The organism is Segatella hominis (assembly GCF_004535825.1).
Classification (GTDB): domain Bacteria; phylum Bacteroidota; class Bacteroidia; order Bacteroidales; family Bacteroidaceae; genus Prevotella; species Prevotella hominis.
On the sequence record NZ_SGVY01000035.1, the window covers coordinates 1 to 41,754 of the forward strand.

Genomic DNA, 41,754 nt, shown 5'->3' on the forward strand with positions numbered 1-41,754 from the left:
TCATAACAGTTACTCTTTAAATCGTTGTTTTTTTGTTCTTTAGCGATTACAAAGATACAACTTTTTATCGAGAAACTGTTATTTTTACCCTACTATTTTGGGGTGGGAAACTTTAGTCAGTAATACTCTGACTTGGACTACAGCTTACAATCACGCAAAATTGCAGAAAGAATATGGTGGTGGTGCATATGGAGCTGATGGTGAATTGGATGTCTATCATTGGAAAGAAGGTGATCCGGAATCCTACAAACAACTTGATGGTAAGAAGTATTACGACTACGCAGATGACTGCTCTTGGGGACCTCGTTTTGATTCTAATATCAAGTATCTGCCTGCTATTGCATGGGATGAAACAAGTCCATATTTTGGTCAGGAAGATACTTGGACAAGTCATCTTGATATGAATGATTTGTTCCAGACTGGTGTTGCAGATAACACCAATGTATCTTTTGAACGTTCTGGTAAAGACTTCTCTTCACGCATTTCGTTGTCTAACATGAACATAAAAGGCGTAAATCCTAACAGTGGTGCTATTCGTAGATATGCTAATATCAAGACTGCTTTCACACCATTGAAGAACTTACGTGTTTCTTTCGATTATAAATATACTTATAAGAAGAATCATAATGCTGCAACTGAAGGTTATGGTACCGAAAGTAACAACCCATACTCAGACCTTCTTCAGTGGGGACAAACCAATGTAAACTTGAAGCAGTATAAGAATTATACTCGTCCAGACGGCACTTTCCGTACTTGGAATATAAAAGATTATAATGATTTTACTCCAGCATTCCACGATAGTCCGTATGCAGTGTACAATGAAATAAACAACACGAACACAAGGGAATTCCATGTACTTGCTGGTGATATCGAGTATTCTTTGCCATACAACATCAAAGTAGGTTTCAAGACGACAGCCAACCTTTATAATTTCTATCAGCTCTATAATCGTGCTGGTTTGACAGGACAAACTGATATTCATAAGCAGTGGCAGCGCAAGTCATACGATGTTTATAATCAGGGGCGCATCACTTGGGATGACAAGTTTATCAATGATCGTTTGTCTGCTCAGGCTGCCATCTTCATCGAAAACCGCAACTACCACTATGAGGGTATGGATGTATTCACTCGCGACGGCTTGTTGTTACCAGGTTTATTCCGTACAACTAATTCATATGGTCTGTCTGGTGGTGATGATGCTTCTACTGATGCAACAACCAATGAAGTTGGCGATTATGACAAGGCTTATACAAGACGAGAAAAGGCACAGAGCCTCTTCGGTACTGTAACTTTGGGTTGGGATGACACTTACTTTGTAGATGCATCTCTTCGTAACGATTGGAACTCAACACTTCCTACAGATAACAATAGCTATCTTTATGGTGGTCTTTCTGTTGCAGCTGTAGCCAGCAACTGGTTTAAGCAGGCAAAATGGCTTGACTACTGGAAACTTCGTGCATCATTTGCTCAAGTAGGTTCTGCTTTGACACCATATCGTTTGTCTACAGTTTACAACTTTGGATATCGTTATGGTTCTACAGCTTCTATGTATGGTAATCCACAGTTGATTGATAAAAATATCAAGCCAACTATCACAACATCTTATGAGATTGGTACGGAATTCAGCGTCTTGGGTAACCGCTTGTGGGGTGATATCAACTACTATAGCCGTGACACCAAAAACCAGATTATCAGTACTACAGTAGGTCCTGCTTCTGGTTATTCTTCTCGATTGATGAATGCAGGTTTGATTCGCAACCGTGGTTATGAAATATCTCTGGGTGGTAAGCCTATCAAGACTAAAAATTATGAATGGACTATCGAGGCCAACATTGCTCATAATGAGAACAAATTGGTAGAATTGGCTCCTGGTATGACAAGATACACTCTCGATGGTATGTCATTCTTCTCTTATCTGTATAGCTATGCAGAGGTTGGCAAACCAATGGGTGCCCTCTATGTAACACGTAGCTGGCAGACCAATGAGAATGGCGATATTATCTTGAAGAAGAATAAAGCAGGCAACTTGATGCCTCAGATAGATAAAACTACAGAGAAGTATATTGGCAATATGCAGCCTAAGCTTACTGGTGGTTTCTCTACTGCCGTACGTGTATATGACTTTACATTGCGTGCATCTTGCGATTTCCGTGTAGGTGGAAAGTTCGCTTCTGTCACCAACATGTGGTTGGAAGGTTCTGGTCTCGGTTCTGCAACAGCTGGTACCAATGACCGTGGTGGTGAGATTCGTGGTGACATCTCTGAGAATGGTGGTGTAAGAGTAGATGGTGTTGTTGCCAATGAAGATGGTACATATAGCCCTGCAACCACATACGTAGAAGCCAACACTTACTTCCAGGGATTGAAGTCAACTCTTTGGGAGCCATACGTATATGATGGTAGTTATATTAAAATGCGTGAATTGTCTTTGACATATAATATGCCTAAGACTCTTTTGAACCAATTACATATCGGTTTGCAATCCGCAAGTATCGCATTTGTTGCAACAGATCCATTCTTGCTTTATAGCAAAGTGAAGAACGTAGATCCATCTGAAACAGATGGTACTTTGTTTGAACAAGGTCAGGCTGTTTCTACTCGTTCATGGGGCTTCACTGTAAACTTAACTTTCTAATCGTATAAAGGATAAATATATGAAATCAATTATATTAAAGACTGCTCTTGCTTTTGTTGCTGGAGCTTCATTAGTAAGTTGTGGCGACTTTGGGAATATCAATGATAATCCTAATAAGCCAACATCTGCATATACAAGTTATTTATTTTCTAATGTAACCCGTCATACTCCATATATTTGGAATGACGAGCGCTATTTTAGTAATAGAAGTGATACCTATTACAACCCAGTATATCTGATTTATCCACAATATATTGCAGAGCGTCAGAATGTTCAGTATGGTACAATGAACCTCTTTACAGGTAGTACAATGGACACGTACCGTTACGTACTGAAAAATTTAAAGAACATCATTGATATGAACACCAATGATGCCACAAAGAATGAAGTTTGCGTATCTTCTTTTGGTAGTAATGCCAATCAGATTGGAGTAGCTCGTACCTTGATGGGGTATTTCTATCTCCACATGACAGATATATTTGGTATGATTCCATATTCAGAGGCATTGCAAGGTGAGGCTAACTTGACACCTAAGTTGGATACACAAGAGGAAATCTACAAAGGCGTAATTTCAGATATGAAAGAAGCATACGACCAGATGGATGCCTCAAGTAATCTGAACGCTACATACGATAAGATTTATGGTGGAAATATTGCAAAGTGGAAGAAAATGAACGCTACAGTTCGTATGCTTGCAGCCATCAAGTTGTCGGATGTTGATCCTACAAATGGTAAGCAATGGTTTGTTGAGGCTTATAATGATGGTGCCATCGAAGATAACGCGGACAATTTTGTATATAAGTATTATGCCAATACCGACAATGAGAATCCATTATATACAAACATTGTCACAGGTGCTCGTAAAGACTTTGCTCCAAATAAGGCTTTTGTTGATTCTTTGAATGTTGTAAATGACCCACGTCGTGCGGTATATTTCACAAAAAATGCCAATGGTGAATACAAAGGAATTCCTTTAGGAATCAAACAGGCAGATGTCTCTAATTACAACAAGGACAATTCAGACTTTGCTCCTGCCATGCAGGCACAGGATGCGCCATTGACTATGTATTCTGCAGCGCGAGTTCTTTTAGTCGAGGCAGAAGCTGCTGTAAGAGGTTGGATTAGTGCTGATGCAAAGAATTTATATGAAAAGGCTGTTGCTGCTTCATTTACAGCCAAAGGTCTTACTTACACTGACGATGTTCTTCAGAACTACTTGGCACAAGATGGTGTTAAATTCCAGGGTACAGACGAAAACAAAATTATGCTGATTGCTAAACAGCGTTGGATCAACGGCTATTTCGAAGATGGTGTAGAGGCTTGGTCTGATTGGCGTCGTCTTGACTTCCCTGTTATTGTAACCGGTTCTTATTCCAAAGAACTTAACATCAATCATGTTCCTTATCGTATGCCTTACGGTTCTTCGGACCGTAGTGCAACTCCTGCACAGTACGAAGCTGCTGATAAAATTCAAGGTGCAGACAGCCCAAATACCAGAGTATGGTGGGATGTCAAAGACAATAGAGAAGAGTAATTTTATCCAAAGGAAAAGTTTTTAAATCACATATATTAATACAGGTGTATCCTTTTTGCTCCTCATCGAGCATTCAGGATACACCTTTTTTCTTTCCTCCTTTCTCCATCATAAAGTTTTCCTGTCATTTCTTTGCAGCTTTCAGAAGAAAAGCGTATCTTTGCAAAAAAAAGAAACGATGCCAACAATATTTATATTTTTCGGATTCAGATTCATGTTTTATTCTAATGATCATGAACCAATTCATGTCCATGTTATCAAGGATGGAAATGAAACAAAATACAATGTATCTCCTCTAACCCAGATTTATAATCATGGATTCAAAAAACATGATATTGCTTTGATAGAATCTATTATTTCTGAGAATGAGGTGGTTATTATAGATAGATGGAAAGAGTATTTTAATCAAAAATAAGATATTATGGAGCAATATAGAGTAAATCGCGTTTGGGTTGACGATGCCCATATTTGGGCAGAAACCCAAAATGGCTGGAAGGCTAACTATCCTTTCAGTCGTTGGAACCGTCTTGCTAACGCCACTCCTGCCCAGCGTAAGGCTTTCGTATTGAGTAGATATGGTATTCATTGGCCTGAATTAAACGAAGATTTATGCTTTGAAGGACTGTTCGCAGATGCTGGTATATACAAACCGTCAAATGCAGAAGATACTATTTATTATCAAGCATAATAAAAGGATTTTTTGCAACAGAAGGATAAGTGAATCATTCGTGAATTCGTAAAAGACAACTATCAGGAAATGTTCTTGAAATGGTCGGAAATGAGCAATAATGGCTTTTATCGTGGAGAATAATTTAATAAAAGGTGTATCCTTATTGCTCCTCATCGAGCATTCAGGATACACCTTTATTCTTTTTATCTCTCTCACCCTCAAGCATTTTTCAATAATTCCTTGCTTCTTTCAGAAGAAAAGCGTATCTTTGCAGAAGAAAAGCTGCACTCGGCAAGCTGAAAGTAAACTCTCATTGCGCTCGCTGGCATAATTTTTGCAGAAGAAGCGATACTCTCTAATCATGGAGATATGTTTTTAGATATGGCTTTACCAATTCATAATTTTACGTATATCCAAGCTAACAGAACTAAATCTGTCAAACTGAGACAACCAAGTTGGTACCTCCTTATTCATCCATCCCATAACATTCATCATTTCATCGTGTATCATCTCAACTTCATCGAGATTCCAACAAATAGCTTCATTATGATCTATCCTATTGCGCAAGCGACGGAATTTGTTTAAGAAGCTAGCAACTACCTTTCTTTGCCGATTAGCTTTCTTCACAAAAGGGAAAGCTCTCCTTAAGTCTTTCCAAAGGATACGTTCGTAGTTTCTATTAAAAAGGGAGGTCCAAAAGCCCCAGGTCAATTCTGCTGTAATCTTTGCTGTGGTTATATCTTCTCCTCGTGCAGCAATTTGTTTCTTAGCTGTGCTTATATATTTATTCAGTTCCATCAGGCCTGGAGTTGTAGAGAAAACGACATACCAATCTTCTCTTTTGGCAAATGCCACAAGTTCCCGAACTACGGAATTACGGAGTTCTACCTCAAAGACAGAAAGACATGGGTACATAGCTTCGGAAAGCATTATGTTACATTGATAATGCTTAATTGCCTTTACTTCATCCCCAGGATAGAGCAAGAAATATTTCTTCATTCTATCTGTCGAGAAAACTTTTTCGAAAAAATCTTTGGTATATTCCATTTTTATTCTTATCTTTGCAGCGCAGTCCCGGTAAGGCCCTCTCCCAGATTATTCGATGCTGGTGATGACCCCGGGTTTTTTGTTTTTGCAAAAGTACATAAATATTTTGATAGTGACAACAAAAAAGCCTTTTTTCTTTGCTTTTTTTGTTATCTCCTTCAGCCTCAAACATTTTTCAATAATTCCTTGCATCTTTCAGAAGGAAAGCGTATCTTTGCAGAAGAAAAGCTGCACTCGGCAAGCTGAAAGTAAACTTTCATTGCGCTCGCTGGCATAATCTTTGCAGCACGAATGTTGAATCATTAAAACAAGGAGGTAGAATATGGACAAAAAGAAAAATGAAAACTTCCTTCTGAAACTTATTAAGATTAAGAAGGAGATTCGTGATTGTGTACAAAATGGAGGAGACCTGAAAGATGTAGAGAAAAACTATGGTATCAGATTCTCTAAACCCCTATAGCATTAAAAGATGACTGACCTGCTGAAGATTGAATCAAGAAACACATCGTAAGTGAGTATGACGCATTTCTTCGGGAGAAAATGAAGAAGACAAAGAAACAAAAAGGCGACTATGAACATAGAGGAACTTGAAAGGCTTATAGCCAACGATGAAAACGTACATTTGGAGTTGAAAAAAACTACAGGTGAGTTGAAGGATGGTATGCACACTGCCTGTGCATTCCTCAATGGTGCTGGCGGTTGGCTGGTGTTCGGTGTAGCCCCTAAGTCTCTTAAGATTCTCGGACAGGAGGTTACGGATAATACACAAAGAGAGATAGCCCAAGCGTTGAGTGGTCTCGAACCTGCAGTTTCGATTGACATTCAATACATTGACGTGCCCGATAGACTAGGCTGTCAAGTCATAGCAATGTATTTCGAAGCATTCGTTTGGGGAACGGCACCTTATACCTATCATGGTAGCCCATATTATAAGGTTGAAAGTACCACGAAGCTGATGCCTCGCAATATGTTTGAGGAACGGCTGCGTGCCAACAAACCAAACTATTATGCCTGGGAGAGACAGTCGGCTGATGACATAACCATTGATGATATGGACGAGAAACTCATCAGGGGAGCTATACGGCTCGGCGTGGAGAAGAACCGCATGCCAGCCACAGCTTTGACAGAGCCTCTTTCGGATGTACTCAGAAAGCTTGAACTAATGAACGATGGCGTTCCCAATAACGCTGCTGCCGCCCTGTTTTCCACCAAATTAAGGGGCTACACGCAGATGCAGCTGCGTTTGGCTCGTTTCCGCGGAATCAATAAGATAGAGTTCATCGACAACCAAAGGGTGGAAGGAAATTTCTTCCAACTGCTTGATGCCGGTATGGCTTTCTTCTTGAAACACCTGAACATGAGTGGCAAAATTGTTGGCTTCCGTCGTGAGGAAAATATGGAGGTGCCAGCCGAAGCGTTGAGGGAAGCCCTTACAAACTGCCTTTGTCATAGGCAGTTCGAGAAGTACAACCTTACGCCAAGTATTGCCATATATGATGACCGCATAGAGATTGAGAATCCTGGTGTATTGCCGCCACAACTCAACACAGAAACAATCAAACAGTCACACAGTTCCTATCCATACAATCCCATCATGGCGGAAGTGCTTTACCGCACCACTTTCCTTGAAAGTTGGGGGTCTGGCGCATTCCGTATCATGGAGGCTTGCAAGGCACAGAATGCTCCAGAACCGAAGTGGAGCATCAACGGTGGCTTCATTTGCGTGACATTCGTGCGGCCTGTAACCGATCCGATGAAGACTCCTGTGGGGATGCAACTGGGATTAAATTTGAACCAAGTACGAACCAAGTACGAACCAAGTACGAACCAAGTTAAAGATTTAATTCTAGCTGTTTCTGAAGATTATTTATCAACAGGGGAAATGATGAAAACTTGTGGATTAAAGAGCCGACTGAGATTTAGGACAACCTATATTTTGCCAGCCCTCGACGAAGGGGCTATAGAGCGTAAATATCCTGATATCCCAAACCATCCTCGCCAACAATACAGGTTGACAGAACAGGCCATAGAATGGAAACGTGGACAAAAGAAAAGTTTATAGACTTTTTGGCCTTATTGAAGAAAGCGCAATCACGAATTGTGATTTTGAACGCAGGGCAATGAAAAATAAACAATGCTGAATAATTTAAAATAAGGAGGTAAATATGGACAAAAAGAATCTTTCATCAGAAGCGTTGCTCTCTAACAACGGAGATATGACTTCTTTTCGATATGGCAATAGTAATATCCGATTCCGTGCTCCCAAGCGTCTCAAGCGATATGTGGATGTTAAGGAATGGGATAATGGATATATTGTTGTTATGGCTGATTATGAAGGTTTGGGCGAAACGGAAGAGTATATTGACCTTTTGCCCATATTAAAGAATCTGTATATCAATCCTGAGACTTTTCTCAAACCAATCAAGTCAGTAAAAATAGATTATCATGAAGGAAGAAGAAATTAAAATCGTGGCAGGAAATGAGCAATAATGGCTTTTATCGTGGAGAATAATTTTTCAAAAAAATCTTTGGTATATTCCATATTTATTATTATCTTTGCAGCGCAGTCCCGGTAAGGCCCTCTCCCAGATTATTCGATGCTGGTGATGACCCCGGGTTCTTTATTTCTTTTTATCTTCCTCACCCTCAAACATTTTCCAAAAAATCCTTGCATCTTTCAGAAGAAAAGCGTATCTTTGCAAAAAAAGAAACGATGCCAACAATATTTATATTTTTCGGATTCAGATTCATGTTTTATTCTAATGATCATGAACCAATTCATGTCCATGTTATCAAGGATGGAAATGAAACAAAATACAATGTATCTCCTCTAACCCAGATTTATAATCATGGATTCAAAAAACATGATATTGCTTTGATAGAATCTATTATTTCTGAGAATGAGGCGGTCATTATAGATAGATGGAAAGAGTATTTTAATCAAAAATAAGATATTATGGAGCAATATAGAGTAAATCGCGTTTGGGTTGACGATGCCCATATTTGGGCAGAAACCCAAAATGGCTGGAAGGCTAACTATCCTTTCAGTCGTTGGAACCGTCTTGCTAACGCCACACCTGCTCAGCGTAAGGCTTTCGTATTGAGTAGATATGGTATTCATTGGCCTGAATTAAACGAAGATTTATGCTTTGAAGGACTGTTCGCAGATGCTGGTATATACAAACCGTCAAATGCAGAAGATACTATTTATTATCAAGCATTATAAAAGGATTTTTTGCAACAGAAGGATAAGTGAATCATTAAAACAAGGAGGTAGATGTGGACGACAAGAAAAATTCATCAGAAGCGTTGCTCTCTACCAACGGAGATATGACTTCTTTTCGATATGGCAATAGTAATATCCGATTCTGTACTTCCAAGTGCCTCAAGCGATATGTGGATGTTAAGGAATGGGATAATGGATATATTGTTGTACAATCGTAGCTTTATGGTTATAGGGCATTCTTGCTATTGGGCAGGTAACAAACCTGCCCTCCCAGTGCTTACTTGCTTCCTAAGGACTGCTCGAATAGATGCCTCTACTTAAAATTCATGGCACATGTGCCACTTTTTTTAAGTGCAAAGATATGCGAAAGTAGAGTTCTAACCAAAAATTTTTAGATTTATTATACTAAAAAGGTGTGCCTACCAGCCGCGCGAATTCAACAAGGTGGCTAAATCTCCATTGGAAGAATGGGGTGATTGGAAGGTATGGAAGAAGGTAGGGCTGAAGAGAAAAACAATATCGCCCGCAAAATGCTGGATAACGGATTGAGCATAGAGCAGATAGCTTTAATTATCGGTTTGACAGAAAAGGAAATAAAAGAACTATAATATAATAAGGTGTATCCTTCTTGCTCCTCATCGGGCATTCAGGATACACCTTTTTTCTTTTAATATATAGAGGATATTACATATCTTCCAATGATAAGCAGCCCAGACGAATTTCCAGTTTCTTTAATTCAGGATATACTTGGAGCATATAGTCCACCTTCTGTTTCAAGAGACTTTCGTCATAACGGAATTTATCCTTTTTTACCTCATAGATGTCAATAATTCCATCTATTTCATTTATTGCAACGATATCTATCTCATTTCCTCCCTTTCTATCCCAAAACTGACCTATCTGGGTGTATTGTTGGCTTTCGCTCAGTTTCTGGCGGAAATAGCGTTCAAGCATAAAACCCTCTACCGTGGATATATCACGCATAATGATACGATGCAATTGATTCAATGCGCCACTCTCTATGAAATTCTGGTATTTATAGAAGAAGCGAAACCAGAAGATGAGAAAATTGTCACTCAGGATATATCTTACACTCTTGCTCTTTGGCTTGGAGAAGATCGGGACATGGCGTTCTATCAGATTGTAGTGAGATTTCAAACGTTCCAGATATCCACCCACTTCCTTGATTCCTGTCAAAGCCTCAATCTGGGCACGAGTTACCTCACCACAGGCGATACAAGAGAGTATGGAGAAATAATTGGCATAATCCGTACCAAATTCCTCTATCAAGATATTCTTTCCTTCGTTGATGAAAGGCGAGTTTTCTTCAGTCTGCATATTGAGCATTTTCTGAGAGGTTGTCTTTCCATTGCTCATGAAGAGATTGACATACCATGCAACCCCATTGCTCAGCGTATAGAGAGTAAGCAAGTCGCTTGCTGTATAGTTAGGATTGAAGTCATGTAAAATCTCTTTGAGCACATCTGTATCGAAAGCTCGTAGATTGATGATACGATTGGCACGAGAGAACAATGGCTCTTTACTATCTTCAAAGATGCGGTGCATCAGTGAGTAGATAGAACCACTGATAATGAGATTCATCTTACTCTTACTTTTTGCCAAATCCCATTCTCTCTGCATCTCGCTAAAGATGGATGGATTGATACGTAGCCAATCCTGAAACTCGTCGATAACCAGTGTAAACGGATGGCTTTGGGAGATAAAGAGGAGTTGGTGAAACAGCTCGGCGAATGACGAATAATTGCCTAATGGCATATCTAATTTGCGTTCTGCCTCTTCCTTGAAATCTTGGCATAGCATATTTTCAGACTTTCTTGCCACAAAGAAATATAGAAGAGAACCTTCATGTCCACATCTTAGTGCTAACTCGGTTTTGCCGATACGGCGTCTTCCTACCAGTACCGTCATCTGTGCTTCTTGCTGGCTCTTTGTATAGATGTCAGCAAAGAGTGCCAGTTCTTTTGTTCTATCATAAAACTTCATATCTCATTTTTAATATTATTATCGTAACCGCCATTACCGTAATGACGATTACTATTCTATGCAAATGTACGGTTTTCTATTGGATTATACAAAGATTAAGAACTTTATTTTGAATAGTTTAACAAAAAGGCAATTACCATCAGTATCGGGCATTCAGGATACACCTTTTTCCTTTTTTGCTTTTTCTTTTCTACTGCGGAAGACGCATTTTTCAAAATAAGTCGTCTCCTGTAACCTGTCTGTTGATCTTTCTTGCATACATATTATTATATAGGCCATGAGGGGTTGTGAGTGATGCGATTATGGAGCCCTCTGCGTGAATTAATAACCTGATTGAGCATCCAGGTGGTAGCACTTCCGCAGGCTATCAGTTTGATGTCGCTGCGGTATGACGCCCAGTCGTTCCAGAAATGTTTTCAAATTCTGATTTGCGGCTTTCTCTGAAATACTAACTTTCTGTCTTTAATTCTTTGTCTAGAACAAAGAGCATATAGAGGGGGATGTTGATGGTTTTCGAACTGTTGTTTCTCTCGTATGGCAAGAGACTGGTGCGAACCGACCATTTGGGGGAATATTTTTCCCGATATAGTTTCAAACTTTTGGCATTCATGGTTACTCCTGCCTTTGCTTCTAGTGGATATACATCTAAACCATCAGAAATAAGGAAGTCGACCTCTGCAGTGGCTGAGGAAGACCAATAATAATTGGTTTCCAGAGTTTCTGCAAAGTTCTGAAGTTCCTGACAGACATACTGTTCTGTCAACGCTCCCTTAAACTCTTCGAAGATTCTGCTTCCTTCTAATATTACTTTCGGCGAAATCTTGCTCATTGCCCTCAACAGACCTACATCCAGTAAGAATACCTTAAATGATTTGAGTTCTGCATAGGCTGAAATCGGGATGTCGGGCTTGCTGACATTGTTGGTTCTGATGATTTCACCTGCATCAGAGAGCCACATGATGGCATCCTCATATTCCCGTGCTCTGGCTCCCTCTCTCACCAGTCCATAGACAAACTTCTTGTTTTCCTTCGCCAGTTGCGAAGGGATGCTGTTCCATACATAACGGATTTTCTCGACCATATTCTTTGGCGCATGCTTGGAGAAGTCTTTCTGGTAGGCTGCTATCAGTTCCTGCTGGATGCGGTTCACCTTGTTGTAGTCTTTGCTGTCCAGCCACTCTGTAACAACAGCTGGCATACCTCCTATTATCATGTATTTTTTCAGATAATCTGTAAGGCGAGCCTCGAATGCCCCCAGGTTTCTGTTTCCTTTATCGATATAGTCTACCAGCATGTTCTCTTCGTTTGCTATCAGGAACTCTTTAAAGGACATGGGATATAGATGCAGGAAATCAGTCTTTCCTACAGGGAAGGATGTGCCTTCGTGCAGGGCTATGCCTCGCAATGAGCCTGCGCAGCAGATAGCATACCCTGGTGCTTCTTCGCAGAAATACTTCAAAGAGGTGAGTGCTCTTGGCATTTCCTGTACTTCATCGAAGATAATAAGCGTTTCCTCGGGTATTATCATCTTACCATTATAGATGGAGAGCTGTTCTATAATGCGTTGTGGCGATAAGTCGCTGGCAAATATCTCTTCGAGTACATCACTCTGTTCGAAGTTGATGTAACATACGTCTTTGAAGTACTTGCGCCCAAATTCTTTCAGTAGCCAAGTCTTGCCAACCTGTCTTGCACCTTCCAATATCAGTGGCTTCCTTCCGTGACTGTTTTTCCATTTTAACAATTGGGATATAAGTAGTCTTTCCATACGCTAAAAATTATGTTTTGGCAAAGATACTAATAAACAGTGAATTACGCAATGAAAATCACATTTTCCTAAGGACTTTTAAGCATATTTATCACATTTTCCTAAGGACTTTTCTGTTAAATCATCACATTTTCCTAAGGAGTTTTAGGGTAAATCCCACATTTTCCTAAGGAGTTTTGATTGGAAATCCCACTTTTTTCAAAATAAGTCGTCTCCAGTTACCTGTCTGTTGATTTTTCTTGCATACATATTATTATATAGACCATGTGGTGTGACAAATGTAGGAATGAGCGTTTTCGTTGTCTTCGTCACTTTCTTGAAAATCTTCAGACGGTGTGCCAGATGGGCATCGTATGCCTTACTGATTTCATATTCTCCATTGCAAAATTTCATCTCGCAGATAGAGATAGATTTGTCCGAGCGATCTATCAGCAGATCTATCTGGGTTCCTCGTTTCAGATCTTCGTCTGCCTCTTCATCTGCCATAACTTTGGCGGTAGGTCGGTAAGACCATGAACAAGGGGTGTTGATGCTGCCGTCTATGCCTAAAGCTTTGATAATTTCATTGATATGGTGAAGGCATACGATTTCAAAGGCATGACCGCACCATGATTCATACTCTGCAGTGGTTTGCATCTTGACCCAATAGTTGTCGAGGAATGAACCTTTGTTGTGCATGAATTTGAAATAAAACAGGCAATAAGGATCTATCAGCTGATACATCATGTCTTTCTTCGACTTGCCGAAAGGAGTATAACTGCGGATGAAATCACATTGCTCAAGTTCTTTAAGTATCTGGCTGAACCTTCCGTTGTTAGCAAGTCCTGTAGCGTCCAGCAGGTCTTGTCGGGTCATTCCTTTGCCTTTGTTCTTTAGGGCTGTAACTATGGCAAGATGATTGTCGGCTTTCTTGAAGAGCGAACTGAACAGGCGGTCAAACTCTTCGGTGAGTTCGCCGCCACGTGTAAAGCAAAGTTGCTGGATATTCTGTGCCACACTTTTGTTGTTTTCGAAAAGAGACAGGTAATATGCTACACCGCCCATCGCCATATAGCACTCGATGATTTCCGGGCGTTCATAATAAAACCCCTGTGCTTTGAAATACTCTTCTACCTCATGCAGCTTGAAGGGAGATAACAGAATGTTGTGAGTGATGCGATTATGGAGCCCTCCGCGTGAATTAATAACCTGATTGAGCATCCAGGTGGTAGCACTTCCACAGGCTATCAGTTTGATGTCGCTTCGGTAGGATGCCCAGTCGTTCCAGAAATGTTCCAGGGCGCTGATGAAGTGGGAGGCATACGTGTCGAACCAAGGAAGTTCATCGAAGAAGATGATTTTTGTTCCTTCTGGCATCTTTTCCAATGCTTTTTGGAGAAGCCGGAATGCTTCCGGCCAATTAACTGCATCTGTTTCTATGCCTAACTGGTCGTTAAGTGCAAAACTGAAACTCGCAAGCTGCTCCTTGGTTGTTACATTGTCTTTGCCTGTGATGCGGAATGTAAATCGGTTTTCGAACAGTTCTTTTACCAGAAAAGTCTTGCCTACACGTCGTCTGCCATAGATGGCTACAAATTCTGATTTGCGGCTTGAAATATAGTTTTCAAGCTTTTCAATCTCTTGTTCTCTGCCTATAATATTCTCCTTCATATTTATCTCATATTAGTGAAACCTGTCGCAAAGTTATAAAAAATACGAGATTACGACAACTTTTAAACGAGAAATCTGTCGTAATCTCGATAAAAAAGTGAGATTACGACAGATTTTCATGAATTTTCTCTTTAATTACTTGTCTACGGTAGAAGAAACATGATGATGTCTTGATTCTTATTCATCAATATTCATTTTAGAAAAGGTTTGGAAATATTTGAGGCATACATCACGCCATTCCTTGGCACTGGCAAGTTGTACATTCAGTAGGGAATCAGTCATTTCCCATTCTGTGATGTGATCTTTCATATATTCCTTTGTACTTGTATGCCAATAATCACGGTAAGTTTCCACCATGCTCACTCCCATATTGTATCTCATGCAGAGTTCTTCCCATAATGTACTTCCTGATTTCATCCGATAGTTCCAGGGTACATGGTGAAACCATAGTAGATATTCTTCTGGGCAAGTTGCAAGATTGTCATAGAGACTACGGTATGGCTCAGGGTATTGTCCTACTGCATCAGTTCCGTCAGATGAACGGTTGAAACCGATTCCGTTGCTATCTGCCTGATGATAATATACTGGGCACCATTCCAGAGGATATTCGGCCTTGAAACCATCAGGTTCTGGTCCATAGTGATGGTCGAATTTGAATATGTGGTGCAAGCCGAGTGGCATCATGTAGTTGACACAGGCTTCTCGTGATGTAAGCATCATCATTTCTACTGGTTTTGTGAATCTTTCATCCTTACATTCGTAGGTCTGTATCAGCCATTCGTGGGCGATTTCTTCCGATGAAATCGATGGATTCCATGCCAAACGTCCAAAGGCATACCAGTTGGCTTGAGAGAAAGGATGACCGCACCAATTGGCATTGTCTCCTATATTAGAAACGCCTGCAATACCCTTTAACTTGTCTGGACTGACAAAGCGGAAGAACTCCTTCCACATAGGTGCCAGGTAAACAAGATGCTTGGACTGCCCGAGATATTCCTGGGTAATCTGCAACTCCGCAATCTGAGGAGTTTGGTGGATATTGTCGAAGATGGGTGCGTATGGTTCACGAGGTTGAAAGTCAAGCGGACCATTTTTTGATTGCAGGATGACGTTGTCGCGAAATTTTCCATCTTGATATTTGAATTCGCTTACAGCTTGTTTTACTCTGTCTTCTCCCTTGTGATTGGCGCCATATACAAAACTTCTCCACATCACGATGCCACCAAATGGTTTCAGTGCATCAGCAAGCATATTGGCGCCATCGGCATGGCTTCTGTGATAGTCGCCTGGCCCTGGTTGTCCCTCTGAATTGGCTTTAACGAGAAAACCACCGAAATCAGGAATAGATGCATAGATTTCCTTGGCTTTCTTTTTCCACCACAGTTGTACTTTCATATCTAATGGATCGGCTGTCTTCGTGTAACCAAGAGCCATCGGTGAGGCGAAGTTGATACTGAGATATACCCGAATGCCGTATGGACGGAAAATATCTGCGATAACTTTTACTTTATGAAGGTATTCCGAAGTCATCATTTGGGGCGAAGCATTCACATTGTTAAGTACTGCGCCATTGATGCCGATGGATGCATTGGAGCGGGCATAGGTGATGAGGCGGTTACGTAAGTCCTTACTGATATTCTTGAATTCACCGGTTTTATCTAATATGATTTCATCCCATTTCCAAATACTTTTTCCTGCATAGCCGCGCTCAATGCTGCCATCAAGATTATCCCAATGGTTGAGTATTCGCAAGTTTACGGCAGGTTTTTCTGTCTTGGAAAGATGAGAGAGATTGCCAGTCTCTTGTAGGCGTAGTAAATCATAGGCACCATAGAGAATACCAATGGAACTGCTGGCTATGATACTGGAATCTGTCAGCATATAGCCTTCGCCAAGGTTGAGAAGTGGGTCAATTCTGATGCTTACTTCTTTGCCCTTGTAGTATTTGGTGAGTTCGTCTTTGGCAATGGAAAGGGTTGCATCCTTGTCAGTCATTCCTTTTACCAAACAGGTGTTGTAGCATTGTTTGTTTAACCAAAGCATAGAGCCGTCGCTTGTTTTCTGGAGAAAAATCTGGGCTTTTGTTGTTAGAGCAAACGCAAATGCAAGTGATAAAATAAGGTATTTCTTCATATTTGCAACTACTTTTTAATATTGTTGAAGTTTAATAAGTTTGCTGCAAAAATACGAAAAAATACCTTATCTGTTATGTGTAACCGCTTATTTTTCATTTCTTTTTGTTTCAGCATATTCAGATGGTGACATGCCGAAGTGTTTTTTGAAGATAGTCGAGAAGTGGGTCTGGTTGTTGAAACCTACAGAGTATGCCACTTGTGTGAAGTTGATCTTGTCTTCTTCAATAAGGCGGGCGGCTTGCTCCAATCTTAGATTTCTAATGAATTCACCGGTAGAAACACCCGCAATTTCTTTCATTTTCCGATGTAGTTGTGCACGACTGATACCAGCCTTTTCTGTTAATTTCTCGACATTGAAGTCTGGGTCCGTAAGATTTTCGTTGATGCACTTCATGATTCGTTCCATCAATGCATCGTTGTTTCCCTTAACCTCTATTTTTTCTATTTTCTCTTTTTGTCCCATGGCTCCTGTGTATTTACCTCGTAGTCTGCGGACATTATCCACAAGATTGTCTATGAGAATATGTAGTTCTTCCATGTTGAAAGGCTTGGCGAGAAAAGCATCTGCGCCTTTTTTCAAGCCTTCCAGTCTGAAATCTACTTCGCTTTTAGAAGTGAGTAGAATCACTGGAATGTCGCTTATATTCGAGTTCCCCTTGATGTTTTTGAGCATGGTGATACCATCCATTACAGGCATCATGACATCACTGATAACCAAATCATATTTCCCAGTGAAAAGAAGTTTCAGTCCTTCTTTTCCGTTTGGAGCATAGCCGAAATGATACCATTCGCTCAGTTCTGCTTGAATATATTGAGCAATTTCTTCGTCATCATCTACTATGAGTATGTTGAAATTCTTGCTGGCTTGTTTCTTCTTGCAGTTTTCTGTTGCATTTATTTTTTCTTCATCCATCTGTATTTCCTCTGGTTTCAAGTGCTCTTTTCCTAAAGGAATACGGATTTCAAGGCAAGCTCCCTTGATTCCATCAGTACGGTTATATGCCCTGATTGTTCCTCCATGCATCTGAGTAATTGCTCGACTGAGGTTTAGACCGATACCTGTTCCTTCGATATGGAGTCCGCTGCTGTTTTTCCCCTGGTAGAAACGTTCGAAGAGCCGGTCGGTCTTCTCTTCTTTCAGTCCGATGCCTGTATCTTCTACCCTGATGATGGCATTCTTTTCGTCTTTACCTATGATAATGGTAATTTCGCCGCCATCAAAGGTATACTTCATGGCATTGGAGAGCAGGTTGGAGATAACCTTGTCAAAGTTGATGCGGTCTATCCAAACCTTCAGCTTGCCTTTATCGCTGCTGAGGCTTTCGTCTTCTTTGAGCTCAAGGGTGATGTTGCGCTCCTGTGCATTGAAGCGGTAGAGCGATATGATGCCATGCAGGAAATCCTTGAGCGGAGTCTCCTGGCAATGGAGATGCATCTGGTTCTTGTCTATCTTTCGCTCATCAAGTATCTGGTTTACCAGAAGCAGGAGGCGCTGGGCATTGCGGTCGATGGTATCGATATCCTGTTTGCTTTCTGCATCTGTTAATCTTGCTTTCAGCTTGTTGAGCGGCCCCATGATTAATGTCAGCGGCGAGCGGATGTCGTGAGTGGCATTGATGAGGAACTGCATCTTGGTCTCTTCCAGGTCTGCCTTGCGGTGGCGCTCGTATGTGTAGATGACATACAGGATGACACTTGCTATGATCAGGAGATAGAGGAGATATGCCTCGGGTGATGCATACCAAGGGTCGCATACCTTGATGTTGATGATGGTAGGATTCTTGGAATATCTGCCATTGCTGGTTGCTCTTACTTCCAGCGTATAGTCGCCCGGTTTCAACTTGTTGAATGCTACGGCATTGGCTCCTTCATTGGTGCTGTTCCATTTGCCGTCGTTGATGCGATATTGGAAACTGATATTATCGGTGCTCCTGTAGTTGAGCAGCGAGAACTCCAGAGTGAATGAATTCTGGGAGTAAGGAATGTTGAAGTCTTTGACCATACAGTTGATTGGCTTTCCGTCGATGATGAAGTTGGTGAGATGTACATCTCCCAATTCCATCTTCTTGGCCCTGACAACGTCAGGATAGAAGGTTGTAATACCGTCACTGGTTCCGAAGGCGATAAGATCGCTGGCGGTATGCATGGAAGAGCCCAGCACGTACTCACGGGTAGTAAGTCCGTTGCCGTTGATGTGCCCGATAAACTGTCTGTTCTTCTGTTCATACTGCCAGATGCCCATGGTTGTACTTACCCACAAGTCACCCTTTTGGTCTTTGATGATGCTGCAGACCTGCTTGCCTTTCAACGCTTCCGCATGAGGGAAGTCTGAAATCTTATTGCTCTTTCTGTCAAACAGATAGAGTCCTTCTTCCGTACCGATGATAATATCGCCGTTCTTTCCTTCGCAGATACCATTCGCCTGTCTGTCTTTCAGAATGTTGTGCCATCCGAAATCCTTGAAACTGAGCGTTTTGGTATTGAGACAGGAAACTCCATTAGAGGTTCCTATCCATAAATGGCCTGTATGGTCGAGCGCCATGCTTCGCACCCAGTCGTTGCAGAGAAATCCTTTATCGCCTCTTTGCTGCATATTCAGAGCGGTAACCTTGCCGCTTTCCACATTATATATATATAGGCCTTTGCTGTATACAGAAATGTAAAGGTTGCCCTGTGCATCGTCGGTCATACAGTAGATGCCGGCGCTGGTAAAGGTGAGTTTCTGCTGGTATGTACCTGTATGAGGGTTGTAGCTGTAGAGTGCGCTACCATTGCTGATCCAGTAATCGCCACGTCGGTCTTTATAGATGATGCAAGTACCGGCAGGTGACTGGGGATGGGCGATAATCTTGCCTGAAGCATCAAAACAGAACACACCACTGTTCTGTACCGTACACCATGTTTCACCATTTTCGCCTTGTGCAATAGATGAAACGCTGCTGCCGATGATGTAGTTCTGTGCAGAGAAACTCCAGCTGTTGAAAGCCTGCTGGCGCTGGTTGATCAGGTACAGACCTTTCTTGTAACAGCCTATCCAAAGATTGTTGTCCTTATCTTCGATGATATCGTTGACGAAGGCGGTAGCCAGATTGAAACTGCTGTTGCTGTTCTCCAACTGTTCTACCCTGTTGCTTCCCTTTCTGATCATGAGAACACCATGTTCAGAGGTGCTGATATAGAGGTTGCCTTCGTGGTCGAAGGTAGCATTGTTGATGGTTACATTATTCTGATAACTGCCAAAGTCGTAGCCGGCATCAGCGATGCGGCCTGTCCGGTAATCATAATAGACGATGCCATACATACAGACGATGAGCATGGTCTGCGGGCGATGCTGGATGAAAGCCACAGGTGCTCCGCATGGCGATTTGAAGTCTTTGCGCTGCACCTTGCCTTGTTTCTTGATGAAACGGGTGAAGATAGAAAGGTGGCTACTCTGCCAGAGATAATGATGCTTATCTTCGTAGATATGGGTAAAGAATACATCAGAATCGCGCTCAGCGTATTGCCTTTCCTGTCTGACGGTGAAAAGGTTGTCTGTTCCTTTCTGGGTATTTCTGCCTTTTACAGAATAGAGACCATATCCTGCTGTACCCAGCAGGATATCGCCATTGTGACTTTCTACCATAGAATAGATACGTGGCTTTCTGCCATCAGGAAACTGGAGACGGGCGAAATCGTTCGTCTCATAATTATAGCGCATCAGTCCCTTGGCACAACCTATCCACAGGTTACCTTTCTTATCTACCAGCAGGTCGGAGATAATGTTGTCGGTAATGGAGGTTGTGTCTTCTTCGTTGTGCAGATAGTTGGTAAAGCGGTAGCCGTCAAACTTGCTGAGTCCGTATTCGGTTCCCACCCAGATATATCCGTATTTATCCTGCACAATGCAGTTGATGAGCGAACTTGACAGTTTGCCCGATGTGAAAAGTTCACCACTGTCTGCCCATACCATGAGCGAGATGATGATAGCCATAAATGCCGTGAGGCAATGTTTCGTATATTTCATAAGTTTCTGTTTGTTGCTTGCTTTTTAGGTTGTTGACGTTGCAAAAGTAACAAAAAAGCATGAAAGCAACAAATGAAAACGAGATAAAATGTTTCGTTCACTTTTGTTTCTTTATTTTTTTTGTACCATGAAACAAATAGAAATGATTAGGCAACCATTAATTGTATGTAGTTTCAATAGTTTTTGCTACATTTGCAGCGTCAACAGCAAAATAGAACCAAAACATAGTAACAGACCCAAAACATAGTAACAATGATAAAGCAGACAATAAAGTGTTTTTCTTTGGCACTCTTGCTCGCAGCACAGCATCAGATGACATTTGCACAGAATGTATGGAAAGGTTCTTGGGCAACAGCAGTAGAGTGGACGGGAAAGGGTGACATGCCTAAGGAGAGTTTGAGTAACCGCTCTTGCCGACAAGTAGTTCATGTATCTTTTGGCGGAGAGGAACTCAGAGTGAAGCTCAGCAATGAACAGAGTAAGGAGCCGGTAGAAATCAAATCGGTGTATATTGCAGATACCGATAAGGACAGCAACTGGTTTGTGAATGGTAAGACCGTGAAATATCTCAAGTTTAATGGCAAGAAGAATGTAACCATTGCTCCTGGCAAGGCTATCTTTTCAGATGATTTGAAATATGCCTTGAAGAGTGGACAGCGCCTCACGATTACCATCGACTATGGCAAGCAGACTCCAGTGAATGCAACATCCCATCGGGGTTCACGTACCACATCTTATATAGTAAACGGTTTGCATCGCACTCCTAAACCGATGGATAAGAGTTTTGATGATGGCGAGGAGGTGGAACACTGGTATAATCTTTCAGCCATAGATGTAATGACAGAACAGTCCACCCCAGTGGTAGCAATTCTTGGCAATTCGATTACGGATGGTAGGGGAAGTACAACTAACCATCAGAACCGTTGGACAGATTTCTTGTCGGATGCATTGAACAAAGAGAGACCATACGGAGTTTTGAATTTGGGAATCGGAGGCAACTGTGTGGTAGAAGGGGGACTGAGTGAACCTGCAATGAAGCGCTTCGATCGTGATATATTAGGGCAAGCAGGTGTAGATAAACTCATCATTTTTGAGGGAACCAATGACATTGGTTGTAGTAGTAAAAATTACGAGCAAATTGCAGATACTTTGATTGCTTGTTATAAAGTACTAATAAATAAAGCAAAAGCAAGGGGTATCAAAGTGTATGGTGCAACTATAACTCCTACAAAGGGAAACAGTTGGTATTCTTTTTGGCATGAGGCGATACGACAAACTGTTAATGAGTGGATAAGAAAGGGTGGTTTCTTCGATGAAATCATTGATTTTGATGAGTTGACACGTGATCCGCAAGACCCACAACGCCTAAAACCCGATTATTCGGATGATTGGTTGCATCTTAATCCAAAAGGATATGAAGCAATGGGTAAGTTTGCTGCAGATAAATTGAAATAAAAATAATAAAAATATGGAACAGACATCTAAGGAATCTCAGGGATTCTGTAAATTGAGCTGGTTACAGCGCATTGGATTTGGTTCTGGTGACTTGGCACAAAACCTCATCTTTCAGACAACATGTATGTACCTGTTGTTCTTCTATACCGACATCTATGGACTCGATGCAGTAGACGTTTCCGTGATGTTTACGGTAGGAAATGTTGCAAATGTGATTTGGGATCCTATTGTAGGAGCCCTTATCGACAAGCATAATCCTAAGTTGGGTAAGTATCGCTCTTATCTGGTATTCGTAGGAATCCCACTTTCGGGCTTTGCCATCCTCTGCTTCTGGAATGGCTTTGCACCATCCCTGCTCTATGCCTATATCACATACATTGCCATGACATTGCTCTATACATTTATCAATGTACCTTATGGAGCCTTGAACTCATCGCTGACACGTGATACCGATGAAATCACGGTGTTGACGTCAGTTCGTATGTTTATGGCAAACTGTGGCGGTTTGGCTGTAGGTTCAGGTCTTCCATTGCTCATTGCATACTTTACCGACCAGCAGTCGGATGGTTTGCCTAAGGATCCAGTGGCTTGGTTTACCACCATGACCATCTATGCCGTCATTGGTTTGATGTTGCTCCTCTTCTGTTTCTCGCAGTGTAAGGAGCGTGTGGTAATGAATGCCGAGGAGAGTGCCAAAGTGAAGATAAGCGACCTTTGGATGGAGTTTTTCCACAACCGTCCTTTGCGTATCATTGCCTTCTTCTTTATCACCGCCTTTGCCATGATGTCAATCGGCAATGCGGCAGGAGCTTACTTCATGAACAGCAACCTTCACGGAACCTCCGAGCAGCTTTCCATCTTCATGGGTTTGGGTTCGGCACCGTCGTTCATCTTCATGCCACTGGTGCCTATGATCAAGAAGGCAATCGGCAAGAAGAACATGTTCTATGTATTCCTGGGCATCGCCATCGTGGGTATGGCATTCCTTTATCTGGTAGCAAAGATGGAGCAGCCAAGTATGATGCTCGTCTATATCGCCCAGTTTGTTAAGTCAACGGGTGTTATTGTAGCTACGGGTTATATGTGGGCTCTTGTTCCTGAGGTTATCTCTTATGGAGAGTATAAGAGTGGCAAGCGTATAGCAGGTATCGTGAATGCCTTGACGGGCATCTTCTTCAAGGCGGGTATGACTTTGGGTAGTGTGGTGGCTCCAGCCATCCTTGCTTACGTGGCTTACAATCCGAAGACCGTGGAGCAGACTCCTGAGGCTCAGGAGGGTATTCTCTGGTTGGTATGTGTCATTCCTGCTGCCTTGTTGCTGCTCGCCATCTTCATCATCTCGAAGTATGAGTTGACAGATGCGGTTATCGATGATATCAACAAGAAGATTGAGGCTCGACACAAACAGGAAAAGTAACATTTAAAATTGAGAAAAATATAAATTAGACATGAAGAAAATTTCGACTTTTGCATTGGGCTTGATGCTTGCTTCTACAGCATTTGCCCAAAAGGCGAATAACGCTACCGAGATTCCTACATTCCAGGAAACCATGGGCAAGTACTTCCTGGTGGGAGCTGCCGTGAATACTTTCCTGCCAGACGGACAGGATCCTGCTGCCGAAGAGGTGGTGAAGAAGCAATTCAACCAGGTGGTTGCCGAAAACTGCATGAAGGGTGAGAAGAATCATCCTGAGGTGAATCGCTTTGATTTCACCGATGGCGATAAGTTGGCTGACTGGGCAGAGAAGAACGGCAAGACCTTGATAGGTCATTGCCTGGTTTGGCACTCTCAGCCACCTAAGTGGATGTTTACCGATGATAAGGGTAATCTGGTAAGCCGTGAAGTGCTCATCGGCAGAATGTATAATCACATCATGAATGTGGTTACTCATTATAAAGGTAGAGTAAAGGGATGGGACGTAGTGAACGAGGCTTTTGAGGATGATGGCTCTTACCGCAAGTCTCTATATTATAAGATTATCGGTCCGGAGTTCATCGAACTGGCTTTCCGCTTTGCGCATGAGGCTGACCCTAACGTAGAGCTTTACTATAATGATTATTCTACTTCGAAGCCAGCTAAGCGAGAGGCTATCTGCAAGCTGGTTCGCGATTTGAAGGCGAAGGGTCTCCGTATCGATGCTGTAGGTATGCAGAGCCACAATGGTTTTGATTATCCTGATTATGCTGAGTATGAGAAGAGCATCGAGGCTTTTGCAGGTGAAGGTGTCAAGGTGATGCTGACTGAGCTGGATATGAACATGCTTCCTAATCCGGAAGGATTCGGCGGTGCGGAAATCAGTCAGAAGTTTGAACTTCAGAAGAAGTACAATCCATACGTGAAGGGACTTGACAAGAAGGCGCAGAAGCTCTTCAACCAGCGTTATCTCGATCTCTTCAAGATTGTAGAGCGTCACAAGGATGTCATCAGTCGTGTTACCTTCTGGGGTGTCAACGATGGTCACTCTTGGTTGAATGGCTGGCCTATCCCTGGCAGAACCAACTATCCACTGCTCATCGACCGCAACAACGAGGTGAAGCCAGTGGTGAAGGAAATCTTCAATCTCTTTAAATAAGATCTCTTCAAATAGAATCTCTTAAGATAATATCATCAATCTCTTTAAATAAAAATAACAATGAAAGCAAGATATTTGTTCCCAAAGGATTATATGGCAGATCCATCTGCCAATGTGTTTAACGGTCGTCTGTATGTTTACCCATCCCATGACTGGGACAGCGGAGAAAGCTTCGACGATGATGGCGGTCACTTCCAGATGAAAGACTATCATGTTCTCTCTATGGACGATGTGATGGAAGGTGAGGTAACCGATCATGGTGTGATTCTCGATGTGAAGGATGTGCCATGGGCTGAGAAGCAGATGTGGGACAACGATGTAGTGGAGAAGGACGGTAAGTACTATCTCATCTTCTCTGCCAAGGATTATAATGGCGTGTTCCATCTTGGTGTAGCTGTAGCTGACAAGCCAGAAGGTCCATTCATTCCGAATGCCGACCCAATCCGCAAGTCATACAGCATCGACCCTTGCGTGTTCAAGGATGATGATGGCAAGATTTTCTGCTACTTCGGTGGTATCTGGGGCGGTCAGCTTCAGTGGTACAAGGACAACAAGGCGCTGAAGAACGAGCATCTCCCAGAAGGCAAGGAGAATCCGTTGCCATCCCGTGTAGCCATGATGACTGATGATGTTCAGCAGTTTGCTGAGATGCCAAAGCCTGTTGTCATTGTTGACGAGGAGGGTAAGGTATTGCCAGCCGATGATCCGCATCGCTTCTTCGAGGCTAGCTGGATGCATAAGTACAAGGGCAAGTATTACTTCAGTTACTCTACCGGTGATACTCATTATCTCTGCTATGCAGTAGGTGATAATCCTTATGGTCCGTTCACTTACAAGGGCGTTATCTTGGAGCCGGTGGTAGGTTGGACCACTCATCACAGTATCTGCGAGTATAAGGGTCAGTGGTATCTGTTCCATCACGACTGTGTGCCATCTAATGATACAACCTGGCTTCGTAGCGTAAAGGTGGCTCCTCTCTTCTATGATGAGGTGGGTAACATCTTGCCGGTAAAATAGAATTGTTGTTTAGGTTTTAATAGTTTTGGAGAATAGTTGATACATGAGTTAGTTTTAGTTAGAAACGAGCAGCATCTTCGGGATGAAGATGCTGCTTTTTGTTTTTTCTCTTATAACTTCTCAGTTCTTCTTGCAAATTGTTTCTTATCTAATGTTATTTTTAAGTTATTTCTTTCGTTTTGTCATAGATTTCTCGGTTTTTTATTTACCTTTGCATCCATAAACCAATGAAATGAAAGAATTATGTTGAAATTACTGTTAAGGTTATGGTGGCTGCAACAGCGCCGTAACTTCCGCAAGAGAGATGCTTTTGTTGCCTCCTATATCATCTTTCTATATGTGGTGATGGGAGTTAGTTTCTTTCTTAGTTTCACCGAAAATGGAGGAGATTTGGAAGGGGAAGACTTGCCGGCCTTGTTGGGGGCTGGTATGGTTGTCGGTTTTCTGATTCCTGATATGATTATGAAAATGGTGATGAAACGGGATATTACTGCGATGGATGATTACGTGAAGTCGCGCCCTGTGCCAGAGAAAATCTGGAACAAGTTCCTGCTCACTACCAATCTCTTGAGCTTCTGGAACTATGTGCTGCCATTGCTCACGCTTCCGGTGTTCATCTATCTTCTGCCGGCAAGTGAGGTTGTAGCCAGCTTCTTCCTGTTCCTGGAGTTTTCTTTTGTCGATGGCATCTATATCACTTGTTATCGTAAGGCTACGGAGTGGATGCTCAAATGGCCCTTGATATTGGGATGGATTGGTATGTTTGTCGTATTGGTAGGGTATATGTTCATAGCCTCTTTCTTTCCGGTATGGATGGGATGGATAGGTCTCTTCTTCCTTGCTGGAGCGGTATTCACCGGACTTACCGCCTATCTCTGTCACGAAAAGATTTATAACGAGCAGAAACAGAAGGTTTCCAAGTTCCGTGGATTCAGTCATGTCAACCTCTTCAGTCTGCAATATATCGGCACGTTGAGAGCAAAGCGTGTCCGTACGATGGTGATTATGATTACCGCCATCTTCCTTTTCGATGCCTATCTGTTTGCCTTGCTTCCAGCAGAAGCGGGACAGGAAATAGGGGACAAGGTGGCTATGACTACCCTCTATGTGGCGGGTGCCATCCTGCTGCCATCGGTGGTGTTGTCGCAATGGACCTTTGGTATTGAGGCAAACTTCTTCCATGGTTTGATGACCAAGCCGGTAAAGGTGAAGCAGATGCTGCAGAATTGCTTCTATTATTATATGGTAGTGAGTGCGATAGCCTTGCTGCTCACCCTTCCGTTCCTTTTCCTGGAGGCAGGAATCGGAATCCAGGTGCTTATCAGCGGTTTCTGTCTGGCAGTATTCATCAATCTCTTCAATCTGCCTACGGCACTCTTCTCTTCCCGTCTGGAGATATTCCAGACTTCCATGTTCAGCATGCAGGGAGCGAATCTAAAGATTAATCTTTATGCCATCGCCTTCCTCTTTCCGTTGGCTGGTGTCTGTGCTGTCTATCATTTCTTCGGCGAGACGGCATGGTGCATCACCTGCGTAGCGCTGGCAGTCTTCAGCATCGCCATCCACAAATGGTTCATCGCCAAGATTGCTGCCATCTTCGAGAAGAACAAGTATAAGCGCATGGAGAAGTTCATGGAAAGCTAAGTAAACATTAAATACTACACATTAAACATTAGAATAATGGATATCAAGATTCAGAATCTCAAGAAGATATATAATGGCAATACCGTACTCGATATTGATAATCTGAGTGTTGCAAAGGGCGAGTTGATAGGACTCGTTGGTAATAATGGTGCGGGCAAGACTACCTTGCTCCGTCTGATTCTCGACCTGATTCAGGCAGATGATGGTTTCGTGGAAAGCAATGGACAAAAGGTGAACGAGAGTGAAACCTGGAAGGAATATACCGGCAGTTACATCGACGGCAGATTCCTCATCGACTTCCTCACCCCTGAGGAATACTTCGATTTCATCGCTGATGTCTATAACATCGACGATAAAACCTTGCAGGAGCGATTGGCGCAGTTTGAGGGCTTTATGCACGATGAAATCATGGGAACCAAGAAGTATCTCCGTGATTTCTCTCAGGGCAACCGACAGAAGATTGGCATCATCGGAGCGATGATCATCAATCCGAAGGTTCTTCTCCTGGATGAGCCTTTCAACTATCTTGACCCATCTTCCCAGATGACTATCGCCCACATGATTCAGCGCATCTGCAAGGAGCAGGGCACCACGGTCATCATCTCCAGCCACAACCTCAACTTCGTTGCCGACATCTCCTCCCGCATCCTCTTGTTGGAGAAAGGAAAGTTGGTGAAGGATTTACAGAATACGGATGGGGCAGCCATCGCTGAACTCAATGAGTATTTCGGTATTCAGGCAGAATAGACCGGACTAGAAAAAAGAGGGTGTGTCATAATTCCATGATACACCCTCCGATGTGAAAGTAATTCCCCTGTACCCACTTTTATTTTTCCCTGCCCACGGAAAAATTCTTGCGTGGGCAGGGAAAAAAATATACCCGGGCAGAGAAGAAAATTTAAAAGAGTATTTTGGAGAATAGGGAGTGTAGTCGAAAAAGATTATGATTTAGCATTGCTTGTAGAAAAATAGAAATAGAAAAAGGGTGCGTCATGTAGTTATGACACACCCTTTTTTTGATATAGCATTTTTTGGGGGGTACGGTATTATTTTGATATAGTATCTTTTAGCATTCTTCTATTTTCCAAAGGTCGTTGCCTTTGAATACAATGGCAATCAGTTGGTCGGTTGGTACCGATGTTATCTTGTCTGCTATAAGACTGAAGATTTTGACTTTCCTTCAAATCTCAGATTGCCATCATGCTTTATCTTCTTTCCATAATCAAAAGTATAGCTAATGGAAAGAGACATATATCGTCTATCCCATGGTCTGCTCTGATATGTATAACTACCAATATTGTCAGAAACAAGCCAAGTCTTGGTATAACCTTTTTTCAAGAACAAAGAATTGACTTGTAATTTAGCGAACAAATTCCCCTTGGAGTATTGTACGCCACACTTCAAATTGTCAGAGAAACGAGTCAAGTTAGAACTCCCTCGCATATAACCCTTGCCAGAGCTATATGTATAGTTGACATTGAGTGCCCAATATTTACCGAAGCCTAAATATGCTGAAGGATAGACTCCCCAATAGGCATTGTTAATATGAAATAGCCCAGAATGCCATTCACGCATATAGGAAACATTGGAAGAAATGCGCAACTTTCCGTTCATCAAGGTCAAAGATGGAGTGACATTGACATACAATGGATTGTAAGAACCACTGTTTATCATCTCCTTCACCATCAGACCATTGATTTCATGCCAATAAGGCACGATGTCATTTATGATGTTGTCCCAACTGCAGGAGGTATTTAGCGAGAACACATTGGAAGGTATCCAGGTATAAGACAAGAGAGCGTACGCTTGGCGCACGGTTTTTAAGTCAGCGTTGCCCTTACTTCCTGTTAGCTCATCGTCTTGTCGCACGACCGTGTTATAATAAGAGGGATTGATGGCACTCTGGGTGATATTTGCCTGTATATAGATAGAATGCTTGGAGCTTAACTGGCCATTCAAGGTGACACACCCATTGAGATAAGCTTTCGTCATTACTTTTTCGTCTTGTACTTTATAACTTTGAACAGGCAACGACACCAACAAACTTCCACTCCACTTGCCAGAGAATTTGTGGCTATAATTCAAGTCGAAAGAATAATAAGTATTGATTAATTTCTGAAAAGTATCTGCCGTACCCGAATAATTCGTACGATAAATCTCCGTATTGAGACTGGTAGTAAATACTAAATAATTCTGCTGATAGATAGGGAAGCCATAACCTAGCCACAAACTAGGCAAGTAAGCGTTCTCTTTTGTTCCGTTATAGAGTTCTTGACTATCAGATGCCATCAACTGATAATGATTGTTTCCGCTATTATGATTATACGAGAAAGAAAAACCGCCATAAGCATAACCATTATGAGGCAATCCATAAGTAACAAACTGCGAAGTCAGATAGGGTGTGATGGAACGAGAATCTGCATCCGAGATGGAAGAACCTAGCTCAACATCGTCATAAAAAACATGCTGTTGTGTATGAGAACGAGGAACTTCATTCAATCTCATGCCCGCTTGAAGAGACCAGATAAGTTTTTCTGAATCATATCTCGCACTAACCCCCGTAGAGTATGTACGCAATCGCTCGTTCTGCTCATAATCCACTTTCTTGTTTAGCGTGGTGCCATCATTATATGTATAATCTATGTTTTTATTGCCGACTAGCTTATGGGCATTTCTATAGTAAGTCCCCACTATAGCTTGGTAAGTCATGCGCCCCTTTCTTAACTTCCCAGCCACGTCATAGTCGCCATAATCATTGTTTCCAAATCCTTGGTTAGCCTCAGCCATGACATACCCACCATAAGCCAATTTGCGTAATACGAAATCGACGACAGCTGAATAATTCTTGTATTTTGGTTCCGATGGAGATTGCAAGAAATCCACACGAGCTACTTCTTTAGGTCGTAGAGTTTTCAGTTCCCAACCATTGGCCTCCACACCGTTGATAAAAAAGTGAACTTCCTTTCCCCAATTGGTCTCCACCTTGTTAGAGAATTCATCCACGCGCAATCCTGCCACCATCATGCGAGCCAAAAGCGCAGCATAATTAGAAGAGCTTTTACGCTCTTCTGGTGTAGGAATATAAGAAACACCATCCTTGATAGCTACATGGTTTTGGGCAGTAACTACTACTTCTTCATTTATATGTTGAGTTTTCAACGAATCTGTTTCCTGCGCAAAAGTAGTAGATAACGACAATAAACACATTGATAATAAAAACAATCGCTTCATACTGTATGATTTATTTGCTCTAAATGTTTTTTGCAAAGTTAATGTTTCTAGAGAAAACAGCCAAGCTTTTTACATCATTTTTTCATAATTTTTGTCCTCTGTTAATTTATGTCGGAATCAGATGCAGTAATCTTCTATCCACATTTTGAAACCTTCGCCTCGAAGAGTCTCCAAATGTATGGAGGTGTCTTTCTCTAAGTATCTTCTTAGATGGTATATCACATTGTTGAGACTCTCGTCTGTGCATGTCACTCCTTTCCATACAGTGTCTTTGAACTCTTGACGAGGAACTATTTCCCCTTTGTTTACCCACAATAGTTTAAGTGTGTTGAACTCTGTAAATCCAAGCACCTTTTCCTTTGTTCCTTGATAAGAAAGCGTACGCCCCTCTGTATCCAACGTATAATAGACACCTATATTTATCATGCGAGAATTGCAAAAATCTTTATGCTTTGCATAACGGTTTACCCATCCCAAGAACTCACCAATGTCAAACGGCTTCTCGATATAAATCATAGCCCCATTGTTGGCAGCTTCGGCTTTAAATTCTGTGTTGTGTAATGAAGAAACGCACATGATGGGGGTGTCCTCAGCGGCAAGCCGAATGTCATTGATTCGTTCCAAACTGTTTTCTTCACCTATCATCACATCAAGAATAATGAGGTTGGGAGATAGCTTCATGATAAGGCTTTCCACTCCAAACAAGGAGTTCTGAAAGAACACATCATATCCAGCTTTTTGCAGTATCTTTACGGCAATATTGCCAAATTTCAGATCGTCATCGACCAATAAAATTTTTATCTTTTCCATATTATAATATTTTTGTAGGCATGTTATTCCTTTGCATTTTTCTCCTTAGGCAAGGTGAAGGTAAAAGTACTACCCTTGTCCAACTCGCTCTCTACCCTGATGCTTCCCCCATGTGCCTTGACTGCATATTTTACCAAAGCTAGTCCGATGCCATATCCATTTTTGTGTTGAGTAGCAGGTATGCGGTAGAACTGCTTGAATATTTTCTTTTGATATTTTTTGTCAATGCCTACACCTTGGTCTTGTACGCTGATAATGGTAAACTTCTCGTTGCTATTAATGCAGACATTTATGTTAGCTTCCTTGCTTGAATATTTTATGGCATTTTCCAATAAATTATGGATGACATTTTCAAGCAAATATCTGTCGGCAAAGACTTCTTCTTTGTCTAATCTGTTGTCTGAGATAGTTATGACATGTGGCTTTTGTGCATAATTATTGTCTATCAGTTTTTTTGCATGCTTAGCTATTGCAACGATGTCTAGTTTTTCCTTGTTTATCATGAGTTTACTTTCTTCTGCTTTGGCAGTGATTAGAATAGTCTTGATGGTGTTGGCAAGCGACTTTATATCTTCCGTTACAGAAGCTATGAGTTCTATCAATTCCTTCTCTTTTAGCTCGTTCATGATGTATCCCAAAGTCAGCAATATGCTAGCTAATGGAGCCTTAAGATCGTGTATGGTTCCATGGATGCTAGCCTCACGGTTTTTCAGAAGATCTTCTTTGTATCTGATAGCGGTCATTTGATAACCTACACAAAAGATGATAATAAGTGCTAATAACACAGTAGAGATGAGAGTCTCGATAGAATTTAAAATGAAGGAAGATGGGGTAATATCCACCTTTGCCTGAACGAAACGTACAGGTTTGAGACCGATGGCAATAGACTTGCTTGATTGCCAATTCTCGAAGTTTTTAGTCTGCCTGTGGCTTTTGATAGTCTTTTTGTTTTCGTCTAATATTAATAAGGTATAGGTAAAATCTTTATCTAGATTTTTCTTAAAAATTTTGGAGAGTTTGGCAAGGTTGATGGGATTACCTTTTGCTGTAAGAATATCTTTGCTTAATAATCCCATTGCTTCGGCTTCGGTCTCTGCTATACCTTGGTCTCTTAAATTTTGAATGTTGATTTCGTCAAATCGAATAATGTCTTCTTTCTTTGGATTTGCTTTTTTGAAGTCTTCATTATTCATTATTTTATAGAATACACGCTGTTTACCATCTTTGTTAGATTTCTCTTTCTTGTGTGCACGGATGGCATACTCTTCGTCAATAGCAGTTTTTAAAGCGGCGTTTACCTTGTCCGTTTCGTTGTGAATATACTCTCTGTATTGCAGGGATATATTATATCCTTGTAACAATGTGATAACTATTAATGCTAAAATGGTTATACAGTAATACTTTTTCATGCTCTATATTTATCAGTTATATTTTTTTGATATGCAAAGATACGAATTCTTTTTCAAAAGAACATGTATTCTTACATTATTTTTTAACATCATAATCTGGGGGGTAAAAATGATGTAAGAATTGATGTGAAAAGTTTGTCAGTTTGCCCAAATTGATGTATTTTTGCAGCCAAGAAGTTTAATCAATTATTCGTATATATTAAGGTAAGATATGAAAAAGGGTTTAATGGTATTGGTACTAGCATTATGTGTTTGTAATGTATATGCACAAGCTATCAAGGGAAAGGTTGTGGATGAAAAATCGCAGCCGATAGCTTATGCTACAGTTTTGTTGTTAAACAAGGAAGATTCTTCTTTTGTCAAAGGTGTGACAAGCGGTGATGACGGTGCTTTTTTGTTGGAGGAGATTGTGAGTGATGGTATTCTGAAAGTCTCAGCTTTAGGCTATAATACGGTATTTAAAAATATTGGTAAAGACAATGTTGAAATTGTCGTTTTGTCGGAGGAAAGACAGAACTTGGCAGAAGTTGTTGTAAAAGGTTCACGTCCGCAGTATCAACGGAAAGATGGAAATCTATTGACAAATGTGGAAGGTACTGTTTTGGCAGGCTCTCATAATGTTATGGATGTATTGCTGCATGTTCCTGGAATGGTTACAACAGCAAATGGTGACTTGGAAGTGTTTGGACAGGGACAACCTGTCGTTTATATCAATAATCGAAAAGTACACAACGATTCTGAGGTAAAACTGTTGACTCCATCAGAGATAAAATCTGTAGAGTTGATTACGAATCCAGGGGCAAGGTATGATGCTTCAGGTAAGGCTGTCTTGAATATCTTGACAGTAAAGAAAAAAGAGGGTTGGCAATTTCAAATGGGGGAAACGTTGAAGCAAAGTGAATTGTTTTCACATTCTGGTGATGTAAAAGTGGGAGTAAAAACAGGTGGATTGTCTTTGTCGGCGAACTATTCTTATAATGATTATCGAAACAAACACCATCAACCGAGCGTGAAAGAATTAAATATAGAGGATATTACTCATACTTATGATAGCCAAAAAGAAAGGGCGAAGAACAAACAAATGACTCATAACTGGGAATTGAGCTGTGATTATGAGTTTACACCGAATCATATTATTGGTGTGGAATGGGATGGAAACGCAAACAAAGATATAGAGCGACGTTTTACAGGCTTTGACTATTTGAGGCAATATAATATAGTAAGACATCTTGACATAGACAATAATTATACTAATAAGATTTCTTATAATCATGCCAATGTCTTTTATAATGGTCATTTTTCTAAGCAACTAGACTTTGGCTTAAATTTGGATTATGTTAATAATCACAACAAATATCATCAAAATACGGTTGAGGCAGAACAAACAAAAGAAACAAATACATTGAACATTGGACGTGGAGCGATTAACATTTATTCTGGCAATATGTCGTTGGAGTACTCTCCCTGTGATGTGTTCAAATTGACTGGTGGTGTAGATTACTATTATATCAAAAATAATAGTAATCTTTCTGCTGTTTCTAACAATACAAGTACTTTAACTTCTGATTTCTGCAATACAGAGACTAAATATGCAGTTTTCGTGGATGCAAAAATGACATTGGGCAAGTGGAATCTGTCGGGAGGCATTCGTTATGAACAAGTACCCTCTCATTATGTGGATAAAATAGATGACTCTAAAAGTCGAAAAGTAACAGATAAACATGTATTCCCTGCTTTGAGTGTGTCTTACCGCCAAGGAGATTGGTATAATGGACTCTCTTTTTCGTCAAGAATCACAAGACCTACCTTTCGGCAACTTAGCAACTCTAGCTTTTATGGAAATGAGTATATGTATCAGCAAGGTAATCCTTTGCTGAAATCTGCCCTCTCGCATGTTCTAAAATGGGATGTGGGTTATAAGTTTGTCAATGCCAATGTAAGCTACAATTATGTTCATAATTATATTACGACGGATTTTTACATGCCAGAGTCAGCTCCTACTCATATTGTCAGTTCTTACAGGAATTATGACAAGATAAGCTATTTGCGATTCAACCTTTCTGCTCAAAAGAAAATTGGCTGTTGGAATCCTTCTTTGTCTATGGGCTTGGAACAACCATTCTTTACGGCTGAGTATATGGGTGAGTCCGTAAAGTATAATAAAATGAAAGTCTTCGTCGTTACCAATCAGCATGTGGAGTTGCCTAAAGGTTATATGTTGTCTGTATATTATTATTGGTGTAATGGTGGCTTGAAGGATGCAGTAAAGATAGAACCTTATCAGATGTTGAATGTTGGGCTGCGGAAGTCTTTCTTGAAGAAGAAACTGAGTGTTAGTATTGATGCGAATGACATATTCCACACCATGAAATTCAAGGAAGTAGAAAAATTATGTTATTTAATGTTCCGACAGACAGAGGATTATAGCCTATGGAATTATTCTATCAGTGTCAAATACTATCTTTCTCCAGTTAAACAGAAATATAGAGGGAAGAACTCAGTACAAGATGAAATACAAAGACTATGAAGTGTTTTTCAATAGTATATCAGCATGATAGTATGTTGTGCGGCGTAGCTTGCTTGAAAATGATATGTAAATATTTCGGTAGGGAGTATTCCTCAGACTCTCTGTCAAAGCTCTGTTTTGCTACAACTGAAGGTGTCTCCATGCTTGGAATCAACGAGACGGCGAAGACTTTAGGAATAGAGACGGTTTGTGCAAAAGCTACTCCTAAAGAATTATGTGATGGCATTACCGCTGAAATTCAATACGAAGATAGGTCGTGACGGAGTGGGATTGAGCCAGGGGCAAAAGCAGCGCATCTTGATAGCGAGGGCGGTGTATAAGAATCCCGATTACATCTTCCTCGATGAGGCTACTAATTCGCTGGATGCTAATAATGAACGGCATATTGTGGAAAATCTCAATACGTTCTATCAAGGTAAGACCGTGGTGATAGTGGCTCATCGCCTGAGCACGGTGAAGAATGCTGACCAAATCATCGTGCTATATCATGGTAAGGTGGTGGAAGTGGGCAATCACGAATCGCTTACGTTGCAGCATGGGGCTTATTACAACTTAGTAAAGAATCAACTGGAGTTAGGAAGCTAGCCAACTCTATTTTGCTATTTCGTTGGGATTCCCAACTTCATTCTTCTGTCGCCGTTTGGTTAAATATCAAAAATTAAAATGTATTTGTGACGAGAGTCTTTATATTTTTTGTAACTTTGCACCCCAAAAGTAATTAGAACATTCAATGAGCAAAGGAAAATTAGCTAAGTTTGCGGATATGGAGCGTTTCGAGAACGTGTTCCAGTATCCATATAGTGTTGTAGATGACGTGCCTTTCGATATGAAGGGCAAGTGGCGTGAGATGTATTTCCACAATGATAATCCTATCGTGCTAGAGTTGGGATGCGGCAAGGGTGAATATACCGTGGAACTTGCCAAACTCTATCCTGAAATGAACTTCATCGGTGTGGATATTAAGGGCGCACGAATGTGGACCGGTGCCAAGAAAGCGATAGAGGAAGGACAGAAGAACGTGGCTTTCCTCCGTACCAACATTGAAATTATCGACCGCTTCTTTGCCGAGGATGAGGTGCAGGAAATCTGGCTCACCTTCTCTGATCCGCAGATGAAGAACCCTCGCAAGCGTCTTACATCTACTTACTTCATGAACCGTTATCGTCACTTCCTCGTGGATGGCGGCATCATTCATTTGAAAACAGATTCCAACTTCCTCTTCACTTATACTACTTATATGGTGGATGGCAACCATCTGCCTGTGCTCTTCCGCACCGAGGACCTCTATCATCAGGAGGGTATCGATGAGGAAACCCGTAAGATTCTTTCCATCCAGACCTATTATGAGAGTATGTGGATAGAGCGTGGTTTGAATATCAAATATCAGAAGTTCGCCTTGCCACGTGAAGGTGAGTTGGTAGAACCTGATATCGAGATTCCGCTGGATGATTATCGCAGTTATCGCCGTGATAAGCGAAGCTCAAAGGATACAGCGAAGTAAGTTATCGCAATATATATTTAAAAGCGCTCAATAGTTGGTATGCGGTCGAGCATCTGCTGTTGGGCGTTTTTTCTTGCCGTTATCGGCAAAAAAGAGGGATGGTAATCGCTTTTTTCGTTTTTTTCCTTGCCGTTATCGGCAAAAAGTGTTATATTTGCAGTCTAAATACAAACGTAAACTTGCCGATAATTTATGGATTATATATCAGTGAAAGAGTTTGCGCAGAAGTATGGGGTATCAGAACGAACTGCGCGTAATTATTGTGCTTCCGGGAAAATTGAGGGAGTAGTGTTGGTCGGAAAGACCTGGAATATTCCTGCCGATGCAACCTTGCCTATGCGTAAATCCAAGAAGCAACAGGTTTCTCCACTTCTTTCTATCCTTCGGGAACAGAAGAATATGAAGCTGAAAGGAGGCATTTATCATCGTACTCAAATAGACTTAACCTATAATTCCAATCATATCGAAGGAAGCAGGTTGTCGCATGAGCAGACCCGTTTTATATTTGAAACTAATACGATAGGTATTACAGACCAAAGTGTAAGGGTGGATGATATCATTGAGACAACCAATCACTTCAGGTGTATCGATTTGATTATCGATCAGGCTGATGAGAAGTTGACCGAAGACTTCATCAAGAAACTTCATCTTATCCTCAAGTCAGGAACTTCTGATAGCACCAAAGATTGGTTTATGGTGGGAGATTACAAACGCTTTCCAAATGAAGTGGGGGGAATAGAAACTTGTGAACCGAAAATGGTACACAAGGAGATGGTACGATTGCTGAAGGAGTATAATGCCAAGAAAGAAAAAACGTTGGAGGATATTATCGATTTTCATCAGCGCTTTGAGTCTATTCATCCTTTCCAAGACGGTAATGGAAGAGTGGGGCGATTGATCATGTTCAAGGAATGCCTAAGCAATGGTATCGTTCCGTTCATCATCACAGATGAGTTGAAGATGTTTTATTATAGAGGATTGCACGAATGGAATCACATTAAAGGTTATCTGATGGATACTTGTCTTACTGCACAGGACTTCTATAAGCGTCTGCTCGATTACTTCCAGATTAAATATCAGAAATAGTCTTAGTCTGGGATATGTATAGTTTGTTATTCTCTTACTATACCTTTTGTTAAATCCGGGAATAATCTTGTTGAATTCAAGAAAAAAAGAGGGTGTGTCATAATTCCATGATACACCCTCCGATGTGAAAGCAATACCTCAAAGTGAGCACATATATATGCTCTCTAACGAAGCGCTTCTTCATTCATTTTTAATGCTTGGCTGTATATCTATCCAACCAGCAATTGGCATTAGCAAAAGGTTATATAGTCAACCCCACAATAAAGTACTAAATTAACCGCTTTCCGTAAGAAAATGCAGAATATATTTGCTTTTTGCACAATTTGCACAAATATTTATATAAAAATGATCTGTTTTTTGGCAGTTTACTTAAAAATCATTACCTTTGCTCCCACAAATATGGAACAAGGAAGAATGATCCTACTTCGTATAGCAGGCAGGACTACACAGGGCAAAGCATACTTCGGCAAGGCTCTAAGTAATCTTCTGTCAGTAAAAGTAATAATGAGTTTGATTGAGACATGTAAAGCCAAATACAAGTTTCGATTAACCCTAAAAGTGCCCCATTGTTTCTGCTGCCAACAGGATACTGCATGCCGCCCGCATGATGCAGATAGAAAAGCAGCGTGAGGAGTATTACAAACAGCTCGGCACACCGCCGGGAGTGCCGACGATGAAGGGTGCAACTGCAGATCCTGATAATACAGGTATTGGCTACAACAGCATCATTACAAACCTGGGTGACCACAGCGTTCCTGAAGGCTGGATACAGCATCCGAAGTTCAACGGCAAAGGTGATGTCCCAGGTCCTCCTATCCAATGGAGTGAACCGGAGAATCCTGATAATGCCCAGCCAGGATATGGCTATATCCCAGCTGATACGACAGATACTGAGGACATCTTCTTCTATCACTCTGATCACCTCGGCAGCACTTCTTATATTACAGATGCTAAGGCCAATATCACCCAGTTCGATGCCTACCTGCCATACGGAGAGCTGCTGGTGGATGAACATACATCATCTGAGGATATGCCATATAAGTTCAATGGTAAGGAATTAGACCAGGAAACGGGACTGTATTATTATGGTGCGAGGTATATGAATCCTGTAACGAGTTTGTGGTATGGGGTGGATCCAAAGGCCGAGAAGTATCCAAATATAACAGGGTGTAGCTACTGTTTAAATAATCCAATTAAATTTATAGACCCAGATGGTAGAGATTCGTATTATACAAAAGACGGAACTTACGTTTTTACAAATACAGCTAGAACAGATAACATTTATATCATATCCAACTATAAAATTATTGGAGGCTCAAGAAACAAAACGTACTATAAGGTTTGGGGACGAATAAAAATAGACGACAAAAATCTTTCCCTATCACCGCAAGCTTATTCACGAGTATATACAAATGTTTTATATAGAAAAGGCTATGACACAAGTAAGCTTAAAAATAATGCAGTTTCAATAATTATGTTAAACAACAATTCCAAATCAGACGGACCTCAATATGAATTAGGTGGAACTTATAATCATGATGCCGTAATGCCTTGGTCGGATGCCCCGATAGCTGAAACAAGGAAAGAGAATGGAAAAATACAACTGACAGTATATGTTCATCCACAAGGAGACGCTGAAAGAAGAGCATACCTTTCAACAGAATCAAACGTAGAAAATATCCTTGGAGTTCATGAATTCAAAGGGCATGGACTCTTGGAAATAGGTAGCTCTCAGCATTGGAAGATACTTCAAATGCAACGAAGGCATCCTTCTTGGAAACAAACAACACCAGCCCTCAGAGAATTATATGAGTATTTAGAAAAGAAAATTCCCTCAGAGTATTATAAACATTAATAAAATGGCATTAGATTATGATAACTAATAAAGAAGTGTACTGTGCGTTATTTATTTTCATAGCAATAACATTAACAGGTTGTCAATCCAATATGGAGTTACCAGCTGAATTAGTAGCAGTAGTGGACAATTATCCCCTAAAATATAATCCTGCTAATTCTCATATAGAATATTCACGAAAAATAAATGTCGTATTTAAAATTAAGAATATGAGTTGGAGAAACTTTTTTATTCCTATTAGCGATGAGAGAGGAAATAAGTATCATTCTTTTATAAAAGTTTCATCTCCAACGAATCACAATGTAATAGTGGGTGCTTATTATTGGCAGAATAAAAGTGTGCTAAATAGTGGAGATAGCATTAGCATTTGTGTCCGATTAATGGAGTCACATTTACGGGATTTAGGCGTGTATGATTTGCCCCCCAGGGATGTGATAAAGCGGATGAGCTTCGAGTACGTTGTTGATGTAAATGATTTAAAAGAAAGCGATTATCTTATTCCCAAGTTAAAATTCCATATTTCCAAAAATGTTAAGTATATTTATCAAGAACCTGAAGGGATGTGTGGATAAGTTATTTTTGGATTCCAAATAGGGAGGTGGATAATCGACATACTATTTCAAGTCTACATCAAAGACTTTCAAGTATCTTATACCAATATCATCAATGTCACCCAGAAGAACAATACCGTGTACCGCAAGCAGGTGGCTGAATACGGACACAACCGCCACTTCTACATGCACGACCTTGTTACTGCCGAGACGCTCTACGATGCAGCAGGCAACAAACTGCAAGGCACACAGAATACCTACGAGCTCAAACAGCAGACTGATGCGACGGTATATTTTCCCGCACTCGTCTCTGTAAAGCAGAGCATTTACGACAACAACGGCTCGGGCAGCATGAGCACCACGATGCACAACGGCACAAAGCCGTCGGTCTACGATGCCTACATGCCATACGGTGAACTGCTTGTGGATGAACATACATCATCTGAGGATATGCCGTATAAGTTCAATGGTAAGGAATTAGACCAGGAAACGGGACTGTATTATTATGGGGCAAGGTATATGAATCCTGTGTCATCACTGTGGTATGGAGTGGATGCTTTTACAGAGAAATATCCAAGCATTAGTGGATATGTTTACTGTGTTGGTAAACCGATAAAGTTTGTTGATCCTGATGGAAATAAAATTGTCTTTGTAAATGGGAAAATAGGCTTTGGTTCACCTCCTGCAGGAGAACAATACTGGAATGGAAGAAAGTCTCCATTTATCCAAGGTGCCATAAAATACTGGAATGATAAAGAAATCTTTTTTACAGATAAAGATTATAAACCTTTATCTAGTGCAAAAAGCCGTATTAGCGCTGGTTACAGATATGCCGAAGATAATATAAAAAAAATAGTATCTGGTTTAAAACAAGGAGAAACATTCAAATTTGTAACTCATAGTATGGGAGCAGCATTTGCTGAAGGTATTGCAAGTTATCTTATAGGTCATGGGTATAGTGTAGAAGAAATTATACATATTAACCCTTTTCAAGCTGCAGATATTACAACCAATGCATCACCAAACGTAAAAACCGTAGATTATCAAAATTCAGATGATTGGGTCATAAATAAAACTCCTTTTGTGAGTTCTCCTGGAGATATACAAAATGCAGACTATCATATTAGAGAAAAATCAAATGATTCTGATTTTGCGACACGCCATAGAAGTCCGATAGATTCGCAAGGGAAATCATTTTGGAATAACCTTTTAAAAAGAACAAAAGGACCGATTATAGATAGTTCTGTCAACCTTCCGAATTTAAATATATCTAGTGCTATACTTTTCAAGTCAAAGAGATAATTATGAAAAAATATTATTGGCTAATTGTGGCTATAGTTCTTTTTTGGTGCATTTTAAACAAAAGCTTACTTTTACTGATATCCTTAGGGTCACAAAGTAAAAGTACAAGCAATGGAAT

General features: G+C 41.0%; 32 protein-coding genes and 3 pseudogenes. 25 read left to right on the forward strand and 10 right to left on the reverse strand.

Annotation, left to right across the window (positions count from 1 at the left end; all coding sequences use genetic code 11):
* Window positions 1-97: 97 nt before the first annotated feature.
* From EXN75_RS11970 to EXN75_RS11985, 4 genes are all read left to right on the forward strand, one after another.
* Window positions 98-2,635 carry a TonB-dependent receptor domain-containing protein gene (locus tag EXN75_RS11970; RefSeq protein ID WP_134843999.1) on the forward strand — a complete coding sequence of 846 codons (2,538 nt, stop codon included), beginning with the start codon at window positions 98-100 and terminating at the stop codon, window positions 2,633-2,635.
* 19 nt (window positions 2,636-2,654) lie between these two features.
* On the forward strand, window positions 2,655-4,169 hold the full coding sequence (locus tag EXN75_RS11975; protein ID WP_134844000.1) for a SusD/RagB family nutrient-binding outer membrane lipoprotein: 1,515 nt from the start codon (window positions 2,655-2,657) through the stop codon (window positions 4,167-4,169).
* A gap of 178 nt (window positions 4,170-4,347) precedes the next feature.
* Window positions 4,348-4,584, forward strand: a complete 237-nt coding sequence (locus EXN75_RS11980) for a DUF4160 domain-containing protein (RefSeq protein WP_134844001.1) — start codon at window positions 4,348-4,350, stop codon at window positions 4,582-4,584.
* Window positions 4,585-4,590: 6 nt separating this feature from the next.
* Entirely contained in the window at window positions 4,591-4,857 is a 267-nt protein-coding gene (locus EXN75_RS11985; protein ID WP_118116581.1) for a DUF2442 domain-containing protein, read from the forward strand.
* Window positions 4,858-5,226: 369 nt separating this feature from the next.
* Here the strand turns inward: EXN75_RS11985 and EXN75_RS11990 are convergent, their stop codons facing one another.
* Window positions 5,227-5,886, reverse strand: a complete 660-nt coding sequence (locus EXN75_RS11990) for an Abi family protein (RefSeq protein WP_118116579.1) — start codon at window positions 5,884-5,886, stop codon at window positions 5,227-5,229.
* A gap of 322 nt (window positions 5,887-6,208) precedes the next feature.
* On the opposite strand from EXN75_RS11990, the gene EXN75_RS17745 reads away from it, so the two are divergent.
* The 7 genes from EXN75_RS17745 (at window position 6,209) to EXN75_RS18515 (ending at window position 9,720) form a co-directional block, all read left to right on the forward strand.
* Window positions 6,209-6,346 carry a hypothetical protein gene (locus tag EXN75_RS17745; RefSeq protein ID WP_167639511.1) on the forward strand — a complete coding sequence of 46 codons (138 nt, stop codon included), beginning with the start codon at window positions 6,209-6,211 and terminating at the stop codon, window positions 6,344-6,346.
* Window positions 6,347-6,457: 111 nt separating this feature from the next.
* Window positions 6,458-7,948: an ATP-binding protein gene (locus EXN75_RS11995; protein WP_134844002.1), complete on the forward strand. Its 1,491-nt coding sequence runs from the start codon at window positions 6,458-6,460 to the stop codon at window positions 7,946-7,948.
* 103 nt (window positions 7,949-8,051) lie between these two features.
* Window positions 8,052-8,351 carry a DUF7724 family protein gene (locus tag EXN75_RS12000; RefSeq protein WP_134844003.1) on the forward strand — a complete coding sequence of 100 codons (300 nt, stop codon included), beginning with the start codon at window positions 8,052-8,054 and terminating at the stop codon, window positions 8,349-8,351.
* Window positions 8,352-8,599: 248 nt separating this feature from the next.
* Window positions 8,600-8,836 (forward strand): DUF4160 domain-containing protein, encoded by a 237-nt coding sequence (locus tag EXN75_RS12005; protein WP_118116583.1) that lies wholly within the window; start codon window positions 8,600-8,602, stop codon window positions 8,834-8,836.
* A 6-nt stretch (window positions 8,837-8,842) separates the two neighbouring features.
* A complete protein-coding gene (locus EXN75_RS12010; RefSeq protein WP_134844004.1) occupies window positions 8,843-9,112 on the forward strand; it encodes a DUF2442 domain-containing protein in 270 nt (89 codons plus the stop codon).
* Window positions 9,113-9,165: 53 nt separating this feature from the next.
* Complete coding sequence (locus EXN75_RS17750) at window positions 9,166-9,330, forward strand: DUF7724 family protein (RefSeq protein WP_167639509.1); 165 nt, start codon at window positions 9,166-9,168, stop codon at window positions 9,328-9,330.
* 267 nt (window positions 9,331-9,597) lie between these two features.
* The gene (locus tag EXN75_RS18515) at window positions 9,598-9,720 is read left to right on the forward strand and encodes a hypothetical protein (protein WP_262912595.1); all 123 of its coding nucleotides are present in this window, start codon (window positions 9,598-9,600) and stop codon (window positions 9,718-9,720) included.
* 76 nt (window positions 9,721-9,796) lie between these two features.
* Here the strand turns inward: EXN75_RS18515 and EXN75_RS12015 are convergent, their stop codons facing one another.
* The 5 genes from EXN75_RS12015 to EXN75_RS12035 form a co-directional block, all read right to left on the reverse strand.
* Window positions 9,797-11,116 (reverse strand): ATP-binding protein, encoded by a 1,320-nt coding sequence (locus EXN75_RS12015; RefSeq protein ID WP_118116593.1) that lies wholly within the window; start codon window positions 11,114-11,116, stop codon window positions 9,797-9,799.
* A gap of 448 nt (window positions 11,117-11,564) precedes the next feature.
* Window positions 11,565-12,884 carry an ATP-binding protein gene (locus EXN75_RS12020; RefSeq protein ID WP_134844005.1) on the reverse strand — a complete coding sequence of 440 codons (1,320 nt, stop codon included), beginning with the start codon at window positions 12,882-12,884 and terminating at the stop codon, window positions 11,565-11,567.
* A 198-nt stretch (window positions 12,885-13,082) separates the two neighbouring features.
* On the reverse strand, window positions 13,083-14,534 hold the full coding sequence (locus tag EXN75_RS12025; protein ID WP_134844006.1) for an AAA family ATPase: 1,452 nt from the start codon (window positions 14,532-14,534) through the stop codon (window positions 13,083-13,085).
* 177 nt (window positions 14,535-14,711) lie between these two features.
* The gene (locus tag EXN75_RS12030; RefSeq protein ID WP_134844007.1) at window positions 14,712-16,667 is read right to left on the reverse strand and encodes an alpha-glucuronidase; all 1,956 of its coding nucleotides are present in this window, start codon (window positions 16,665-16,667) and stop codon (window positions 14,712-14,714) included.
* An 87-nt stretch (window positions 16,668-16,754) separates the two neighbouring features.
* Window positions 16,755-20,675 carry a two-component regulator propeller domain-containing protein gene (locus EXN75_RS12035; RefSeq protein ID WP_134844008.1) on the reverse strand — a complete coding sequence of 1,307 codons (3,921 nt, stop codon included), beginning with the start codon at window positions 20,673-20,675 and terminating at the stop codon, window positions 16,755-16,757.
* Between the two features lie 252 nt (window positions 20,676-20,927).
* Between EXN75_RS12035 and EXN75_RS12040 the strand changes: the two genes are divergently transcribed.
* The 6 genes from EXN75_RS12040 to EXN75_RS12065 all read left to right on the forward strand — a co-directional run bounded on the left by EXN75_RS12040 (window position 20,928) and on the right by EXN75_RS12065 (window position 28,111).
* Complete coding sequence (locus EXN75_RS12040; protein ID WP_134844009.1) at window positions 20,928-22,130, forward strand: SGNH/GDSL hydrolase family protein; 1,203 nt, start codon at window positions 20,928-20,930, stop codon at window positions 22,128-22,130.
* A 13-nt stretch (window positions 22,131-22,143) separates the two neighbouring features.
* Window positions 22,144-23,547: an MFS transporter gene (locus tag EXN75_RS12045; protein ID WP_134844010.1), complete on the forward strand. Its 1,404-nt coding sequence runs from the start codon at window positions 22,144-22,146 to the stop codon at window positions 23,545-23,547.
* 31 nt (window positions 23,548-23,578) lie between these two features.
* Complete coding sequence (locus tag EXN75_RS12050; RefSeq protein ID WP_134844011.1) at window positions 23,579-24,703, forward strand: endo-1,4-beta-xylanase; 1,125 nt, start codon at window positions 23,579-23,581, stop codon at window positions 24,701-24,703.
* 60 nt (window positions 24,704-24,763) lie between these two features.
* The gene (locus tag EXN75_RS12055) at window positions 24,764-25,720 is read left to right on the forward strand and encodes a glycoside hydrolase family 43 protein (protein ID WP_134844012.1); all 957 of its coding nucleotides are present in this window, start codon (window positions 24,764-24,766) and stop codon (window positions 25,718-25,720) included.
* Window positions 25,721-25,963: 243 nt separating this feature from the next.
* Window positions 25,964-27,364 (forward strand): DUF5687 family protein, encoded by a 1,401-nt coding sequence (locus tag EXN75_RS12060; protein WP_134844013.1) that lies wholly within the window; start codon window positions 25,964-25,966, stop codon window positions 27,362-27,364.
* Between the two features lie 36 nt (window positions 27,365-27,400).
* Window positions 27,401-28,111, forward strand: coding sequence for an ABC transporter ATP-binding protein (locus EXN75_RS12065; RefSeq protein ID WP_134844014.1), 711 nt, complete (start codon window positions 27,401-27,403; stop codon window positions 28,109-28,111).
* Between the two features lie 405 nt (window positions 28,112-28,516).
* Here EXN75_RS12065 and EXN75_RS12070 read toward each other — a convergent pair whose 3' ends face one another.
* The 3 genes from EXN75_RS12070 to EXN75_RS12080 form a co-directional block, all read right to left on the reverse strand.
* A complete protein-coding gene (locus tag EXN75_RS12070) occupies window positions 28,517-30,595 on the reverse strand; it encodes a porin family protein (RefSeq protein ID WP_134844015.1) in 2,079 nt (692 codons plus the stop codon).
* Between the two features lie 117 nt (window positions 30,596-30,712).
* Window positions 30,713-31,405 carry a response regulator transcription factor gene (locus tag EXN75_RS12075; RefSeq protein WP_134844016.1) on the reverse strand — a complete coding sequence of 231 codons (693 nt, stop codon included), beginning with the start codon at window positions 31,403-31,405 and terminating at the stop codon, window positions 30,713-30,715.
* Window positions 31,406-31,428: 23 nt separating this feature from the next.
* The gene (locus tag EXN75_RS12080; protein WP_134844017.1) at window positions 31,429-32,814 is read right to left on the reverse strand and encodes a sensor histidine kinase; all 1,386 of its coding nucleotides are present in this window, start codon (window positions 32,812-32,814) and stop codon (window positions 31,429-31,431) included.
* A gap of 211 nt (window positions 32,815-33,025) precedes the next feature.
* Between EXN75_RS12080 and EXN75_RS12085 the strand changes: the two genes are divergently transcribed.
* The 7 genes and pseudogenes from EXN75_RS12085 to EXN75_RS12115 all read left to right on the forward strand — a co-directional run bounded on the left by EXN75_RS12085 (window position 33,026) and on the right by EXN75_RS12115 (window position 40,355).
* Window positions 33,026-35,341 carry an outer membrane beta-barrel family protein gene (locus EXN75_RS12085; RefSeq protein ID WP_134844018.1) on the forward strand — a complete coding sequence of 772 codons (2,316 nt, stop codon included), beginning with the start codon at window positions 33,026-33,028 and terminating at the stop codon, window positions 35,339-35,341.
* A gap of 59 nt (window positions 35,342-35,400) precedes the next feature.
* A complete protein-coding gene (locus EXN75_RS12090) occupies window positions 35,401-35,601 on the forward strand; it encodes a cysteine peptidase family C39 domain-containing protein (RefSeq protein ID WP_246031392.1) in 201 nt (66 codons plus the stop codon).
* A pseudogene (locus EXN75_RS12095) lies at window positions 35,549-35,926 on the forward strand (ATP-binding cassette domain-containing protein); the annotation flags it as partial. The gene EXN75_RS12090 and the pseudogene EXN75_RS12095, both read left to right, overlap by 53 nt.
* 145 nt (window positions 35,927-36,071) lie before the next feature.
* Window positions 36,072-36,842 (forward strand): tRNA (guanosine(46)-N7)-methyltransferase TrmB, encoded by a 771-nt coding sequence (gene trmB, locus EXN75_RS12100; protein ID WP_022121261.1) that lies wholly within the window; start codon window positions 36,072-36,074, stop codon window positions 36,840-36,842.
* A gap of 192 nt (window positions 36,843-37,034) precedes the next feature.
* On the forward strand, window positions 37,035-37,928 hold the full coding sequence (locus EXN75_RS12105; protein WP_134844020.1) for a DNA-binding protein: 894 nt from the start codon (window positions 37,035-37,037) through the stop codon (window positions 37,926-37,928).
* Between the two features lie 592 nt (window positions 37,929-38,520).
* Window positions 38,521-39,150 (forward strand): annotated as a pseudogene (locus EXN75_RS12110) (RHS repeat domain-containing protein); the annotation flags it as partial.
* 650 nt (window positions 39,151-39,800) lie between these two features.
* Window positions 39,801-40,355 (forward strand): hypothetical protein, encoded by a 555-nt coding sequence (locus EXN75_RS12115; protein ID WP_134844021.1) that lies wholly within the window; start codon window positions 39,801-39,803, stop codon window positions 40,353-40,355.
* 42 nt (window positions 40,356-40,397) lie between these two features.
* Here EXN75_RS12115 and EXN75_RS17755 read toward each other — a convergent pair whose 3' ends face one another.
* Entirely contained in the window at window positions 40,398-40,769 is a 372-nt protein-coding gene (locus tag EXN75_RS17755; protein ID WP_167639512.1) for a hypothetical protein, read from the reverse strand.
* Between EXN75_RS17755 and EXN75_RS12120 the strand changes: the two are divergent.
* Window positions 40,725-40,973, forward strand: a pseudogene (locus tag EXN75_RS12120) (RHS repeat-associated core domain-containing protein); the annotation flags it as partial. The gene EXN75_RS17755 and the pseudogene EXN75_RS12120 overlap by 45 nt on opposite strands.
* Window positions 40,974-41,754: the final 781 nt, after the last annotated feature.

Excerpts from the sequence above, each read along its gene's own strand:
- EXN75_RS12085 (WP_134844018.1), top strand. The coding sequence starts at position 33,026 with ATGAAAAAGGGTTTAATGGTATTGGTACTAGCATTATGTGTTTGTAAT.
- EXN75_RS12030 (WP_134844007.1), bottom strand. The coding sequence starts at position 16,667 with ATGAAGAAATACCTTATTTTATCACTTGCATTTGCGTTTGCTCTAACA.
- EXN75_RS12020 (WP_134844005.1), bottom strand. The coding sequence starts at position 12,884 with ATGGAAAGACTACTTATATCCCAATTGTTAAAATGGAAAAACAGTCAC.
- EXN75_RS12055 (WP_134844012.1), top strand. The coding sequence starts at position 24,764 with ATGAAAGCAAGATATTTGTTCCCAAAGGATTATATGGCAGATCCATCT.
- EXN75_RS12090 (WP_246031392.1), top strand. The coding sequence starts at position 35,401 with ATGATATGTAAATATTTCGGTAGGGAGTATTCCTCAGACTCTCTGTCA.
- EXN75_RS11995 (WP_134844002.1), top strand. The coding sequence starts at position 6,458 with ATGAACATAGAGGAACTTGAAAGGCTTATAGCCAACGATGAAAACGTA.
- EXN75_RS11990 (WP_118116579.1), bottom strand. The coding sequence starts at position 5,886 with ATGGAATATACCAAAGATTTTTTCGAAAAAGTTTTCTCGACAGATAGA.
- EXN75_RS17755 (WP_167639512.1), bottom strand. The coding sequence starts at position 40,769 with ATGTTCATCCACAAGCAGTTCACCGTATGGCATGTAGGCATCGTAGAC.
- EXN75_RS12075 (WP_134844016.1), bottom strand. The coding sequence starts at position 31,405 with ATGGAAAAGATAAAAATTTTATTGGTCGATGACGATCTGAAATTTGGC.
- EXN75_RS11975 (WP_134844000.1), top strand. The coding sequence starts at position 2,655 with ATGAAATCAATTATATTAAAGACTGCTCTTGCTTTTGTTGCTGGAGCT.
- EXN75_RS11985 (WP_118116581.1), top strand. The coding sequence starts at position 4,591 with ATGGAGCAATATAGAGTAAATCGCGTTTGGGTTGACGATGCCCATATT.
- EXN75_RS12025 (WP_134844006.1), bottom strand. The coding sequence starts at position 14,534 with ATGAAGGAGAATATTATAGGCAGAGAACAAGAGATTGAAAAGCTTGAA.
- EXN75_RS12105 (WP_134844020.1), top strand. The coding sequence starts at position 37,035 with ATGGATTATATATCAGTGAAAGAGTTTGCGCAGAAGTATGGGGTATCA.
- EXN75_RS17745 (WP_167639511.1), top strand. The coding sequence starts at position 6,209 with ATGGACAAAAAGAAAAATGAAAACTTCCTTCTGAAACTTATTAAGATT.
- EXN75_RS18515 (WP_262912595.1), top strand. The coding sequence starts at position 9,598 with ATGGAAGAAGGTAGGGCTGAAGAGAAAAACAATATCGCCCGCAAAATG.
- EXN75_RS12040 (WP_134844009.1), top strand. The coding sequence starts at position 20,928 with ATGATAAAGCAGACAATAAAGTGTTTTTCTTTGGCACTCTTGCTCGCA.
- EXN75_RS12045 (WP_134844010.1), top strand. The coding sequence starts at position 22,144 with ATGGAACAGACATCTAAGGAATCTCAGGGATTCTGTAAATTGAGCTGG.
- EXN75_RS12010 (WP_134844004.1), top strand. The coding sequence starts at position 8,843 with ATGGAGCAATATAGAGTAAATCGCGTTTGGGTTGACGATGCCCATATT.
- EXN75_RS12005 (WP_118116583.1), top strand. The coding sequence starts at position 8,600 with ATGCCAACAATATTTATATTTTTCGGATTCAGATTCATGTTTTATTCT.
- EXN75_RS12065 (WP_134844014.1), top strand. The coding sequence starts at position 27,401 with ATGGATATCAAGATTCAGAATCTCAAGAAGATATATAATGGCAATACC.
- EXN75_RS12070 (WP_134844015.1), bottom strand. The coding sequence starts at position 30,595 with ATGAAGCGATTGTTTTTATTATCAATGTGTTTATTGTCGTTATCTACT.
- EXN75_RS12035 (WP_134844008.1), bottom strand. The coding sequence starts at position 20,675 with ATGAAATATACGAAACATTGCCTCACGGCATTTATGGCTATCATCATC.
- trmB (WP_022121261.1), top strand. The coding sequence starts at position 36,072 with ATGAGCAAAGGAAAATTAGCTAAGTTTGCGGATATGGAGCGTTTCGAG.
- EXN75_RS12080 (WP_134844017.1), bottom strand. The coding sequence starts at position 32,814 with ATGAAAAAGTATTACTGTATAACCATTTTAGCATTAATAGTTATCACA.
- EXN75_RS12060 (WP_134844013.1), top strand. The coding sequence starts at position 25,964 with ATGTTGAAATTACTGTTAAGGTTATGGTGGCTGCAACAGCGCCGTAAC.
- EXN75_RS12050 (WP_134844011.1), top strand. The coding sequence starts at position 23,579 with ATGAAGAAAATTTCGACTTTTGCATTGGGCTTGATGCTTGCTTCTACA.
- EXN75_RS12000 (WP_134844003.1), top strand. The coding sequence starts at position 8,052 with ATGGACAAAAAGAATCTTTCATCAGAAGCGTTGCTCTCTAACAACGGA.
- EXN75_RS12115 (WP_134844021.1), top strand. The coding sequence starts at position 39,801 with ATGATAACTAATAAAGAAGTGTACTGTGCGTTATTTATTTTCATAGCA.
- EXN75_RS12015 (WP_118116593.1), bottom strand. The coding sequence starts at position 11,116 with ATGAAGTTTTATGATAGAACAAAAGAACTGGCACTCTTTGCTGACATC.
- EXN75_RS11980 (WP_134844001.1), top strand. The coding sequence starts at position 4,348 with ATGCCAACAATATTTATATTTTTCGGATTCAGATTCATGTTTTATTCT.